This window comes from Cylindrospermum sp. FACHB-282, assembly GCF_014697195.1.
In the GTDB taxonomy this organism is placed as follows: Bacteria; Cyanobacteriota; Cyanobacteriia; order Cyanobacteriales; family Nostocaceae; genus Cylindrospermum.
In genome coordinates this window covers 1-57,671 of the sequence record NZ_JACJRJ010000020.1, presented here as the reverse complement: position 1 = coordinate 57,671, position 57,671 = coordinate 1, and the positions used below count along the sequence as shown (strand labels likewise).

Annotated in this window: 52 protein-coding genes and 3 pseudogenes (1 of these 55 running past the window's edge); 23 read left to right on the top strand and 32 right to left on the bottom strand. The window is 42.3% G+C overall.

Annotation, left to right across the window (positions count from 1 at the left end; translation table 11 throughout):
• The 5 genes from panD to H6G32_RS12440 all read right to left on the bottom strand — a co-directional run.
• Positions 1-222: the 5' portion of an aspartate 1-decarboxylase gene (gene panD / locus H6G32_RS12460; RefSeq protein ID WP_190458609.1), read on the bottom strand. Its footprint begins 162 nt before the window's first position; the window shows 222 of its 384 coding nt (coding positions 1-222); its start codon is at positions 220-222; the stop codon falls past the left edge of the window.
• Positions 223-367: 145 nt separating this feature from the next.
• A complete protein-coding gene (locus H6G32_RS12455; protein WP_190458607.1) occupies positions 368-883 on the bottom strand; it encodes an inorganic diphosphatase in 516 nt (171 codons plus the stop codon).
• 446 nt (positions 884-1,329) lie between these two features.
• Positions 1,330-1,518 (bottom strand): hypothetical protein, encoded by a 189-nt coding sequence (locus H6G32_RS12450; RefSeq protein ID WP_190458605.1) that lies wholly within the window; start codon positions 1,516-1,518, stop codon positions 1,330-1,332.
• A gap of 988 nt (positions 1,519-2,506) precedes the next feature.
• Positions 2,507-3,478, bottom strand: a complete 972-nt coding sequence (locus tag H6G32_RS12445) for a DUF362 domain-containing protein (protein WP_190458603.1) — start codon at positions 3,476-3,478, stop codon at positions 2,507-2,509.
• Positions 3,479-3,551: 73 nt separating this feature from the next.
• Positions 3,552-4,988: an aspartate ammonia-lyase gene (locus H6G32_RS12440; RefSeq protein WP_190458601.1), complete on the bottom strand. Its 1,437-nt coding sequence runs from the start codon at positions 4,986-4,988 to the stop codon at positions 3,552-3,554.
• A gap of 137 nt (positions 4,989-5,125) precedes the next feature.
• Here H6G32_RS12440 and pgsA point away from each other — a divergent pair, with 137 nt between their 5' ends.
• Complete coding sequence (pgsA, locus tag H6G32_RS12435) at positions 5,126-5,665, top strand: CDP-diacylglycerol--glycerol-3-phosphate 3-phosphatidyltransferase (protein ID WP_190458598.1); 540 nt, start codon at positions 5,126-5,128, stop codon at positions 5,663-5,665.
• Between the two features lie 65 nt (positions 5,666-5,730).
• On the opposite strand, the gene H6G32_RS12430 is transcribed toward pgsA, so the two are convergent.
• Entirely contained in the window at positions 5,731-6,669 is a 939-nt protein-coding gene (locus H6G32_RS12430) for an NAD-dependent epimerase/dehydratase family protein (protein WP_190458596.1), read from the bottom strand.
• A 244-nt stretch (positions 6,670-6,913) separates the two neighbouring features.
• Here H6G32_RS12430 and H6G32_RS12425 point away from each other — a divergent pair, with 244 nt between their 5' ends.
• The 5 genes from H6G32_RS12425 to H6G32_RS12405 all read left to right on the top strand — a co-directional run bounded on the left by H6G32_RS12425 (position 6,914) and on the right by H6G32_RS12405 (position 12,122).
• A complete protein-coding gene (locus tag H6G32_RS12425) occupies positions 6,914-8,065 on the top strand; it encodes a glycosyltransferase (protein WP_190458594.1) in 1,152 nt (383 codons plus the stop codon).
• A gap of 103 nt (positions 8,066-8,168) precedes the next feature.
• Positions 8,169-8,900: a sugar transferase gene (locus tag H6G32_RS12420; protein ID WP_190458669.1), complete on the top strand. Its 732-nt coding sequence runs from the start codon at positions 8,169-8,171 to the stop codon at positions 8,898-8,900.
• A gap of 566 nt (positions 8,901-9,466) precedes the next feature.
• On the top strand, positions 9,467-10,546 hold the full coding sequence (gmd, locus tag H6G32_RS12415; RefSeq protein ID WP_190458592.1) for a GDP-mannose 4,6-dehydratase: 1,080 nt from the start codon (positions 9,467-9,469) through the stop codon (positions 10,544-10,546).
• A gap of 24 nt (positions 10,547-10,570) precedes the next feature.
• Positions 10,571-11,515, top strand: coding sequence for a GDP-L-fucose synthase family protein (locus H6G32_RS12410; RefSeq protein WP_190458590.1), 945 nt, complete (start codon positions 10,571-10,573; stop codon positions 11,513-11,515).
• Between the two features lie 46 nt (positions 11,516-11,561).
• Entirely contained in the window at positions 11,562-12,122 is a 561-nt protein-coding gene (locus tag H6G32_RS12405; protein WP_190458667.1) for a 5-formyltetrahydrofolate cyclo-ligase, read from the top strand.
• A gap of 188 nt (positions 12,123-12,310) precedes the next feature.
• On the opposite strand, the gene H6G32_RS12400 is transcribed toward H6G32_RS12405, so the two are convergent.
• Together H6G32_RS12400 and H6G32_RS12395 are read right to left on the bottom strand one after the other, a co-directional pair.
• Positions 12,311-12,748, bottom strand: coding sequence for an HNH endonuclease (locus H6G32_RS12400; RefSeq protein WP_190458588.1), 438 nt, complete (start codon positions 12,746-12,748; stop codon positions 12,311-12,313).
• Positions 12,745-13,134, bottom strand: coding sequence for a hypothetical protein (locus tag H6G32_RS12395; protein ID WP_190458586.1), 390 nt, complete (start codon positions 13,132-13,134; stop codon positions 12,745-12,747). The genes H6G32_RS12400 and H6G32_RS12395 overlap by 4 nt, the downstream gene beginning before the upstream one ends.
• 69 nt (positions 13,135-13,203) lie before the next feature.
• On the opposite strand from H6G32_RS12395, the gene H6G32_RS12390 reads away from it, so the two are divergent.
• The 3 genes and pseudogenes from H6G32_RS12390 (at position 13,204) to H6G32_RS12385 (ending at position 15,430) form a co-directional block, all read left to right on the top strand.
• Positions 13,204-13,449: a hypothetical protein gene (locus H6G32_RS12390; protein WP_190458584.1), complete on the top strand. Its 246-nt coding sequence runs from the start codon at positions 13,204-13,206 to the stop codon at positions 13,447-13,449.
• A 739-nt stretch (positions 13,450-14,188) separates the two neighbouring features.
• Positions 14,189-14,260: pseudogene (locus H6G32_RS27540) on the top strand (hypothetical protein); the annotation flags it as partial.
• Between the two features lie 336 nt (positions 14,261-14,596).
• Complete coding sequence (locus H6G32_RS12385; protein ID WP_190458582.1) at positions 14,597-15,430, top strand: carbohydrate ABC transporter permease; 834 nt, start codon at positions 14,597-14,599, stop codon at positions 15,428-15,430.
• Positions 15,431-15,510: 80 nt separating this feature from the next.
• Here H6G32_RS12385 and H6G32_RS12380 read toward each other — a convergent pair whose 3' ends face one another.
• From H6G32_RS12380 to H6G32_RS12360, 5 genes and pseudogenes are all read right to left on the bottom strand, one after another.
• Positions 15,511-16,218 (bottom strand): sugar transferase, encoded by a 708-nt coding sequence (locus H6G32_RS12380; protein WP_190458580.1) that lies wholly within the window; start codon positions 16,216-16,218, stop codon positions 15,511-15,513.
• Positions 16,219-16,486: 268 nt separating this feature from the next.
• Positions 16,487-20,581: a hypothetical protein gene (locus H6G32_RS12375; RefSeq protein WP_190458579.1), complete on the bottom strand. Its 4,095-nt coding sequence runs from the start codon at positions 20,579-20,581 to the stop codon at positions 16,487-16,489.
• A gap of 176 nt (positions 20,582-20,757) precedes the next feature.
• Positions 20,758-21,024, bottom strand: coding sequence for a hypothetical protein (locus H6G32_RS12370; RefSeq protein WP_190458576.1), 267 nt, complete (start codon positions 21,022-21,024; stop codon positions 20,758-20,760).
• A 370-nt stretch (positions 21,025-21,394) separates the two neighbouring features.
• A complete protein-coding gene (gene ltrA, locus H6G32_RS12365) occupies positions 21,395-23,290 on the bottom strand; it encodes a group II intron reverse transcriptase/maturase (protein WP_190458574.1) in 1,896 nt (631 codons plus the stop codon).
• A 735-nt stretch (positions 23,291-24,025) separates the two neighbouring features.
• A pseudogene (locus H6G32_RS12360) lies at positions 24,026-24,413 on the bottom strand (RNA-guided endonuclease InsQ/TnpB family protein); the annotation flags it as partial.
• Positions 24,414-24,466: 53 nt separating this feature from the next.
• Here H6G32_RS12360 and H6G32_RS12355 point away from each other — a divergent pair.
• The 5 genes and pseudogenes from H6G32_RS12355 to cobT all read left to right on the top strand — a co-directional run bounded on the left by H6G32_RS12355 (position 24,467) and on the right by cobT (position 29,016).
• The gene (locus H6G32_RS12355; protein ID WP_190458572.1) at positions 24,467-25,714 is read left to right on the top strand and encodes an RNA-guided endonuclease InsQ/TnpB family protein; all 1,248 of its coding nucleotides are present in this window, start codon (positions 24,467-24,469) and stop codon (positions 25,712-25,714) included.
• Between the two features lie 9 nt (positions 25,715-25,723).
• A pseudogene (locus H6G32_RS12350) lies at positions 25,724-26,017 on the top strand (transposase); the annotation flags it as partial.
• Between the two features lie 282 nt (positions 26,018-26,299).
• On the top strand, positions 26,300-26,998 hold the full coding sequence (locus H6G32_RS12345; RefSeq protein ID WP_190458570.1) for a Crp/Fnr family transcriptional regulator: 699 nt from the start codon (positions 26,300-26,302) through the stop codon (positions 26,996-26,998).
• An 8-nt stretch (positions 26,999-27,006) separates the two neighbouring features.
• Positions 27,007-27,789, top strand: coding sequence for a DUF2232 domain-containing protein (locus tag H6G32_RS12340; RefSeq protein ID WP_190458568.1), 783 nt, complete (start codon positions 27,007-27,009; stop codon positions 27,787-27,789).
• A gap of 129 nt (positions 27,790-27,918) precedes the next feature.
• Positions 27,919-29,016 carry a nicotinate mononucleotide-dependent phosphoribosyltransferase CobT gene (cobT, locus tag H6G32_RS12335; protein ID WP_190458566.1) on the top strand — a complete coding sequence of 366 codons (1,098 nt, stop codon included), beginning with the start codon at positions 27,919-27,921 and terminating at the stop codon, positions 29,014-29,016.
• Positions 29,017-29,048: 32 nt separating this feature from the next.
• Here cobT and H6G32_RS12330 read toward each other — a convergent pair whose 3' ends face one another.
• On the bottom strand, positions 29,049-30,017 hold the full coding sequence (locus H6G32_RS12330; protein ID WP_190458564.1) for a glycosyltransferase: 969 nt from the start codon (positions 30,015-30,017) through the stop codon (positions 29,049-29,051).
• Positions 30,018-30,198: 181 nt separating this feature from the next.
• Between H6G32_RS12330 and H6G32_RS12325 the strand changes: the two genes are divergently transcribed.
• Entirely contained in the window at positions 30,199-30,483 is a 285-nt protein-coding gene (locus tag H6G32_RS12325; RefSeq protein WP_190458562.1) for a hypothetical protein, read from the top strand.
• A gap of 145 nt (positions 30,484-30,628) precedes the next feature.
• Here H6G32_RS12325 and ctpB read toward each other — a convergent pair whose 3' ends face one another.
• Complete coding sequence (gene ctpB / locus H6G32_RS12320; RefSeq protein ID WP_190458560.1) at positions 30,629-31,966, bottom strand: carboxyl-terminal processing protease CtpB; 1,338 nt, start codon at positions 31,964-31,966, stop codon at positions 30,629-30,631.
• A gap of 312 nt (positions 31,967-32,278) precedes the next feature.
• Between ctpB and H6G32_RS12315 the strand changes: the two genes are divergently transcribed.
• Positions 32,279-32,974, top strand: a complete 696-nt coding sequence (locus H6G32_RS12315) for a YdcF family protein (RefSeq protein ID WP_190458558.1) — start codon at positions 32,279-32,281, stop codon at positions 32,972-32,974.
• A 410-nt stretch (positions 32,975-33,384) separates the two neighbouring features.
• Here the strand turns inward: H6G32_RS12315 and H6G32_RS12310 are convergent, their stop codons facing one another.
• Positions 33,385-34,512, bottom strand: a complete 1,128-nt coding sequence (locus tag H6G32_RS12310; RefSeq protein ID WP_190458556.1) for a hypothetical protein — start codon at positions 34,510-34,512, stop codon at positions 33,385-33,387.
• A 434-nt stretch (positions 34,513-34,946) separates the two neighbouring features.
• Between H6G32_RS12310 and H6G32_RS12305 the strand changes: the two genes are divergently transcribed.
• The gene (locus tag H6G32_RS12305) at positions 34,947-35,759 is read left to right on the top strand and encodes an Rpn family recombination-promoting nuclease/putative transposase (protein ID WP_190458554.1); all 813 of its coding nucleotides are present in this window, start codon (positions 34,947-34,949) and stop codon (positions 35,757-35,759) included.
• 55 nt (positions 35,760-35,814) lie between these two features.
• On the opposite strand, the gene H6G32_RS12300 is transcribed toward H6G32_RS12305, so the two are convergent.
• The 5 genes from H6G32_RS12300 to def all read right to left on the bottom strand — a co-directional run bounded on the left by H6G32_RS12300 (position 35,815) and on the right by def (position 40,607).
• Positions 35,815-36,435, bottom strand: a complete 621-nt coding sequence (locus H6G32_RS12300; RefSeq protein WP_190458553.1) for a Uma2 family endonuclease — start codon at positions 36,433-36,435, stop codon at positions 35,815-35,817.
• Positions 36,436-36,476: 41 nt separating this feature from the next.
• Positions 36,477-38,816, bottom strand: coding sequence for a single-stranded-DNA-specific exonuclease RecJ (gene recJ, locus H6G32_RS12295; protein ID WP_190458551.1), 2,340 nt, complete (start codon positions 38,814-38,816; stop codon positions 36,477-36,479).
• A 34-nt stretch (positions 38,817-38,850) separates the two neighbouring features.
• Entirely contained in the window at positions 38,851-39,699 is an 849-nt protein-coding gene (locus H6G32_RS12290; protein WP_190458549.1) for a PD-(D/E)XK nuclease family protein, read from the bottom strand.
• 128 nt (positions 39,700-39,827) lie between these two features.
• On the bottom strand, positions 39,828-40,031 hold the full coding sequence (locus H6G32_RS12285; RefSeq protein ID WP_190458547.1) for a hypothetical protein: 204 nt from the start codon (positions 40,029-40,031) through the stop codon (positions 39,828-39,830).
• Positions 40,032-40,043: 12 nt separating this feature from the next.
• The gene (gene def, locus H6G32_RS12280) at positions 40,044-40,607 is read right to left on the bottom strand and encodes a peptide deformylase (RefSeq protein WP_190458545.1); all 564 of its coding nucleotides are present in this window, start codon (positions 40,605-40,607) and stop codon (positions 40,044-40,046) included.
• A gap of 184 nt (positions 40,608-40,791) precedes the next feature.
• Between def and H6G32_RS12275 the strand changes: the two genes are divergently transcribed.
• Positions 40,792-41,691 carry a cell division protein FtsX gene (locus tag H6G32_RS12275; RefSeq protein ID WP_190458543.1) on the top strand — a complete coding sequence of 300 codons (900 nt, stop codon included), beginning with the start codon at positions 40,792-40,794 and terminating at the stop codon, positions 41,689-41,691.
• A gap of 26 nt (positions 41,692-41,717) precedes the next feature.
• Positions 41,718-42,542 carry a DUF3598 family protein gene (locus H6G32_RS12270; protein ID WP_190458542.1) on the top strand — a complete coding sequence of 275 codons (825 nt, stop codon included), beginning with the start codon at positions 41,718-41,720 and terminating at the stop codon, positions 42,540-42,542.
• 137 nt (positions 42,543-42,679) lie between these two features.
• Here H6G32_RS12270 and H6G32_RS12265 read toward each other — a convergent pair whose 3' ends face one another.
• Positions 42,680-44,206 carry a hypothetical protein gene (locus H6G32_RS12265; protein ID WP_190458539.1) on the bottom strand — a complete coding sequence of 509 codons (1,527 nt, stop codon included), beginning with the start codon at positions 44,204-44,206 and terminating at the stop codon, positions 42,680-42,682.
• 405 nt (positions 44,207-44,611) lie between these two features.
• Entirely contained in the window at positions 44,612-45,187 is a 576-nt protein-coding gene (gene aat / locus H6G32_RS12260) for a leucyl/phenylalanyl-tRNA--protein transferase (RefSeq protein WP_190458537.1), read from the bottom strand.
• Positions 45,188-45,316: 129 nt separating this feature from the next.
• Here aat and H6G32_RS12255 point away from each other — a divergent pair, with 129 nt between their 5' ends.
• Positions 45,317-45,646, top strand: coding sequence for a hypothetical protein (locus H6G32_RS12255; RefSeq protein ID WP_190458535.1), 330 nt, complete (start codon positions 45,317-45,319; stop codon positions 45,644-45,646).
• A 41-nt stretch (positions 45,647-45,687) separates the two neighbouring features.
• Here H6G32_RS12255 and rpsN read toward each other — a convergent pair whose 3' ends face one another.
• The 8 genes from rpsN to H6G32_RS12215 all read right to left on the bottom strand — a co-directional run bounded on the left by rpsN (position 45,688) and on the right by H6G32_RS12215 (position 53,385).
• Positions 45,688-45,990, bottom strand: coding sequence for a 30S ribosomal protein S14 (gene rpsN / locus H6G32_RS12250; RefSeq protein WP_190458533.1), 303 nt, complete (start codon positions 45,988-45,990; stop codon positions 45,688-45,690).
• A 77-nt stretch (positions 45,991-46,067) separates the two neighbouring features.
• Positions 46,068-46,736 carry an endonuclease III gene (gene nth / locus H6G32_RS12245; protein WP_190458531.1) on the bottom strand — a complete coding sequence of 223 codons (669 nt, stop codon included), beginning with the start codon at positions 46,734-46,736 and terminating at the stop codon, positions 46,068-46,070.
• Positions 46,733-47,833 carry an RIP metalloprotease RseP gene (rseP, locus tag H6G32_RS12240; RefSeq protein WP_190458529.1) on the bottom strand — a complete coding sequence of 367 codons (1,101 nt, stop codon included), beginning with the start codon at positions 47,831-47,833 and terminating at the stop codon, positions 46,733-46,735. The genes nth and rseP overlap by 4 nt, the downstream gene beginning before the upstream one ends.
• A gap of 401 nt (positions 47,834-48,234) precedes the next feature.
• Positions 48,235-48,456, bottom strand: a complete 222-nt coding sequence (locus H6G32_RS12235; protein WP_190458526.1) for a type II toxin-antitoxin system HicB family antitoxin — start codon at positions 48,454-48,456, stop codon at positions 48,235-48,237.
• Positions 48,453-48,686, bottom strand: a complete 234-nt coding sequence (locus tag H6G32_RS12230; RefSeq protein WP_190458524.1) for a type II toxin-antitoxin system HicA family toxin — start codon at positions 48,684-48,686, stop codon at positions 48,453-48,455. The genes H6G32_RS12235 and H6G32_RS12230 overlap by 4 nt, the downstream gene beginning before the upstream one ends.
• A gap of 134 nt (positions 48,687-48,820) precedes the next feature.
• The gene (locus tag H6G32_RS12225; protein ID WP_190458522.1) at positions 48,821-51,316 is read right to left on the bottom strand and encodes a DEAD/DEAH box helicase family protein; all 2,496 of its coding nucleotides are present in this window, start codon (positions 51,314-51,316) and stop codon (positions 48,821-48,823) included.
• Positions 51,317-51,424: 108 nt separating this feature from the next.
• Positions 51,425-52,705 carry a serine--tRNA ligase gene (gene serS, locus H6G32_RS12220; RefSeq protein WP_190458663.1) on the bottom strand — a complete coding sequence of 427 codons (1,281 nt, stop codon included), beginning with the start codon at positions 52,703-52,705 and terminating at the stop codon, positions 51,425-51,427.
• 101 nt (positions 52,706-52,806) lie between these two features.
• Complete coding sequence (locus H6G32_RS12215; protein WP_190458519.1) at positions 52,807-53,385, bottom strand: DUF3611 family protein; 579 nt, start codon at positions 53,383-53,385, stop codon at positions 52,807-52,809.
• A 703-nt stretch (positions 53,386-54,088) separates the two neighbouring features.
• On the opposite strand from H6G32_RS12215, the gene H6G32_RS12210 reads away from it, so the two are divergent.
• Positions 54,089-54,424 (top strand): PadR family transcriptional regulator, encoded by a 336-nt coding sequence (locus H6G32_RS12210; RefSeq protein ID WP_190458517.1) that lies wholly within the window; start codon positions 54,089-54,091, stop codon positions 54,422-54,424.
• Between the two features lie 64 nt (positions 54,425-54,488).
• Positions 54,489-55,019: a cofactor assembly of complex C subunit B gene (locus H6G32_RS12205; RefSeq protein ID WP_190458516.1), complete on the top strand. Its 531-nt coding sequence runs from the start codon at positions 54,489-54,491 to the stop codon at positions 55,017-55,019.
• 436 nt (positions 55,020-55,455) lie between these two features.
• Here H6G32_RS12205 and H6G32_RS12200 read toward each other — a convergent pair whose 3' ends face one another.
• On the bottom strand, positions 55,456-55,773 hold the full coding sequence (locus tag H6G32_RS12200; RefSeq protein WP_190458514.1) for a DUF3155 domain-containing protein: 318 nt from the start codon (positions 55,771-55,773) through the stop codon (positions 55,456-55,458).
• A gap of 284 nt (positions 55,774-56,057) precedes the next feature.
• Here H6G32_RS12200 and H6G32_RS12195 point away from each other — a divergent pair, with 284 nt between their 5' ends.
• Positions 56,058-57,461, top strand: a complete 1,404-nt coding sequence (locus H6G32_RS12195; protein ID WP_190458512.1) for a sensor histidine kinase — start codon at positions 56,058-56,060, stop codon at positions 57,459-57,461.
• The last annotated feature ends 210 nt before the right edge of the window (positions 57,462-57,671 follow it).

The following is a 57,671-nucleotide window of genomic DNA, read 5'->3' as shown; positions in this document are numbered from 1 at the left end:
TGCTCCATTTAATTCAATCGCCCCTGAGTTGGGGGGAGCCGGGATGGCGTAAGTAATAAACCGCTCACCATTGGAATTATTCACTACTTGTACCTGCTCATAGGGTAAGATGCCAGCTTTTTCCAAGAGGACTTCATCAATACTAATACTGCCAACGTAGTGGAGATTCGCCGCTGTGAGGGTGCAGTTATGAATTTTTGCCAAAAGGAGAGTGCGTTCCATTTCGTTTCGGGTGATGTGGCAATTTTTGTGATCCGCAATCAGCAAAGGTGTTGTGTCTGCCTATTTTTTAAGTCTGGTTTTTCTAGCTAGGTGATAATTTAGAAGGGTAACAGGTAATTGAATATAACCTATTACCCAAGTTCCATTACTTTTGAGTGTAAGCTAGGATAGACTTTTCTACCAAGGGACTGACTTGCTCAACATCCTGCCAACCAAGAATTTGAGTTACCTTTTTTTCCAAATTTTTATAAGAGCGGAAAAATTCGGCAATTTCTTCCAAGCGGTGGGGGGGTACGTCTTTCAAGGATTTTACTTGAGCGTAGCGCGGATCTTTGTCGGGAACACAAAGAATCTTTTCATCGCGATCGCCACCATCAATCATCTCCAAAAAGCCAATTGGTCGTGCAGCAATCACACAACCTGGAAAAGTTGGTTCATCAATTAGTACCATACCATCCAGTGGATCGCCATCATCAGCCAAGGTATTAGGTATAAAGCCATAGTCATATGGATACTGTACTGAGGAATAAAGTACCCTATCTAAGGCAAAAGCTCCCAATTCCTTATCAAATTCGTATTTATTTTTACTCCCGCCCGCAATTTCAATCAGGACATTGACTATACCCGGTTTAGGTTGGGCAGGAATAAGGGATAAATCCACAACAAAACTCCTCTACTAACAGTGAATCAAGGTAGCACACAGTTTGGCTCCCCGTGTAGAATTTTAGGGCAATAAGGGATCTCTTCCCAAAGATTCACTTTGCTCCCTTGGGAAAACAGATGAGAAAAGACGCGCCTTGCTGTCGATCTGGAGTTTCTGTGTACTTAAAGTGGTTGCTGGATAGGTAATTTTTGGGAAACGCGGGTTTTTTTAGCCATAGTTCTCTAAAAAAAGCGTTGCTAAGTTTCCTCGCAACGCTTTTTTTAATGAGAAATGAGATATATTCTAGAGTGGCCTCAGACTTGATAGTATGTTAGTCAGTCAAGATGACTGAATCTGGAGTCCAACAACACAGATTTAGTGCCATTCCTCCCACGGCCAACAGCCCTAGGAGGAGGGACTGCTGCTGATCTGGTTGAACGGGTAAAATGCTCCATTAGTTTGGTCTAATCTTCACTGTTTGGTAAGGTGTAGGTTAGGGTTTGCTGGTTATTCTGAACATTGTGTGAAGAATAGTGGGCGATGACAAATACAGGTAGTATTAGGGTTACTAGAGCGATCGCAGTTCCCACAACGTCTGCCAAACGATGGGAATATGTGTCGGGAGAATTGGCAGACTGGCTATTTGAATTCATACAAAATTGCAATTCGTCAAATCACTTGTAGGTTTACTCTCTCAAGAGAGAGTTTTGATGCTATTTTAGCTATTTTTTGCCTGTCAACTATGTAGCATTCAGGTATTTCATCCAGTTTTGCAAGTGTCATAATGGCATTTTCATACATGACGATTTTGTTACAAAGCAGTCTGTATACATCTGATGCTGTATTTGGTGACTAATATTTTTAGATATTTGACTGTACTGTGTCATGGATATCTCACAGATGGCTAACAGCTACAGCTTTATCAATGACATTTTTCATCTGTTTGCAGATTAATCAACAAAGTTTGTTTGGGCAATATGCTTAGAGTATAACATTTCCAGATGCTTTTGTGCAGAGCATTTGCCCTGGTTATAGGATTGTTAATACCTAATAAATATACCGAAATAATACTTAAAAACGTGAGCGTAGTTAATTATTCAACAGTAATTACACATAAAAATATGCCAAAATCAGGAAGTTCAGAGGGTAATAATGTTTTTAGCAGGAGATTATTACTGAATAAATATATTTATCGAACCGTGTTTTGCCGCATTTATTCAGTGATAGCACCAAGAAAATATTGTAGAAGTTAAATTAGCAAAACTAAGTGCAATTACTCCAATTTTGTCAATCTATATATAGGTAGATTAATAATTTCTAAATTGCGGGTGTGGCGGCTTTTCGTCAGAGATCAGTCCACCTGCAACCTTGTCCAAAGTGTCAAATCGCCCAGACTAAGTTTTGGGGAAATCCAAACTGTAATATGAGGAATTGAACACAAATTAAGCGATGAAAAAACCGCCACTAGATGAGGGCGGCCTGGTTAAGCAATCGGAGGGTACTTACAGTTTAATTTGCTAATTTTAAAATTGTTGTAGCAACCTTGGCACTGGCGACGATCTTGAGCTAAAGGAAATCGAGAATTAGAGAAAACTATCAAAATTTAAATTTTCCCGTGTCCTGGCAAATTCCCGACCCCAACTAACCTTTACTGTAAGTACTCATTGGTTCTTTAATGAAACGGATATAGAGATGCTTAAAAGTAGACTTAATCACGCGGGGCATGGCAAAATCAATGGGCATTAGCTGATCTGGTAGCTGCCAATCTTCTATTTGTAGTAAATCGGGGGATAAGTTAGGAAACTCAATGTCAGCAAGTTCTGGACAAATTCCTAGTTTTTGGGAAGCAGCAACAGTGGGAACTTGTGCCGGAGGGACTTGGAGAATTTCCAGCATAGCCATATCTAAGGCAAATACATTTGATGCTGCTGCCAAAACGCCTAGTTGACGAGGTTCACCCCCACTAGGTCCGTTGCCTTCATGACCAATAATCCCGTCTAAAATAGTTAAATTGGGGTTAATTGTTCTGGCAGTTTCTACTAACATTTCTGCAAATCGGTTGGCGTCTTTCCCTGCTTCCATGTGCCACCAAGCTTTCATTTTACCGGGGACGCAACCAAAGAGGTTTTTCACGCCCAGAGTTAAGGTTAGTTGCATATGAGATTTAACTTTGGGGAGGTTAATAACCACATCTGCTTCTATCGCTTCTTTGCACAGCAGGAGGTGATTAAAATTGTCGCTGATAGTTTGGTAACGCTGGCCGTGGAACTCGACAATTGGCAGATTGAGTTCTTCTAAAATCGGCAGATAGCCATTGGCTGTGGCGACTCCTTTGGCGCTACCAAAAGCGGGACTATCTCCTAAAAATGGCTTACCGCCCACCTCAATTACCATCTGAGCAATTGCATAAACCAGTTCGGGGCGGGTGGTACACTCTTTAGTGGGACGAGAGCCTGTGAGCAGATTGGGTTTGAGTAAGACGCGATCGCCTTTTTTCACAAAAGCCCCAATTCCCCCTAAAGGTTCCAGCAGTATTTCTAAAGATTCTCGCAAAGCTTCTCTTTCATAAGATGTAGCCCGGATGAGACTGACAGATGGTTTTTGAGTCTGCATGGATTTTAAATTGTGATTGGTGAAAATAGAATCAAGAAGAATTGCTTCTTTTTCCTATTTTCTCACTTTGTTTTTAGTCCAGTTTGTCCGATTCTGACATGAGGGGTAAAATTCCGCTCATTTGTTCTAAATTTAACACGGTTGCTAATTCTGCTGCATTCATTAGCCCCCGTTCTAGAACAATCTGCCGTAGAGATTTGCCAGTTTCTAAAGATTCTTTAGCTACAGCCGCAGCGTTAAGATAACCGATGTGGGGATTGAGGGCGGTAACTAAAGCTAAACTACCTTCGGCATAAGCTAAACAGCGTTCTCGGTTGGCGGTAATTCCAAGTATGCAACTCTGTGTGAGGGCCGTGATAGTATTACCGAGAATTTCGATGCTGTGAATTAGGTTATAGGCAATCAGTGGCATCATGACATTCAGTTCTAGTTGTCCGGCTTGGGCAGCAAGGGCGATCGCATTATCGTAGCCCATCACCTGAAAACATACCATTGATGTCATTTCTGCCATCACCGGGTTATATTTCCCTGGCATGATTGAAGAACCAGGTTGGACTGGGGGTAATTGAATTTCTTTAAAACCCGTTTTTGGCCCGGAATCCATTAACCGCAAGTCGTGAGATATTTTGACTAAATCCTGTGCTAGGTTCCGCAAAGCCCCGGAAACATTCACATAAGGGGCCATACTTTGCATTGCTGCCATGAGGTGGGGTGCTGGTTCTAGGGGAGTATCCAGCAATTGGGAGAGAATTGCCACTACACGGGCACGATATAGGGGGTGGGTATTCATTCCTGTGCCCGCGGCACTTCCACCCAAACCCAACACCATTAAATCCCCAGAAGCGGTATAAATGCGGTTTTGGTGTTCTGTGAGGATTTGCGCCCAAGCCTGAAAATTATCCCCCAAACGCACTGGTACGGCATCTTGGAGGTGGGTTCTGCCTGATTTGACGATATCTTGAAATTCTCTGGCTTTTGCTTCTAGGGATGCGATCGCCTTTTCTAAAGCTGGGTGTAATGTGTGATAAAGGGCCAATAAACCACCAATGCGAATTGCTGTGGGAATCACATCATTGGTAGACTGCCCGTAGTTAACATGATCATTGGGGCTAACCCGCTGGTAATTCCCCTTTTCTTCGCCGAGAATTTCTAAAGCGCGATTTGCCAAAACTTCGTTAACATTCATGTGGTGAGAAGTTCCCGCACCAGCTTGATAAACATCCACAACAAACTGATCGCGCAACTTACCCGCAAGTATTTCTTCAGTGGCTTTAACAATCGCCAGACTGATATCTTCAGGAATGCAGCCTAGTTCACCGTTAACAATGGCGGTGGCTTTTTTTATAATTAAACAAGCGTCTACGTAGGTGGGTAAAGGCTTAATTCCACTAATGGGGAAGTTTTCCATCGCCCGTAAGGTTTGAATACCATAATAAGCGCTACTCTTAATTTGGCGATCGCCCATCGAATCGCGTTCAATGCGGAATTGGGAATCTGGTTGTTGAGTCATAGTATTGTTTGAGGAGAGCTTCAGAAAACAGATTTTCCCATGTAGGCAGACTCAGATACGCTAATCTGCATAGATTTTGAATATTTGTTTGGCTGTTTGTTAGTTTACACTTCTTAATTTTGAATTTTGAATTTTACATGACTATACCCAACTGGATTACCTTTTCTCGACTCTTGGGGATACCATTTCTGCTTTATGGCTTATACAATCCCACACCGCAAGCTAGATGGGTATGTTTGGGAATTTTTTTAATTGCGGCTTTAACTGATTGGTTGGATGGCTATTTAGCGCGAAAACTCAACCAAATTAGCGATTTAGGGAAATTTCTTGACCCTTTGGTAGATAAATTACTGGTACTGGCGCCGTTACTGGTTTTGATTGAGTTAGGAAAAGTGCCAGCTTGGGGAGTATTTTTAATACTAGGGCGGGAATTAGCGATCGCTGGGTGGCGGGTCAACAAAACCACGATTACCGGAGCAAATATTTGGGGCAAACTCAAAACAGTCAGTCAAATAATTGCGATCGCCCTTTTAATTGCACCCCTATCACCAGTATGGCAAATTCCCACCCAAATTAGCTTTTGGGTATCTGTTGCTTTAACGTTAATTTCTGGGGGAATTTATCTTTTACCGGAGAATCCAGCTAGAAACTTGAACGACAATGCAAAATCTACCTGAAAAAGCTTCTCGTACATCCTGGCAATACTCAGATTCCCGACTTCTTAGAGAAGTCGGGAATCTTGTTACACAGCTTTTAAAATTTCTTCATCGACAGAAAAATCTACATCAGCTTTGTCACGCCCAGATGGTAGATAATCGTTTTCTAAGGAGTCATTCAGCCCAGAAATTAAATTATACTCAGGTTGCCAGTCTAATTCTGTTTGGGCTTTGTGTACAGAGGCAAAGAAATGTTGCACTCGCATGGGAAAAGCTTTGCGCTTGCCAAAATCAAACTTTTTCGGGTCGTAATGCACAATTTTTAGAGAATCGGGTGATTTGCCAGCAGCAACAGCACAAGCACGAGCTAAACCATCAAAGGTCACAAAGCGATCGCCAGAAATATTATATATCTGACCAATTGCCTTTTTGTTACCCACCACCTGAGTCATTGCCTGAGCCAAATCCTTGACATGACCTAGTTGTGTGATGTGCATTCCATTACCAGGGATAGGCAGAGGGCGATCGCGCACAATTCGCTCAAAAAACCAGCTTTCCAACTCATTATAGTTCCGGGGCCCATAAATATAGGTCGGACGAATAGAAGTAAAAGGTAATCCCTGTTGCATCAGGTAAGCTTCCGTTTCGTGCTTACCCTTGTGACGACTCTGAGGATCAACTGCATCCCCTTCTACATGGGGCAATTGGTCAGATTTAAGATAGACTCCAGCAGAACTCATATATACAAAATGTTGCACCCGTCCTTGAAAAATTTCGGCCAGTGGTTGAGTGTCCGTAAGTTCCCGCCCATTATTGTCAAAAATGACATCAAAACTTTCTTGTGCTAACTTTGCTTTTAGCTGAGTAGCATCAGTGCGATCGCCTATAATTTGTCCTACTCCCTGTAACGAAGGTGCTGGACGATTACCACGATTGAACAGTACCACCTCATGTCCAGCTTCCACCAGTAGTTGAGTCAGGTAGACACCAATGAACCGAGTGCCACCAATAATCAAAATTCGCATAAGTTCCCAATTCCTATGTCAGTTGACGTCAAGGGACTGGGGACTCTTTACTAGGGAAAACTTTTCCCAATCCCCAATCCCCAATCTGAGGTTATCAGGTTGCAGCCTCTCTGGTGGAACCTCTTTTAGTCGGATTACGTCTTCGGGTTAATCTGGGGCGCTTCCCATTCATTCATCACAATGGGAAACTTTTCAGTTAACCTCATTCCTTCCCCAAGTATTTGCCACCTATTCAAAGTTAGCTGTGCCCTTGAAATATGCTCTGGTTCATGAGTGGCTGACGCCTAAAGCCACAGGTGGTTCAGAACTCGTTGTCCGGGAGATATTGAATCACATTGATGCTGATTTATATTCCCTCATCGACTTTGAATCTACCAATCCTGAAAGTTATTTATATGAGCGTCAGATTGGCACGACGTTTCTCCAGCACTTCCCCTTAGCCCGCCAAGGTGTACAAAAATATCTGCCTTTGTTGCCCTTAGCGATGGAACAACTGGATTTACGGGAATATGATGTAATTCTGTCTTCATCCCACGCTGTTGCTAAAGGCGCTCTGACAACTCCCGATCAGTTGCATATTTGCTACTGTCATAGTCCCATGCGTTATGCCTGGGACTTGACCTTCGATTATCTCCGCCAAAGCAAGCTGGGGAGTGGTTTAGCTGGATGGGTGACGCGGTACTTACTGCATCAGTTGCGCCAATGGGATGTATTGAGTGCAAACCGCGTTGATTACTTTATTGCCAACTCGCAGCATACAGCTCGGCGGATTTGGCGTTGCTATCGGCGAGAAGCAAAAGTAATTTACCCACCAGTTAATCTTGAGGGATTACCCTTTTTTCGTCAGAAGGAGGATTTTTACCTGATAGTTTCCCGTTTAGTGAGTTATAAGCAAGTATCCTTAATTGTCAAAGCTTTTAACCAACTACAACGACCCTTAATCGTTATTGGTACAGGACCAGAAATGAACAAGATTCGCTCCTTGGCAAATGCTAATATCCAAATACTGGGATGGCTTCCCGATGATGTGGTAAAAAAATATATGGCCAGTGCCAAGGCATTTGTCTATGCGGCTTGTGAAGATTTTGGCATCGCTTTGGTGGAAGCACAAGCTTGTGGGACTCCAGTTATTGCCTACGGTGCAGGAGGTGCGCTAGAAACTGTGCGAGATATTCGCACTTGTACGGATACAGGGACTGGTATATTCTTCAGGGTGCAAACAGAGGCAGCTTTAGTGGAGGCGGTAGAAAAGTTTGAAGTCTATCAGGACTTTTTTAATCCTGAGTATACGCGAGAACACGCCACCCAGTTTTCTGGGCAAGTTTTTGCAGAGCGATACCTCGATTTTTTAAATAAATGCCAAGAAAAAAGACATTCCTGGAAATCATGGTCTTGATTTTTAGATTTGTTTTCTAGGCTTTTGGAAATTTCCCCCCAGAAGCACTGCCTTTTGGCTTTAAGATTGGGACTATGTGTGGTGTGGATTCTTAAGGAGTATGATGACTGCCCAGAGCTCACTCCTCTCCGGCAAGCGATCGCGTACTTTCTTAAAACGTGGTCAACAAACAAAGACGCCGAGGGTAAAACCCAAAGGTTTGTCTTTACAGGGTTTAAACGGAGAGTTTGCCAAGCGACTGTTCGATATTGTTTTTTCGCTTTCGGTCTTGATATTGTTTTTCCCCGTCTACTTAATCTTGGCCTTGCTGATTGCTTTCAGTTCAGAAGGCCCGATTTTTTATGCCCAAGAACGGGTTGGTAAAAACTATAAGCGCTTTAATTGTATTAAATTCCGCACAATGGTGAGCAACGCAGACGAAATTCTCGTGCAAATGATGGAAACATCCCAAGAATTGCGGCAAGAATTTGAAACCAGTTTTAAGCTCAAACAAGACCCCAGAATTACCAAAATTGGTCGGTTCTTACGAATTACCAGTTTGGATGAATTTCCTCAGTTCTGGAACGTTTTAAAAGGGGACATGAGTGTCGTCGGTCCGCGACCCTTAGTAACGGAAGAATTGCCAAAATACGGTTGTCACATCGATCAGATTTTAACAATCCGTCCCGGAATCACTGGTTTGTGGCAAGTGTCTGGGCGCAATGATATTCCGTACCCCCGGCGAGTTCAAATCGACCTACATTACGTCAAATATAGGAATTTTTGGCTCGATTTATGGATCATCTTGAAAACAATTGATGTGGTCATTATGCCCAAAAATAACGGGGCGTACTGAGAAGCTACTCAAGGTTGATTCTGTGGGGCAACTCATGCCCCCGGATACCAATTATTGCATGGAAACTGAGCAGGGACACCACATAAGTCACTCCAGTATGGTCATATTTTTATTTATCCTCTAGTGGCAAAAAAATAAATTCTATTCAAATTGATCAAACTTAAGCCTTGGCAAAAACCTGGACAAAATTGGCGGTTCCAACGCTTGTTGGCGGCTTTTACAATCTCGTTTTCACACAATATCTTGGGTGAAGCCTCGCTGCGCACCGAGTTTACGCATCTGACGAGCAGATTTTGGATTCTGACCGCCAATGAAAGGATAACTTTAATGAAGCCCTGGATAAAATTTAGTCGCCTAAAAATTTATACATAGATACTCAGTATATGCTATTTTTTATTTAGACCTTACTTGTTAAATTACTTTTACTTAAGTATACTTATTTACAGCCAATTTCTATTAACAACTAATACTCTTAGGCTCTCCATTAGGCAATTGAGTAATTAACTGTTAGTTTATATCAGATTGCCTGTAACTTTTTAATCACCGATAACAAGGGATAATTGAGCATGACGCAACCGAAGCGCGCGTTGATTACTGGTATCACCGGTCAAGATGGTTCATATCTGAGTGAGTTTTTGCTAGAACAAGGTTATGAAGTTCATGGTATTATTCGCCGAACTTCTACCTTCAACACAGATCGCATCGATCACATTTACGAAGACCCTCACAAAGAGGGAGTGCGGTTGTTGCTTCACTATGGTGACTTGACAGATGGGACGACCCTGCGGCGGATTTTAGAAGAAGTCAAGCCAACAGAAATTTACAACCTGGGTGCTCAATCCCATGTCAGGGTAAGCTTTGATTCCCCAGAATATACGGTAGATGCGGTAGGAATGGGAACTCTGCGGTTGCTAGAAGCAATTCGGGACTACCAGCAGCGCACAGGAATTCAGGTGCGGTTCTACCAAGCAGGTTCTTCGGAAATGTTTGGTTTAGTGCAAGCAATACCACAAAGTGAGACAACGCCATTTTATCCTCGCAGCCCCTACGCTTGTGCTAAAGTTTACGCTCACTGGCAAACAGTGAATTATCGCGAGTCCTACGGCTTGTTTGCTGCCAATGGGATACTTTTTAACCATGAATCGCCCCGACGTGGCGAAACCTTTGTCACTCGCAAAATAACTAGAGCAGTCGCCCGCATCGTTGCTGGTAAACAGAAAAATATCTATATGGGCAATCTTGATGCCAAGCGGGATTGGGGTTATGCCAAAGATTATGTGAAGGCAATGTGGCTGATGTTGCAACAAGACCAGCCAGACGATTATGTGATTGCTACTGGCGAAACCCACTCAGTCAAAGAGTTCCTGGAATTAGCATTTAGTTATGTAAACCTTAATTGGCAAGACTATGTAGAGTTTGATGAGCGTTATCTGCGTCCATCAGAAGTAGAGTTATTAATTGGCGATCCAACTAAGGCACAACAGAAGTTAGGCTGGAAACCGTCTGTAACCTTTACCGAACTTGTGGCGCTGATGGTAGAAGCCGACTTGCAAGCCTTGGGTCACACTTCCCCCAATGGAAATGGTTCACTACTACCTCAAGATATTGCTACTGTTCGTCAAGAACTAGGCGCTCTCCACTTCTGATTTACACCGCGGAGGATAAAAAATATGACAGCCTTAGAACTAAAAAATAAACGGATTCTGGTCACAGGTGGATCAGGGTTTCTAGGTCGTCAGGTGATAGATCAGCTGTGTCAGGCTGGGGCTGACCGTGAAAAAATTACTGTAACGCGATCGCGCGATTGCGATCTAAGGGTATGGGAAAATAGCCAACGTGCAGTCAACCAGCAAGACATTATTATTCACCTAGCAGCTCATGTTGGTGGTATCGGTCTTAACCGCGAAAAACCCGGCGAGTTATTTTACGATAACTTGATCATGGGCACTCACCTGATTCACGCTGCCTATCAAGCTGGAATCGAAAAATTTGTCTGTGTTGGCACTATCTGCGCTTATCCCAAATTTACCCCAGTGCCATTCAAAGAAGATGACCTCTGGAATGGCTATCCAGAAGAAACCAATGCTCCCTATGGCGTTGCCAAGAAAGCGCTTTTAGTGCAACTGCAATCTTACCGTCAGCAGTATGGCTTTAATGGTATTTACCTGTTACCAGTGAATCTATACGGGCCTGAAGATAACTTTGACCCCAAGAGTTCCCACGTGATTCCGGCGTTAATTCGTAAGGTACATGAAGCTCAAATTAAGGGAGAAAAGCAACTTCCCGTTTGGGGTGATGGTTCTCCTACTCGTGAGTTTCTCTATTCAGTAGATGCCGCAAGGGGGATTGTTATGGGTACGACATCCTATAACGACTCTGAACCGGTTAATTTGGGAACTGGTTATGAAATCTCCATCCGTGATTTGATTAATCTAATTGCGAAATTGATGGAGTTTGAAGGTGAGATTGTTTGGGAAACTGACCAACCGAATGGTCAACCCCGCCGCTGTTTAGATACTGAAAGGGCAAAGCAAGCCTTTGGTTTCACAGCTCAGGTAGGCTTTGAGGAAGGGTTAAAAAATACAATTGAGTGGTATCGGCAAAACGCCGCTTAGTTAGTTATCAGGTAGGGCATTGTCCCTACCCCCTGATTCTGGTTTGATGAACAATATTGATGCTCAACTAGATAAAGCCAAGCTACGCCGTACTCTGATCAAAACGCGGCAATCAATGTCTGTTGTCGAGTGGAGAGAAAAGAGCGATCGCATTTCCTCTAATTTACAAAATTCTGTATTATTTACTCGAGCTACTACCATCCTGGCTTTTTTCAGCTTTCGTCAAGAACCTGACCTTAGCTCACTGTTTACCAACTCTGATAAACGTTGGGGTTTTCCCCGTTGTGTTGGTAAGTCCCTAGCTTGGCATTTTTGGCAACCTGACGACGTCATTAATACAGGTGCTTATGGCATCCCTGAACCACATCCAGAAGCGGCAATAATTGATATAGAAGAAGTAGATTTAATTCTCGTTCCCTGCGTGGGTTGTGATGTCCAAGGATATCGCTTGGGTTATGGTGGCGGCTATTATGACCGTTTGTTGAGTTCTCCACCTTGGGCTAAAAAACCTACTATGGGCGTAGTTTTTGATTTTGCCTATTTACCACAACTTCCCCTTGATATTTGGGATAAACCTTTACAAACTGTGGTGACAGAAAGAAGATGAGTGACATAGAAAAATATATTGCTAAACGTAATGTTAATAATTTTTGACTCGTTCCCAGTCTCTGGCTGGGAATGCAGTTTTTGAGGCTCTGCCTCAAAAAAGGTAATGGAGGGAGAGCCTCCTGTAGAGCATTCCCCGGAAGAGCCAGGGAACGAGAACGGAGAATGGATGAATTAGGATAACTATTGCTACCCATTAGCATCTTCTGGTGGATGCCAACCAGCAGAAACCCATGCTTGTCTAACAGTAATTGCATAAATATTATTGAGTTGTAGGGCTAAAACTGTAGCGCGTCCACAAGCAGTCAACCCTATAATATGTGTATCATTATTAGTCCAAGCAAAATGACATGACCACTTTTGTTGACGAGGATTAAATAACTTTACATTACTGTCAGTTACTTGGTCTAGTCCATGAGTTTGAGTGCCTTTATATCCGTTGCATAGTCTACAAGCAAGCCATAAGTTTTCTTCGTCATCAGTGCCACCTTTAGCTTTGGGGATAATATGATCAATCTCCAAAATACCCAATACATACTTTTGCAGACTACGACAGTAACCACATTGATTATTAGCCTGGGTTCGCACCCTAACCCGGACTTGTTCAGAAATTTGGCTAGAACTCACGCACCTAACTCTTTAATTAATCCACGTTTTACAGCTTCACTCAATGCAGTAGCTTTTCGCAATAGCCTTTCTTGATAAATTTGCATTAGTGCTTGTAATTCAGAATGTTCTAACTCTGTGATCATACCAGCTTGCTGTCTGTCTAGCAATTCACTCAAACGGCTATCTTCCTCAGGGTTCATTTGTAACTCTGTCAATGCCAAAACTTGCACGTCAGAAAGTGCTGATACAGGTTCAAGGGTTGCGGCTTCTTGACTAACAGGTGGGATAGAAAATTGGATAGTATCAACTAAGATGCTTGCTAAATCACGGTTTGCTAGACGTGCGAAGTGTTCAGCTTTTTGGTAAACATCGTCTGGTAGAGTAATTGTGATTTGGTTACTCATATTTTTGCCCCATTTTCCTTACTCTATTAAGTATAAAGGTAATAAATTCCAAATACACAAGAAAAAACAATGTCTGAATTATTGATTGATTTAAGTTTCGATGAGTTAGCAGCTTTAGCAGAAAGTGTTTTATCTCGCAAAAGTCAGACTCAATTAGATGAGTTATTAACTAAAAAGTCTGAAAATAAATTGTCTAATGAACAAACTGATACTTTAAACAGACTATTGGCAGAGGTTGACGAATTAAATATTATCAAAGCTAGAGCGAGATACACATTAAATACTTTTTATAATAACCACCGCAGTGCCAGGTAATAAAATTCTGATTTGCAAAACTCGCAAAGCCTTAGATATTAAACTTTATAAATCTCGATGCGAGAGAAAATTAATCATTCACAATTAACTCGTGTGCGGAAAATGTGGGTGAAAATGGGTGAGCATCCACCCAATATTTGAGAAAGTAAGATGTAGGTTGGGTTGAGGAAGGATACCCAACATTACCAAAAAATTAGTTGGGTTTCTCTTCGTTCACTGAGACGACTTTGGCGTATTTCCTGAAGATACTGTAATAGTCGTGTACCCAGGTTGCATATGCTATTGTGTACGGTTTGGAATTGTTCTGAGGTCATAATTAGTGAATGTTGGCGAAAAAATAAGATTAATTAGGTAGGAAGATAGGAAAAAGTCAGACTATATCATCAGTTAGGCTTGTAGAAGTGTCGCAATTGCTTAGTAACAAGCTGGTTTTTGCTGTATTTCACCATGAAATACCATAAGTAAAATATAGATAACAGTATTTTTACTGAAAAAGCACATTTAAAATACAGGTATGTGTAAATCCCTTTTATTCCTTGGTGCTGCTGTAATTTACTTTACACTTCCATCCCAGCCTTAACCCTCCCCGCTTGTGGAGTAGCCATAAAGATAATCAATCAGTATGTTAAAATTAATAAACAAAAATATAGAACCTAGAGAGTATGTGAGCGAAATTAACTTAAATGAAATCAAAATAAAGGAATTACTAAAAGCCGCTATTTTGGAATTACTGTAAGAAGAAAAAGAGGTATTTTCAGATTTATTGACAGAAATTATTGAAGATATAGCTTTAGAGAGGGCTATCAAATAAGGTGAAAATACTGAACCAGTCAGCCGCGAAAATATTTTCAAACTTCTAGATAGAAAAGATGAATGTAGAGTTTAGGAAAAGCTTTGAGAAAGATTTAGACAATCTACGGGATACAAGTTCACTGCAAAACCTTAAATCCGTAGTTGAAGAAGTGAAAAATGCTGTTAGTCTAGCAGAAGTTAATAATGTATGTTAAAAAACTTAAAGCTGATGGTGATTATTATTGCATTAGAGTTGGAGACTACAGAATTGGTAACGGGGTTTCTGAGGATGTGGTAATTTTTGTGAGAGGTTTATAGATACTTTCCATCATTTGAGCAGAAAGCTTAACCTGAGATGAATTTACAAAAATCACGTCTGCAAACTTTATTAATTTATGGAATACTAGGAGCGATCGCACTCGTTACCCTGTTTCCCCTGCTGTGGCTGATTAGTACGTCCTTGAAATCGCCGACGGAGAACATCTTTCAGTCACCACCCCAGCTATTACCCAGGCAACCGACTTGGGATAATTTCTCTACTGTTTGGCAGTCCCTACCTTTTGGACAGTACATCTATAACAGTACTCTGGTGTCAGTACTGACTGTGGGTTTAAATCTGCTGTTTTGTGCTTTAGCTGCCTATCCTTTGGCCAGACTATCATTTGTGGGGCGAGACTGGATATTTATGGCCATCGTCTCTACGATTATGATTCCCTTCCAAATCGTGATGATTCCCCTGTACATTTTGACAGTGCAGATAGGGTTGAGAAATAGTTATTTAGGCATGATTTTTCCCAGTTTAGCTTCTGCTTTTGGGATTTTTCTGTTGCGGCAGGCTTTTATGAGTGTCCCAAAAGAGATAGAAGAAGCCGCCCGGATGGATGGCAGCTCAGAGTTAGGGTTATGGTGGTATGTGATGTTGCCAGCAATTCGCCCTGCACTTGTTACCCTTGCCATTTTCGTATTTATCGGCGCGTGGAGTGACTTTTTGTGGCCTTTAATTGTCATCCAAGACGAAAATTTATACACCCTACCTTTGGGTGTGGCAAAGCTAGCGGGGACATTTTCCCTTGATTGGCGATTGGTGGCTGCTGGTTCAGTTATTTCTATTGCACCAGTTTTGGTATTATTCCTAGTTTTACAACGCTATATCGTACCAACTGACAGTGGTAGTGGAGTCAAGGGGTGAAAAAATTCAAATCCAAACAATTTTATCGTTCTAAATCACGGTGAGAGCAACCCAACCAGGCTGCTAAGGGTAGCAACAGCTTAATAAGCGCCACTCTTGTTAAAAACAACCCAGATAGTTTTAAAAATCAGACTCAGGTCGTAAGCTATAGACCACTTATCCTGATAATTTATATCCATGCTGACGATGGTTTCAAAATCTTTGATGCTGGAACGACCATTAGCCTGCCATTCTCCAGTCATACCTGGTTTGACTCGCAATCTTTCCCAGTGGTGTGGTTCATAGTGTATGACTTCATCAGGCGTTGGTGGACGGGTACCAACTAAGCTCATATCCCCCACCAAAACGTTCCAAAATTGAGGTAATTCATCTAAGCTAGTGCGCCGCAGGAATTTACCCACTGGAGTAATGCGAGGATCATCTGTACATTTAAAGATGTGACCTTGGGCTTGATTTTGTACCAGATGCTTGAGTTTTTCGGCATCAACGACCATAGACCGGAACTTCCAAATGCGGAAAGATTTGCCGTTGAGACCGCAGCGAATTTGGGAATAAAATATCGGGCCTGGATCGTAAGCAATAGTGGCGATCGCTATAGGTATAGCCACCAAAGCGGTAATTATCAGTCCCACAATGGCTCCGACGATGTCAATTAGTCGTTTAGTGGCACTAGCAGTCGAGGGGTGTAAAGGCTTTTGTGAGAACTTAACTGGAACCAGTGAATCTAGAAGGGTTAAATTATCCACAACAAGACTTTTGGCATCAGTAGTTAAAGTAGACATGGACATAGTTATTATGTAGTTTTTACTTATTTTGCCGTTTCTACTGGGTTCTACTGAGTGATAATATAGACAATTTTTCCAGCTATAAAACAGCAAAATGCCTCGAATTTACAAAATCTTTAAAAAAAAATATGTATTTTAAGTTTTCAGTGTTTTTCCATAAGACTGAAAAATAAATGTTGCACAAATGCCCCCACTTGTGAATAGACTGTAATTCTACTTACAAGTGGGCGTTTCGTGCCTTGCATATTGCTGGAAGAGAAGGTTGTTCTACCTAATGATGTGTCTCTAGAATGAAATTAACCGTATATGGTTCTTCTAGAGATTGCTGAGTACTAGCTTTGATAGCATCTAGATAGCGACGCAAAGACAGCAGTTGTTGGGAATTGGGACGATAGGTGAGACTGCCTTGTTTTTCAAAAAGTGCTGTGCTGGCGATCGCCTGATAGTCAGAATTTTCTTGAGAGTGCTGGGTGAGCCAAATGGAGTCTGGGGTTGAAGGTATCAAACCAGGAGGTAATTCACCTTCTAAAAAAGCCAGCAGCCGTTGCTGACAAGTGCGGGTATTGATGCCACGACCCTCAAATAACTGGAGAACTTCACTAAAAGATAAAGGTCGGTCAGGTAAAAGCCGGAGCAATTCGGTGAAGAGGAAATAATCAGTGTACTGTTGCCTAGGCACTTCTAAAACCTGGGGATGCAGAGGTAGCATAGCCAGACCATAAGCCACCCGACTACATAGAGGAGCGCCATTGTCGCCAAGATATAAATCTTGAATAATTTTGGCGTTAGGGAGTTTTTGCCGTAACCAACGGTTTACCGTTCCCACAGAAGCCACCCCACCAGTGAGGATTGCTTGATTAATTGCTTCTGTGGGGATGCCACGAGCTACCAATAATTTGTTAAGTTCTCGGTTGAGGCGGCGCACAAATGGCACAAGTACTTGGCTCTCTAGGTCTCGTCGCTGCAATATCCACCGCTGGTCAGCTAATTCTAGGGTAAAAGAGTCTTGGTGTTGCAATATCAGCTTCAGGGCCAGAGCAGCATCTAGCACTGCCTGTCCCAGAAGGGAGCTTTCTAGACGCTGCTGGAGGCGAATACGAGGGATAATATCTGGTTCCCCGACTCGCGGTAGTTCTAGTTCTTCCAATCTCAAGCTATGCCAATGCATTTGGTCTAATCCGGGAATGGCTGGTTGCCAATGCCAAGGGCTACTGGTGAGTGTGGTGCTATCAGCCTGTGTTTCTAGACGTGATTGCCGAGATTTTGGTGGCAACAGCAGCTGGCAGATAATGTCCTGCTCAATGCCCTTGCCAGCATAGGCAAAGCCGTGGAGCATGAAATCGTTGTGTGCCAATTGCCCCAGGTTTTCCGGCAAATCAACCAAGGACATTTCAGTGGCAGTTGCCCCAATATTGATTGTCAGGGTGTTACCAAGGAGAGGATGATCGCTGGTTTTTGCTAAACGTAAACCTTGATGTTGGCTTAATTGGACTCTTTGAGCATCTGCACTATCGAGTTCTGGGAGCAGACTGGCGATCGCTTCCTCAATAAAAAATACTTGCTGGGGATGGGAGACGAGTTTGCTAGTCAGTACAGCTTCCCGCACATTGAAGCGATATTGTTCCGACCAGCTGGAGGGGCAAGTGCAGATAACACCAGCAATGTTATTAATAATCTGAGAAAAAGTTGCTGTGTCTATACCAATAGCAGTAGCAATTAAAGCCGGAGTGGTACTTGTTTGATTAGACTTGAGAGTTAACAGCAGTTTCGAGAGCGATCGCACCACCCAAATCAAAGGCCCCGCAGAAAAATCATTTAATTGCAACACAGGTTCCCATTTTTGCTGTGTGTTCTTGTAGGGAATGGACACTTGTAAATAGGGCTTCAACTGTGCTGAGTAGAGATTATTCGCCGAATCTGGTGCCGACCTAGCCAGGTTTTCAGGTACTTTTTCCTGAGCCACAGCCGCAGGTGCTGTCTGCTCCATAGCTTCCGTACTCTCCAGCTCCGAGTGAGGTATAGAAGCCCCAGGCAAATAAACCTCTGCTGGTAAACGAAATGATTGCTGGAAGGAAGTTGCGCCTGGTTGGTTTTCTGCTGACCAGTAGATAGGATAGACAACAGCTATAGAGCGATTCATCAGCGCCGCAGAAATTCCCGTTGTCCCCAAATCAATTCCTAGATACCAAACCCCATCCAGAACATTGGATGCAACTTCAGAATTATTCAGGGAGTTAGAAATGTCCAGCCAAGAACTTTCCAGCGCTGGAACTACGACTTCCTTTTTTTTTTCAAAGTTCAGGCTCAAGTCTACCTCAGCTTCCGGCTGAGGAATCTCCAGACTGGAAAAAGCAGCCGTTGGAGTATGCTCTACTTGTTCCGTACTAGGAAAGTCACTACTAGAGTCAGCGGTGCTGAACCCCTGATTGTTCTCATTCACCAAATCAGGGAAACTATCCGAGTTAGTTCCAGGCTCCAAGAAAGAATCGATCTGGCGATCAAAGTTAGCCAAATCTCGATCCAATTGCTGCATCTGCTCTTCGTTCAGAACAATATCAGACACAATGGGCAGTTGTGTTTGCTCTAGAGAAAGCAAATTTTCCTGTAGCGAAGCAGCAATATAGTTATCTAACGGACGCTCCTGCTCCTCATTGTTAATTAATGCTGCCGATGTCGCCATCGGAATTTCTGCTGTGGTGGTTGGTAAATGATTCACGGAGGCTGATATTTCCAGCAGTTGCTGATCACTGCCGAGATCAACCAATAAGTCAGTCAGGACTGTAATTGTATCAATACTAGGTGGACGAGAGTCGAGTTCTACGGGGAAACTTTCCCCTGTGGTGACTACTGCCTGTGTTTCAGTATCTTCTGTAAAAAATAAAGTTTCCCATGACTCTGATGATGAATCTGTGGGTTGAGCAATTGCATCTGGGATTTCTGGTGGGAGAGGATTGTCCAGATCCAAAAGATTTACATCTGCTTCTTTCAACCCAGGATCTGGTAATGCTACAGATGAATTTATGCTATTTGCGATCGCCAAAGACCCAGGTTCTGGTAATGCCACAACAGCATCCTCTGGTGGCTCTAGATTGGTTGAGGATAAATCTGTGCTGTTAGGTCTAATTAAAGCCGATTTCGCGGCTATTTCCAGAAGAGATAACTCATTCGTGACAACCTGTGGAGTTACCTCAAGGCTGGCGTTAGTAGAATCATTAGCACCAAACAAACTAGCATAAAGTTGGTCTACTTCATCATTAATTAACTCAGAACTATCTAAGGGCAATTCAGTTGGATTAGTAGCTGTAGCAGTCTCTGAAGATGGAGGCTCATCAGCACTAAACGGTAACAGCACTGCATCCAGATCCTCTGTTTCCGCAGAAATCTGAAGGGAAGATACATCCCTTGCTGTCGGCACAACCTCCGCACTGCTAGAAGCTGACTGTACCTCTACTGAGTTAACCACCAATGATGGTGATGCTGGTAGTACTTCATTTTCTACCCCAAGAAACGATGGCTGGACACCAGAAGATTGTTGCTGCAAATACTGGGTCAAATTGTTAAAAAAGCTCGCCATCAACTGCTCACCTTGCACACCCTGACTGTGCATTCTTGCCAGTGCTTGAGACAAGGACTGGTGATAAGTATTGATATTGCCCTGTAGTGCATCAAATACAACATTAACAGTCCCGTCTAGTGAGAGTAAGCGTAGATCCAACTCCCTAGCCAGTCCTGCTAACCGCTCCACCCAATCTGGCGATTCTAAAAAAGATTCAATTGTCGAGGGTACTGGTTCTTCATTCGCGTTGCGACTGGGTATTGGAGAACTTAGGGAATTAGTCAAATGTGGCGTTAAACTTGGTACCAGGCGACTCATGAGCACTTGTAAAAATTCGGAAATCATCTGCTCTTGGTTTGCCAACTGCTGGGTTAGAGAGTAGTTTTGCAGTCGCCTTTGCTCTAATTGCCTAATTTCCTGGATCAGAGTTGCTCGCTCTTGCAACAATCCTGATAATTCCGCTTGCAAGGGCTGGAACAATGCGGAAAATTCACTATTTAATAGACCTGTCTCAACAACACTCTGCTCTTGGTTGGGTTGGTAAGACTGAGCAGAAGACTGGTTACTACCTTCCTCGACAAATCGCGCCAGCAAAGGTGACAGGGGCTGTCCAGAAGGCTGACTTTGAACTCTGGTCTCTAGTGCCTCGCTTTCAACTAACCTGACAAGAAAGCCACGAATTTGCTGTAACACTTCTCTTGGCTCCTGCGCCTGACCAGACAACAGTCTAGACAGGCGCTTGCCACTGCTGGCAAGTAAATTGTCAATGTCTGCGATCAGTTTTTGAATTTCATCTACACGGGAAGTCACTTTAAATTACCTTAGCGATAAATGTACGTTAACGGCTGTGGGAATTACTTGACAATTACCAAAGTCGCCAGTAGCAAAAACTACTTCTTAGACTTAGTAAGGGCAATTATGTGATGAATTGCTCTTAGCAGTCGCTTTAGTCAATCAGTGCCTGTTTTAGAAGATTAACTTGACAGCTAATTGAAGTCCAGGAATACAAAAAATCTAGGCTGTTTCATTAAAGTTATCCTTTCATTGGCGGTCAGAATCCAAAATCTACTCGTTAGATGCGTAAACTCGGTGCGCCGCGCGGCATCACCCAAGATACTCTGTGAAAACGAGATTATATAAGCCGCCAACAAGCGTTGGAACCGCCAATTTTGTCCAGGTTTTTCCCAAGGTTTCACAAGACGCTGCTCCCTCTCAGCAGACAGCCAATTTTGCAACCATTCGGATGTCGTCACATCCAATCTGCCTGTAGGCTGTAGGTGGGGAATCCTATCATAGCTGACAGAATTTCCTGCCTCTACCTTAATCCCTCAATAGAGTGGAGGTGAATGAGCGCTGAAACAGGAAACACCTTCTAACCACATTTTTGCATAGCAAAAACTAGGAAGGGGGTAGTTGAGTTTTTGACAAATCTTTTTCTGTATCGACCAGGAACGGGTTGAGAAACGAGAACCTACTGTTGACATCCTCCCACCGCTAATCAGGAGTACCTGAGATAGCGGGGGATTCCAAAGATCGCTCTTTGGGCTAGGTAGGGTCGAGGTGTGCATTACTGCATCACCCCTCCCATTCGGAACCGTGCTTGCAGCTTTTCACCGCACACGGCTACTCAGTGTGTTGCCCATTTGTCACATCTGACTTCCTGACAGCATGACCTATGAAATTAGGAATATCATGTATCCACTCCCAGTTAGATTTATTCCAAAATTGAGAAAGCTTCTCTCGGAATTTTGAGCGGTCTTTGTTCCGAATTTCTATTAGGTCGAATGCGGTCTTTTCATCGTGACAATGCCGATGCAGTAGTTGCAGATTTTTGTATTCATCCTTGCCGCTTAACGCACTGGGGGTGATATGGTCTACCTCTAAAACATCCCATTCTTGGAAGCTTAGTCCGCACCAAGGACATTTACCCAATTGAAGTTTTAACAACTTAGCCTTACGATTAGGCATTTGGGGGTGTGTCCCTAGTCTTTTACTCCAATAAACTGTGTCGCCATCGTAAGGGCTTTTATCGCCTTTAACTTTCACATAGTCAGTGCTACTGCAACTTGTTTCCCTATGTTTTAGTAACCGTAGGGGGTTTGTGTTCCCTTCCCTGGTTGCGAATACCCAGTTATCGCCGTCGGTGGAAGTCCAATATTTGATATGTCCATCATTTATGTTTCCACATCGGCGTTTTGCCCATCTCCGAAGTTTCAGGTATGTGAGATAGTCTTGTTTAGAAAATATTCCAACGGTTTGAGCGTCGGATTTTGAGTAGAAAGAAGCCCATCCCCTTATGACAGGGTTGAGGTCTTTTATGAGAGCCGCTTGGGGCGATGACCTATGTTTTGTGATGATTCTTCCGACTTCCTCGGAATGCACCTTACTTGCCTTCGTTGATGGGATGATTAAGGTGTTAAAACCTAGTATTTTACCTTCGGCACTTTTGTTGCTTCGGTATTTGCCAGCCGGGTATTGTTGGATATGATGACCTAGAAAGTCAAATCCAGCCTTACCATCCTCACTTAACTCATGCTTGAGAGTGTGGGTTAGTCTGGTTTTTTCGGGTTTTAACTTAAGTCCAATACCGGTTAACCAGTCCTGAATAATCTCTTTGCATCTTTGGACAACAGTTTTATCTTTATGAAAAACCACAAAATCATCTGCATATCTGATTAGGGATAAAGATTGCACCCTACTCTTTTGTGACTGCTTTACACCACAGGGGTGTCTGAGGTCTAAAGTTTTTGCAAATTCTTTGATGTGGTTTTCTAAACCGTGGAGGGCAATATTAGCCAAGAGTGGAGAAATGACCCCACCTTGTGGTGTACCCTCAGATGTAGCAGTAAACGCTCCTTGGTCTATTACTCCAGATTTTAGCCATGCTTTGATTTGTTGCCTGACTTTACCCTTTATGTTCAACTTTTGGAGAAGTTTTTCCTGGTTGATGCAATCAAAACACTTGGCAATATCGGCATCTAGTACAAACTTTGCCTGTGATTGAATACAGTTTTTTATCTGTTTTATTGCATCATGGCATGACCTACCTGGTCTAAAACCATAGGAATTTGGTTCAAATACCGCTTCCCATTCTGGTTCAAGTGTAGATTTTACTACGGCTTGTAGTGCGCGGTCGTACATTGTGGGTATTCCTAATGGGCGTTTTTCTTCTCTTCCTGGTTTTGGTATCCAAACTCTGCGAGTGGGTTTGGATTTGCCAGTTAGCTTTAGTTGCCCTGCCAGTTCAAGACGTGCTTTTGGGGGCAGTGATTTAATACCGTCCACTCCTGCCGTCTTTTTACCTTGGTTTTCAACTGTTACCCTACGTACCGCTAACACCCTGTTAGACCAAGACCTCATCAGCGTCTTTTGGAGTTTACGGCATTGCTTGACATCACCACGGCGGGAAGCAGCATAGATGCGTTTTTGCAACTTAAAAACATATCTTTCAGCTTGTCGCCAATTGATTGTTTTCCATCCCTCGGTATTCATTACTAAATCCGAATTAGGCTTATTCATAGCTACTGTTACCTCTAGCTTTCCCACACTGCGGCTCACGTCTGCTTATCCTGGCAGTTACGCCATCCCTTTTAAGGCATTACCCGTTAATTCGGATTAGGCATTTGCTTCTTGAGTCATCCTGCTCCCTCATGTCTTGTGGCTGATGCCTACCTGTTACCAATTTCAGGAGAACATGAGGGGTTGTTTCGTTCCCACTATCCATTGATTGAGTTGTTAGGGCGTGTCTATCCACCGGGGTTCTAGGTGGTGCGCTATCTCAGTAGAGGAATCTTGATAGACCTTACCCTTGCTAGATGTTTCCAGCCCAGGAGGTAGGTGTAGTCCTACTAGCTTATTTCCCCTGATTCGCGGTAACGATGGTTAAATGACACTTAGTTTATTCTGCCCATAAACTCTTGCTAGCAGTAAGCGCTTTCAGCTATTGCCGCTTATTCCTGCGTTCACCCCCGCTTTACATCTTTGATAATCAGTCTCCGCTGTAGGGGCTGCCAGTTGTCTGGTAGTTTGTGTGCTTTCAGTCTCGCACCGAGATGGTAGGACTTGGAGTATTTTGAATTGGGTTATAGTTTTGGTTGTTTGAAACCTAATCTTTTCCCCTTATTCTCTAGCTGTCTTGGCTATTGCTCGGCTAGATTTTCTTCACCTACATGAATAGTGAGTTGTCATTGGTTGAGGATTAAAGTGCGAACTCTACCCTAGAATGGGTTACTCAACCATTGCCAGTCTTCCCCCTTATTCAGGTTTCGACTGAACGAATCGCACCCTCTTTCCACGACTCGGCTTACTTGGAGGAGTTTCCCCACCCAGGCAGAGGTCGATATCTCCAGAGGCGTTAGTTCCGACATGACCTGCCGTACTCAGTCCTTTTTCTAAGATGTTTCGTGCTGCATTATGGTCGCGGTCTTGAGTATGCCCACAGTGCGGGCAAACATGAGTTCTAGACGAGAGATTTTTTGACAATCTCACCGCAATTAGAGCAATTTTGGCTGGTGAAATGGGGAGGTACAGCAACCGTGACAACACCAAACACCTTACCGAAATACTCAACCCATTCACGAAACAGCGACCATGATACATCACTAATTGACTTAGCCAAGTGATGATTCTTGATTAAATGTTGTTATTATACTTTCAATTTGCTATTATATTAACATAACAAATAGGTCGATTGTTATGGCTGCCAAGCGAGTTACCTTTAGGCTCTACCCATCAAAAATAAAAGCCGATAAAATGCCTTATTTGCGACGACTTCACAAGGATTTGTACAATGCTTGCGTTGAGCATCGTAGAACTTCTTACAAGAAATTTGGTAAGTCAGTTAGTTATTACGACCAACAGAACTGTCTACCGGAATTTAAAGAATACTGGGAAGAGTACAAAGAGCTTGGTAGCCATGGGTTACAAGATACAGTCAAGCGTGTTGATTTGGCATTTAAGCGATTTTTTAAACTTAAATCTGGGTATCCTAAATTTAAATCAAGTCGCCATTACAAAGGGTGGACTTATCCCTGTAATTCAGGTTGGAAAGCTTGCACCAATGGCCAGAATGGTTATCTAAAAATAACCAACTTGGGTAAGATCAAAATGCGTGGTCAGGCTAGGGACTGGGGCCAAACTAAGACCTGTACAATCATTTTTAAGCAGGGTAAATGGTATGCCTCGATTACCGTTGATTGCATCCCATTTCGCCCACAAACTGACACTGGGGCTATTGGGTTAGATTTTGGTGTATATAATGCAATTGCTGACTCTAACGGGGATGTAATTGAGCATCCCAGATTTGTTAAAATTGCTCAAAGCAAAATTAATCAGATAGCTAAAACCAGTAGAAGAAAAAAACCTCCATCCAGAGGCGTTAAAGCTTCACGACGCTGGAGAAAAGCCAATAAGACAGTAGCCAAAATACAGTCAAAAGTTGCTCGTCAAAGACAATATTTGCAACATAAAGTGTCTACACAGATAGTTAGCCGTAATAGCCTGGTAGCCACTGAAAAGTTAAATCTCAAGGGGATGACTCGTAAATCCAAGGGCAAAAATCAGCGTCAAAAATCAGGGCTAAATCGGTCTTTGCTTGACGTTGGTATTGGTAACCTCAAAGACTTAATCAAGTACAAAGTCACCGAGGCAGGTGGTTTTTACATTGAGGTTCCGACAACAAAGGTAAAGCCATCTCAGACTTGTCCTAATTGCGGTCATCAAAGTAAGAAAACATTAGCGCAAAGAGTACACCATTGTTCCCAATGTGGCTATCAATGCGATAGAGACGTGGCAGCAGCAATGGTAATGCTTAATGACGCAAGGGGTATGGAACGTGCCTCTACAGGCGCAGATGAGTCTACCTCTACTTGGTGCGGAAGCTTCAAGCAAGTTGCTCAATTGAAGCGTCAGAAACTCACCCCTCAACGCAGTAGGGGTGAGTAGTTCATCCAGTTTTACACAGACAGCGATGGAAACACAGTTCCGAATCCAAAACATCTGCGTAAAAGCGAAAAAACCTTAAAATGCTGGCAGTGCCAACTATCTCGTCAACACAAAAGTGCCAACAATTGCCTAAAATCGAAGCATCAGGTGCGAAGGAACCACCTCAAAGTAAGTAGGCAACGTAAATACTTGGCTGTAAAGGTGGCAAGGTGCTTAGTCCAGTCTAACGACTTGGTAGCTTATGTAGGCGCTTCGCCGTGCCGAAGGCTGGATCTACTGGTGCGAAATATGGTGAGCCAGCACTTGAGTATCATTGATGTTGTTTGCCTATATTCTTAAGTAATCATATTTGCAGTGTGGTTAATCTCTAAATAATACTTCAGCGGGTTGAATACCGCTTTTAGCCAAACTTTTACTTAGTCTAAACCCATAGGTAAAGATTGTTGAGAAAAAATACGCTTGTGGCCGAATTGTGTAACATAATTTAGTTTTCTCTTTAGAAGGGGCTGTGCCTCCATAGCTTGGCTTGAGATGGCGCTCCTGTTTGTTGTCTATATAGCAGATTTAATTAATAAAGATGTCCTAATGGAAGATCGATATAGCTTGCAGCCACCCGCTCATCACTGGATGAACTCGGCTCCTTTTTTTCAAGGGTTGCCAGAAACGGTGGTGGAAATAGCCCTCACCCATCTTGTCTCCCGTACTCACCCAGCTAATCAAGTGATCCTGCTAGAAAATGACTGGGGCGGTTCTGTGTATTTTATCGTAGATGGATGGGTAAAAATTCGTACTTATAATATGGAAGGGAAAGAAGTAACACTGAATATTCTCGGTAAGGGCGAATTATTTGGGGAAATGGCAGCGCTAGATGAAGTACCGCGATCTACTGACGTAATTACCCTGACTCCGACGATGATTGGGAGTATGCCTGCTCAGGATTTTGTCAAGTTACTTCAGATAGAACCCTTGGCAGGAGTTAGATTAGCGCAATTGATGGCACGACGTTTGCGGCAGGTGAATCGGCGGTTGCGCCTGCGGGAATCTGATAGTCAGTCGCGGGTGGCAGACACGCTGCTATTTTTGGCAGAAGGACAGGGAAAAAGAGGGCAAACAGGCACGGAAATTCCCAATTTACCTCACCGAGAATTGAGCAGTTTGAGCGGACTGGCGCGGGAAACAGTGACACGAGTATTGACAAGGCTAGAAAAAAAAGGCTTGATTAGACGGGATCAGGACATTATTTGTATTCCCGATTTGTCAGCCTTAGAGAGAATGATCGTCTAACACAACTTATGAGTATTTTAGATTCCCTGCCAGATGAACCAGAGGAAGATCCCTCCTCTGAATCTCAAGCTCCTGGCAATCAAGGGTTAGATAAACAAGAGCAGTTAACTCAAAAAGACAGTGGGCCCAACTCTCTCAACCAGAATACGCGGCTATCTCCCCAACTGAAGGTTGATGCACCCTTAAGGATGGTGGAAACGGCGTTTTTAGCTAGTGCCTCTAGCTTGATTTGGTTTATTAATGTTTACTTTCCCTTAGGGCCAGTTTTGCGGATATTTTTTCCTGTGCCGATCGCCTTAGTTTACCTGCGCTGGGGTAGACGAGCGGCATGGATGGCAGCAGTCACCTCTGGGTTGCTGCTGGCTGTGCTGATGGGGCCACTTCGTAGTCTGCTTTTTGTGATGCCTTTTGCCTTCATGGGCGTGCTTTTGGGGGCGACGTGGTATCGTCGTGTGCCCTGGATTGTTTCTATCACTTTAGGCACGCTTTTGGGTACTTTAGGGGTATTTTTTCGATTATGGTTACTGTCTGTGTTGTCGGGTGAAGACCTGTGGATTTATGTGATTAACCAGGTGACAGACATCATAGAGTGGATATTCTTGAAACTGGGATTATTGACAAATCCGAGTGTGTTTTTGATTCAGGTAGGGGCAGTGGCCTTGATTGTGATCAATAACTTTATCTACTTGTTTGTGGTGCATCTGGCAGCATGGCTGCTGTTAGATCGCTTAGGAAATCCGATCCCCCGTCCGCCGCAGTGGGTGCAAGTCTTGATGGATTATGAAAGCTGAACAATTTTAGATTTTAGATTTTAGATTGAATGCAACTGGTTATACGGACAACGTCTCCGATTCTTCTTCTTCCATGGCTGATCCAAAATCTTGATCATCCAAAATCCAAAATTCAAAATCTAAAATCCGATGATTCACATTTATACCCAAATAGAACAAGGTGAAGAATGGCTAGGACGTTATCGTGCTAGTCTACCCCTATTTGCCTGTGTTTTAGGATTTACGGAAACTGGTTTGATTCCTGGGATTTCAGCTGCTGGCCGCACTCCAGAAGATCGGAAATATACTGCTTGTGCTGATGCCGAGTTTTTATACTTTGGCGCTCAAGAAGAGGCGGTATATCCCTTACCCCCTTTGGCAGCGGGTGCTTCCCCTGTGCTGATTTCCCGCGCTGTGGTGGAGGGGATCAACATACCAGTTTATTTGTTTAATGCGGGGTTGCCCCAGGCTCCTGCTGTGCCAGTAATTGATTTGGGTGGGGCGATCGCTAAATGTTTAAGTCAAGGTGCTGCTATGCCCATAGCACAGGTACACCACTTGTTTAAACAAGGGCTGCTTTGGGGTTCTAAATTGAGTGCTGATATTCAACAGAGTTATCTGATTGTAGGTGAGTGTGTCGTTGGTGGTACCACAACTGCTTTAGCAATTTTAACTGGCTTGGGTATAGAAGCAGTGGGAAAGGTTAACAGTAGCCATCCTGTTTGTAACCATGAGCAAAAGTGGGCTGTGGTGCAAGCTGGACTGGAAAAAATGCCAAATTCTCTAGATCCCTTAGAATTAGTTGCAGCGGTGGGTGATCCGATGCAAGTTGTAGTAGCTGGAATGGCGATCGCAGCTAGTCGCCGTTGTGGGGTAATGCTTGCAGGGGGCACACAAATGTTAGCTGTTTATGGGCTGATTCAGGCGATCGCTAAAACTTACTCTTTATCTTGGCAACCAGAAGCGGTAGTTGTCGGTACTACCCGGTGGGTAGCAGAAGATCCTACAGGTGGTACTGTTGACTTAGCCCTCAGCTTGGGCAAAAATAGCGGAATCCCTCCCCTCATAGCCACTCAACTGAGTTTTGCTAATTCTCGTTATCCTCAACTTCAAGCTTATGAGCAGGGCTTTGTCAAAGAAGGCATGGGTGCTGGTGCTGCTTGTATAGCCGCCCATCTTAGCCAAGATTGGCAGCAAGAGCAACTTTTGGCAGCCATTGAAGACCAACTCCAGCGGCTTAATGGTTAAAATTTTGAGTAACAATCCAAAATCCAAAATCGTTATAGCCAATCAATTATCTTGGCATTTTCTGGCAACTTAGCATCCCGTTGCCCAATACTACGGGCCCTAGCAGTAAATAACCCGATGGGAGTATTTAACAAGTCTACAAGACTAGCTTGAGAAGCGATCGCCTTGACAGTTTCCCTTGGTACTTCCTTAAATAACCAACGTACCAAGCGATAGCCATATTCCTTGGTTGTCATTTCCCGCATTAACTCCACTCCATGGAGTTCATGGAGATAGCGATTTGAGCGCCCATAGCGCCGCCATTGGCTTTGGAGTTCCTTGAATGTGGTGCGGTGACGGTGCTGGACGATGGCATCTGGGGCAAATTCCCAACGCCCGATATTCGCCCCCAGAATCCGCCAACAAATATCTGCATCACCGCCAGTGGTGAGATAAGGACGAAATAACCCTACTGTTTCCAAAGCGGTGCGGCGAATTGCCAAATTAGCGGTTTGACCGTAAGGACAAAATTTATTTGCTAGAGTGTGCTTTTGAGATAAGGTTTCTTGACGGTCTGCGTGTAGTTCTAGCAGCGTTGTGCCTGGTAACGCCACAATTTCCCCAGCGACAATTACCACAAGTTGATTGACAAAAGGCTGAATTAATGTATTTAGCCATTGTGGTTGAGGACGACAATCAGCGTCGGTAAAAACCAAAATTTCGCCCGTAGCAGCGCGAATTCCAGTATTACGTGCAGCGTAGGAGCTTTGAATTTGGTTTTCGCTCAAGGGGTGAATTGTGATGGGGCAATTTTCGGCAGTTGATTTTAAAATAGCGAGAGTGCGATCGCTACTATTATTGTCTACCAGCAAATACTCCACCCGGTCTTTGGGGTAAGTTTGAGACAACAGACAACTAATTAAATCTGGTAAATCTGCCTCACCATTATAAATAGGCACAACCACCGACACCTTGGGCAAGAAGCTGGGCGCGGTAGTTGCATCAACTGGCTGATGATTCATAAAACAGAGATTATTTAGCTGAGATTAAAAAATATTATCCGTTCTTGTATGTGAATAAATAGCAACTACATCGATTGCATAAAAGTTGCTTCTCAAATCTAGTAGTGGATAACAGACGATGAAGGCTTGTTTTAAATCATTCATCACCTTTGCAACACAACTAAATCAAAGAACAATCAAAATGTTTAATTGCCAGCAGATTTTATCAGTCACCTTACTAAGTATCGCATTACCTTTAACAACTGCTTCAGCATTTGCCCAACAAGTAGCTCGGCCTGCAACTAGCTCCCAACTAAGTGCAGGGGGCAATTCAACCTCAAGCACTGTGAAGTGTTATGGCAAAGGCGCAAATGGAGAAAATTTAGGCGGTGGTAAAGGTGCAGGCTCTTGCCACGCCTATCTATCCAAAGCTGGATGCAAAAATATCAGCGGTGAGCATGGTGGCACACAACGTTGCCGAGATTAAAAATAATGCCATACCGCAATAGGAGATTTACCTATGTATATCTCGTGTTCATTTTATTTTGAAAGTCCTGACAATAAATCCCACCTCTAAAAGTAAAAGGGGTGGGATGAAATCAATCACAAAATTCGGATTTGGAAATCCTGAACTAAAATTTCAAGTCGTTAGCGCGACTGCTCATCGGTTGGGTGGTGGGAGTTACTTGCTGTTGGGCAAAGTTGTTACCAGATAGAACTGCGATCGCTCTAGCATATTGGGGATCGCTCTTAGTGCCAACTAAATCTGGATTACTTGCCAACTGCCGCTCTTGGGACTCTGTCAAGTCTTGCTTGATATCTGGCGTAATCCCTTTATGGTTTATATCCGTGCCCTTGGGGGTGTAGTAGTGGGCAATAGTAACTGCTAAACCAGAACCATCTGCGAGTTCATGCACTGACTGCACTAAAGCTTTACCAAAGGTTTGACTGCCAACAACTACCGCCCGTTTATTATCTTTGAGTGCCCCGGTGAGAATCTCACTAGCACTAGCGGAATTACCATCCACCAGCACCACCAAAGGACGATTTGTCAAGGCAGTACGATTAGCTTTGGTTTCTTCACTTGCTCCCCGACGGTCTACTGTACGGACAATGGAACCGCTATCGTACCACATCCGGGCAATTTCAATGCTTGCCTGCAACAAACCACCGGGATTCCCCCGCAAATCCAATACAAAGGAATCGACTTGCTTACCGTTCAAATCGCGGATGGCTCGTCGCATTTGATCAGCGGCGTGGGAACTAAACTCCCGCAATCGGATATAGCCAACGCGGCGAGTACCTTCTTGCTTGAGGGTATAACGTACTGTTGGGACTTCAATTGTCGCCCTAGTCAGCTTCAGATTAAAATCATTCCCACCGGGACGCCCTAGCCGCAATGTTATAGCGGTACCAGCTTTACCGCGAATCAGCTTAGAGGCATCATCCACTTTCATCTTCAGAGCGGGTTTACCGTCAATTGCTAAAATCTCATCCCCTGCTTTAATGCCAGCTTTCAGCGCTGGGGAATTCTCAATCGCCTCAACAACAGTCAGCCGCTTGGTTTTGTCATTCAATTCCATGCGAATGCCAATTCCCGATACTTCCCCAGATGTTTGGCTGGTGAGGGCTTCATATTGTTTGGGATCCATAAACCTTGTATAAGGATCACCCAACTTCTGTAAAGCTTCGCGAATAGCTACATAAGCTTGTTCGTTGTTTGTATACTCTTTGCTTAACAGGCTCTGCCTGGTTGCTTGCCAATTTTGTTGATTAAATTTGCCATCAACGTATTCACGATTCACCAGTTGCCAAACTTGGTCAACTAACGCTTTTGGGCTATCTTGCAGCGCAGCGCGAACACCGCGCGTCCAAGCTGTACCAAATACAGATATAGTAGCAGTCGTGGCGATCGCTCCACCAATCAAGGCTACTTGGAGCGGCGAGTAACGTTTCGCAGATTGGTTCATGTATATCAGATGGAATAATAGTGTTTTTGACAGTTTAGCAATCAAACTTTCCTGAGATTTTTAAGTTTTTATACCCCAATTTCAGCTATACTCCCCTCATCATTTTGCCTTTGGAATGATGTTAAAAATACTGCATTGGTTGTTAACAAACAGTTCTCGGTTTTTTTGCTGTCTCCGGAAGACTAATCTAATGACATGACACTTTTATCAGCGTCATCTTCACACCCTCGATTACTTTTATAAGATAGCACCTTGCTGCTTTAATTGCATCACTCCCAAAAAGTAGGCAACTAGGCTTTTCTTATATAATTCATGAAACGCAAATTTCCCACAAAATTATCAATTTTCCTTAGCCGAAAATTCCCGATACTGTGGCAATCGTTACAAAAATTAGGTTGGGGTTTGTTTCTTCTCCTGGGCATTTGGCTGATTTTCACCACTATAACCTTAGTTTCTGCTTCTTCCCAGCCAGTAGATGCCTTTTTTGTGATTGGGGGCAGCATTCAGCGAGAAACCTACGTTGCCCAACAAGCAAAACAATACCCGCACACCCCAATTTTAATTTCTCGTGGTTCCGAAGATCCTTGTATTTGGCTAATTTTTCAACGGGAAGCCGCAGAGTTACAAAAAGTTTGGTTAGAAAAGTGCGCTAATTCCACCTTTGAAAATTTTTATTATGGCATTCCAATTTTAGACCACTGGGGGGTACGCAAGGTAAAACTGATTACCTCCCCAACTCACTTACCACGAGCTAAATGGCTGGCTCAGATTCTCTTAGGATCTCATGGCATTTGGGTGGAACCAGATATTGTTCAAGAGCGAGGCATTCCTGCGAATCGTGAACATTCGCTGAAAACAGTTCTAGATGTAACGCGCAGCTTATTTTGGGCGGTTTTAAGTCAAGGTATTCAGCCTCAATGTTCAGATATCACCAGACTGGTTGATGTGGATATGTCAGCTTGGGAGCAAAAAGGTTTTCACTGCGAACACCAAGGAGGGTTGAGGTAGACAATTTTGTAGGTTTGTGTTGTAGGTTAGTTTTAAATTACGTATTTTCACGGTTGAAGCCTTGGCATTGAAGATAAATTACCCAGAAATAGAGAAGGCTAAAACAACGTTTTGTCAACCTTTCAAAAGTTATAAATTTCTCGGTTTTCGTGGTAAACCGCTCAATTGCCCCGCCGATCACTGATGCTAGAATGAATATTAAAGTTGGTTAGAGGTGTTGTCATGTCACTTCAAGAACTTTAAGAGCAGGCATTCAGATATTCATTAATCATACAGCGGGCAAGATGCCCGCACTACGAATTTACAGAAATGGTATGCTCCCTTATAAGCTTTTTGTTTTCTTGAAATAGCTCTAAAACTAAAGGTAAATAATCAACATAACTACCGTTTAGTTTAAATGCAAACCTTTTTTAGTAAATAATTTCGCCTAAGCAATCTTTGATAATATCAACGATTATCTTAAAATAAATAAAATCATCCGCCTGTTTTCTTTCTTCACATATCCATTTGCAAAACTTCATTTTTTGAAATTCTTGAATCTGGTTTTCTTCTCCATAATCTCCATATTTGGTTTTTTGTGAATAAAATTCTTCTGTGAATAAATGATCTAAAAATAGGTTTTCAATCCCTTTCTTGACTTTTCGATTCTCTTGTTGAGGGATTTTTCTGATTTTTAATTTATCATGGTCTTCATTAGTTTTTCTAGTATCACAATCGTAGAGCAGTAATACTTTTCTAGTTACGAATTGAGGCTTAGAAAGCAGAACATCTCTAGTATTATTCAAGCCACTATCACCACTATTTATACTCTGCCCTTTACCTATAGAAGCTCCTACCCATTCAATATCAACTTGTTCTAATATTTCTGTTTGTCCTTGTAATTCTAAAGCAGTTTTAATATAAATTGGGTCAGTTTCTCCTTCTGTTAAAACTAGAGGTTTAAAACCTTTTTCCACGGTAGCTTTTACTTCATCTTTAATAGTGTTGATTTTTTTACAATAGTTGAAGAACATCCATTGACCATGTTCAGACATTAGATAGCTACAGTAATCTTCCCAAACCTGAACTGACCAATGATTTAGTGTTTGTCGAAGATATTGATAAGTAGGACTGTCTTCTCTATAACGAGAACTTAAAAACTGCTTAGGATAACTAACTTGTGTATGAGCAGCTATATTATAACGTGCCATTATTCTTAATAAACCTATTCCCTCACATTCCCACATTGTCAGGTGTTGAATTACATAAGATAAATGAGCAGGATTGGAAGAATCTGCAACAACAATAATACAAAATCCTAAGTATAGCGGGTTTTCATGTTCGCCGTCAAAACAACCTTTCTCAAAGGCATTAATAATACCTTGTGCTTGATTCTCTTCTGAAAGAATATCAATCCACCAGCCAGGAATGTCTTGCTGTTTAAATCCATAACCACACATGACCCAAAAACTACCAACAATGTTTTGAGGATACTCTTCAAGTAATGATATTGCTCTTATACAACAAGTGACGCCAATTAGAGGTAAATGCACCGTCATTTTCAAAACTCCTACTAAAACGCAGAAAGGCAGACGAATCTTATGTAATATATTAAGTAGCTTGGCGTAAATAATTCAAGGTTGGTAGTAAGGGCTGAAGCCCTTCTTTGAGGGCTAAAGCCCTCACTACGAGCTAATTTAAATCAATATTTTTTACTTTTCTTAACATAGTTTGATTTCTTTCCCTACTTACTTAGTAATATAATACTCATGGTTAGCACATCTTTTTCAGCGAATACCATGACTTCAGTGCGATCGCGGTTTTTGTAGCGACTGTCTTAAAAGTTAAGCGATCGCATTTTTAGAAAAAACCAACTTTATTACCCATATCACTTAAGAGGAATAACATTTGAAGATTATCTGTAATTTCTTAAGTTATACGCCTCTATTTCCCCGTAAACTTATAGAAGTTCACACTCTGCTTCTGACTGCAAATGAAGACAGACACGATATTTTATACCCTGCTACAAAATCTCCCTAGCGTTTTATTTGAATTACTGGAACAGTCCCCTACACTGGCGTTGCACTACGAATTTTCCTCTGTGGAAATCAAAGAATTAGCACGTCGCATAGATGGGTTATTTTTGCCCAAAGCCGAATACCCACAAGACCCGATTTATCTTGTTGAGGTACAATTCCAGCCCGATGATGATTTATACTGGCGGTTGATTACAGAAGCGTTTCTTTACTTAAACCAATATAAACCTCATAAAACATGGCAAGCTGTAGTTTTGTGGGCAAAACGCAGTCTTGACCCTGGTATACCACTTGCATATCAAAGTTCACTAGCTGCTGGGCAAATTCATGTAGTTTATTTAGATGAATTAACCGATACATCATCCTCAATTGGTTTGGGAATTATTAAACTAGTAGTTGCACCTGAAGATGAGGCTGTAGAAGAAGCAAGAAGTTTGATAAATCTGGTGCAACAGGCAGATACGCCAAACAGTCGTAATCTTTTAGAATTAGTAGAAAGGATGCTCGTTTATAAGTTTTCATCCTATAGCCGTCAGGAGTTGGAAGCAATGTTTGGATTAACAGAATGGCGACAAACTCGATTTTATCAAGAAGTTAGAGAAGAAGTTAAGCAAGAAGTTAAGCAAGAAGTTCAGGAAGAAACAAAGCTGGAAGCAATACCTCGTCTTTTAAAAATGGGGTTAAGTGTAGAACAAATTGCCGAAGCACTAGAATTAAAAATCGAAGTAGTACGACAAGCTATTGAACAGCAAAGTAGAGAAAAATCTTAATATTGATTTAGGTTTGATTACTTGCAATATATATTATTTTTGTTTTACTTGAAAGCTAGATCATACCAGCTTGAAAAATCTGGTTTGCTGTGAGATTTAATTCAGGAAAAGTTTGGGAAATAATACGTTCATTGTCTCGAAACTTACTAATCTGATATTCTCCATCCACCAAGTTACAAACACAGATTGTCGGTTGTTTGGGATTGCCAATAAAATTACGTCCGCCCAATGCTGCATAGTCTACAATCCAATATTCGGGGATGCCCATTTCCTCATAATCAGCATATTTCAAATAGTAATCGTCACGCCAGTTAGTTGATACAACTTCAATTACCAAAGGTATTGATGCACCATGACTGAGGGTGGATTCTTTTTTCCATAATTTTTCGTTTGCTAGATTTGCACGGTTTAGCACTAACACATCTGGAAAATAACCGGAATCTTTGCCATCAGGTCTAACAATAACTTGGTTAGGAATGATGTAGGGAAGGTCTAATCGGTCAATCGCCGCACTAAGCTTGATGGTTAAAAACCCTTTAACTTCTTCGTCATCCCCTACTGGTTGTGCCATTTCAATAATGTTCCCATTATGTAATTCGTAACGTACCCCGGAATTTTCAGGTAGCCAAGCGGCAAATTCCTCGAAGTTAACAACTTTGGGTAAGGCTAGAGTCATAGCTTTTAAGAATGACTGATGATAAAAATATTATCTCTAATTTAGGGAACTGCGGTCTGTTTGAGTGGCGATCGCGTAGCGCAGATCGCTATTATTGTCTCTAGAGGAACTTCAGCAAAATACTCTCGCTGAAATTGTTCTTCGCGGACAGCGGCTAAAAATTGGTTAACAGCAGCATCCGCAGGGTTTTGTGAGGCGTTGTCAGCATTCCAGTTGATTTGCAAACAACGGTCTTGTCGTTGAACTGTAAACCCTAAATATTTTAAAGCTTTAAATCCCAAATGTAAGGTTTGATCACCTATACCCAGTTTCTCTAAAAGTTGTATGCGGGTAACTGGTTGATTTGTGCGACTGAGATATTTGGCAATTCCTACCAAAGTGAGCCAAATTTGGCTTGGTGGTTGATGATGGGGTTTCGACCAGGCTATGGCTAATTGTTGATTATAAAGCGACTTCCTAAACCATGCACGTAAATCATCCCAGCTAGTAGGACAATTTTCGATAATCATCGCTGAGTTTTGAGTGCCCTGTTTGGGAATATTTCGCCAATCTAGTATCTGTGGTGAATTTTGATTGCTGAGTTGTGAGTCAACACTGGGACGCACAGCAATTAATCTGATTTCATAGCGTTTTTTGAAGCTGTTGTAGTCTAGTTCAGCTATGCAATCACACCTACCTGGGGGTAATTCATCTTTATAGTGTCCCCACCAAATTCCCGGAAAAGGGCTTTTGCTGGAATCATCGCGAATGTCAAACTCGGCTTTAATATACTGTACTTTTTTCCCTTGCCAATCTTTCTGATTGCTATGCCAAGAATTTTCAAACCAGCAATTTTGAATCAGCAGTTTCGGGGCGGGGTTTCCCATTCCACAGGGTTCTAAAAGTTTGAGTTCTAAAAATAAATCTTTTCCCAAATCTGCTACTGTTACCACCAAATCTGCTTGTACTGTTGGCGTCAGGTTAGCACCACCTAAAGATTGTCGCAACCTTTGGTTAATAGCTGCTGTAAATAAAGAAATATTCTCTGTCAACAAACTCAACCCAGCAGCAAAGGGATGTCCCCCAAAACGATGTAACAAATGTGCTTGGTCTTTTACCAATTGGTATAAATCAACAGAATTTATCGAACGGGCAGAACCACGGGCTAGAGTGAGTTTTGAGGGAGTTTCCGAGTCAGGGGGTGAGTTTTCTGTACTCAACAAAATTGTCGGGCGGCCTGTTTCTTGGGCTATTTGTCCAGCGACTAAGCCCAAAACGCCAACGGGCCATTGGGCATCTGCTAAGACAATGACGCTGGTGGTTGATAAGTCTAATTGGGTGAGTTTTTGCGCTACTTGGGCTTGTACATCTTTTTGTAAAGACTTGCGGCGGGTGTTGGCTAATTCTGTAACTTCCGCTAGTTCATTGCAACGTTTAGCATCCCGGCTAGTCAGCAATTCTACGCAAAAGCTAGCGTCGCCTTGGATGCGACTAACCGCATTGATGCGCGGCCCCAAGCCGAAGGAAATATCTGTGGGGCGATCGCCACTTTTCTGGCATAATTCCAATAATCGCCCTATCCCTGGACGCCTCCTTGCTCCTGGTGGTTGTTTAAAATCAGCTTGCAATTGTTGAATTCCCACTTGCGCCAAATAGCGACAATCTCCTTTTAGTTGCACCAAGTCGGCAATTAACCCCACCGCCACTAAATCTAATAAATCAGTTAACGGATGTTCTGGTATATCTGGCAGAGTTTCATACAGTGCTTCGACCAATTTATAAGCTACAGCCACCCCTGAAAGATGAAACAGCGGATGTTCGTTAGGGAAATAACGGGGGTTGATAATTGCTGTCACAGGTGGGCGTTCTGAAGGTAAGGTGTGGTGGTCTGTAACAATCACATCTATACCTAGCTGGTTTGCATAGTTAATTTCACTAATATTTGTGCTGCCTGTGTCACAAGTAACAATTAATGTAAACCCTTGTTTTGCTAACTTATCAATTCCCTGGTGATTCAGTCCGTGGGACTCTGTGAGGCGATTGGGAATGTAGTAAATTAATTGCGTATTCTGCCGAAAAAACTGTCCCAACCCATCCCAAAGGACAGATGTGGCGGTGATGCCGTCGGCGTCGAAGTCCCCCCAAATGGCTATTTTCTCCTTAACTTCCCGCGCCTGTTGCAACCGTTTTACGGCCCAATCCATTTCTTGCCCAAACTCAATGGGACTGACTGGTTGATAGGATTTGTAGTTGACAAAAGCTGTTAATTGTGTTTCATCTTTTATTCCCCGTTGCCAAAGTAGCTGGGCGGCATAAAGTCCACCTGCTGGGGGCGCGTACTGTTTCACCGCTTCAATAAACCACTCTGGGGGTTGTTCTGTTGCTGCTAGAATCCACTGCATTTAATCAATTAAAAATTAAAAATTAAAAAAAATATCAAAGTGCTATTTCTTGAATGTTGTCGAGATTTGGTAGTGAGTTGGCGATCGCCTCTTCAGTTACTTGAGAGCGATGGGCTTCTCTCCGAGACGCTCCGCGAACGCCGCGCTGAGAGCGAGCGCACCGTACCGCAAACTGACAATTATTACATAATGCTTTTTGAGCTTCTGGAACTTGCGGAAATAGCTCATCTTTCTGGTATAATTCCAGCCAATTGCTTAACTGGCTTAAAAGTTGATTTAGTCTCTTCGCGGTTTTTTTGTGCTGGCTAGCATCGTAACTAAACTTAATACTTTGTGGTTGTCCTTGAGATTGAACAAACCAGTAAGTCATGGAAATCTGTTCTGGTGAATATTCGCTAGTTTCAGCCAAAACAAACATATAAAGGCGTGTTTGCCAGTTTTTTTCTAACTTGCTTCTAGTCGGTGGCTGAGGATAGGTTTTCCAGTCGAGGATTTGCGCTTGTTGGCGATCGGCAATCAATAAATCATAGATCACAGTCAGCAAGTAATTTTGAACTTGCAAAGTGCGGTAGTGTTCACTTTCGCGGAAAGTTTGATTATCAATGAATGGTGTTAAAATTTCTGGTGCGGCATTGGCAAAACCTGCCATCCAGCTTTGTAGTTGAGCATCCGCTTCCAAAAAACTCTGAATTGGTAAACCCATTTCTTGCTGTTGCATCAGCAGGTGAAAGCGACTACCAAGAGTTTGTTTTTCTTCCTGTTGGGGATTTGAGGGTGTATTGAGTTGTTCTAAATAAGTGTGCTGAAATTTACGGGGACAAGCTTCTAACAGGTTTAGCTGTCCTTGAGACAGTCGCAATAGTTTGGTGTAAGTTGATAGCATACTTCTATTTTAGAAGCGATCGCCTTCTGATATTCTGCCACTTGCCGGGTGCCTGCCAAAAATAAAAGGTAAAAGAATGAATTTTGCATTTTTGCCTCATCCTTCTACCTTTTTTATGTACCTGATGCTTACTTCATGTTAGCCCTTGCGTCCCTCACTGCGGCAAAGAAAAATAATCCTGTTAGGGGAATACTCAATCCCAAGATAATTGCAGTCACTTGGACACCTAAATCTGGTTGTCCGGAACTGAGTTCAAAGACCGAACCTACAGAGGCGATCGCAGTTATGCAAGATCCACCCAGATACAAACCGCTTTTTGGAGTTAAATACACTACTTCTGCACCCTATACTACTGGTTTCACTGCTTGATACGAAAAGCCATTCTTAGATAGCTCCTGAGCCAAAGTCAAGGAATTTTCCACACGATCTACAAACACTACACCGTTGAGGTGATCCATCTCGTGTTGAATGCAACGTCCTAGTAAATCAGTAGCCTTTAATATCTGGGGACGGCCTGACTCATCTTTATAGGCAATTTCCACGACTTGGGGACGCTTCACATCTAGATATACACCGGGAATGCTTAAACATCCTTCTTGGGCAACGCAGATGTCACGGCTAACCTGTTTAACAGTGGGGTTAATTAACACCAGTGGCGGATTAGCGGCATTGTCTGGTTCGCAGTCAATGACAATAATTTGTTTGTGAATTCCAACTTGGGGTGCTGCTAAACCGATGCCATCCTGACTGTACATAGTTTGCAGCATTTCGCGCACTAGTTGGCGGATCTCGTCATCTACTTTAGCAATGCGCTTTGCCACTTGACGCAGCACGCGATCGCCTAAATAGTGCAGTTCCAAAGGCGGATTTTTTAACTTTTTCTTCTCTACAGCAATGTCAGAGGGCATGATTCTTATTAGGCTTGATGGTGAATAATCCTACTATTTCAATTCTATCAATCTCGTCACAGTAGGGGCGCAGTTTCCCCATACGTACATTAGACAGTAGTCATTTGTGCTATTCTTTCATTTTAAATTTTGTCTCCCTTCGGGAAACCCTAGACATATTTTGAATTTTAATTTTGGGTGATATGTGTTTAAATTTCTCACAAAACTAGACTACTTACTCAAAGAAACTTTCCTCGGATTACTGCGGGGAGGTTGGATGAATTGGGCAGCAGTTAGCACCGTCACGGTGTTACTATTTTTATTCGGCTTGAGCTTGCAAACCTCTTGGCAAGTAGAAACACTCCTTAACCAGTTTGGTAGCCAGCTAGAATTATCAGTTTATCTTGAGCCAGATACCAAAGCCGAAACCATAGAAACACTGGTGGCAAATATGCCAGAGGTGGCGTCTATGCGAACCATTACTAAAGAACAAGCTTGGACTAAGTTAGTTAAGGAACTGGGAATTTCTGATATTGAAAATGCTACCCAGCAGCTAGGGGAAAATCCTTTGGTAGACGAGATGAAGGTAAAAGCCCGTAATTCTCAATCTGTACCAACTTTGGCGACACAGCTGGCTAAGTTGCAGGGAGTTGATTTGGTGCAGTATGTAGATGAAGCAGTTAAACGCATCGCCCAGTTACACCAAGGTTTAAACTCCATGACTTTGACAATTACGATCATCCTCACCTTAACGGCGATCGCCGTTAACACCACCACAATTCGCCTCATTGTCATGGCACGACGGCGGGAAATTGAAATCATGCAGCTGGTGGGAGCAACTACAGCATGGATTTACTTGCCATTTATTTTACAAGGTATTTCTTTTGGCTTACTTGGCGGTGCGATCGCCTGGAGTTTCATTACTGTAATTCAACAGTTTCTCGGACAACTACTAGCCAATCAACCTGAGTTTATCCAATTTATTAGCAACGGTGTGCAACTGACTGCCGCCCAAACTTTATTATTACCCTTAATTCTTTTGAGTTTCGGCGCAGCTGTAGGATTAATAGGGAGCTTGTTTGCTGTCAGGCGTTTTGCTAGATAGTCATTACTCATTACTCATTACTCATTATGTCATCACAATGGGAACGCTTACTGCAAAATCTTGGTGAATGGCAAGGTTCATTCACTCGTTTTTCACCCCAAGGGACACTTTTAGAAGATATCAAAAGTGTAGTTTCTCTAGAAGGGTTGAACCAAAACCAGACCATCCACCAGATTGTTCGCCGTCAAGGACAAGAAGATTTAGTTCTGGAATACAGTTCCCTATCCAGGAATACATTATTTTTTGAAAATGGAGCATTTTCTCAAGGTTCAATCCAGCTAGGGCCATTTTCTGAATTTGGGGCGGAGTTGGGTTTAATTCATCAAAATCGCCGCTTGCGTCTAGTGCAATTATTTGATAAAACCGGACAACTCAACCAAATCACCTTAATTCGAGAACATCTAGCTAATACCCCAGCAGTAGAAAACCCGCCTTTACAGGTAGAGGATTTATTGGGAGAATGGCTTGGTGAAGCAGTCACTATTTATCCAGATTGGCGATCGCCCACTACTTACTCTTCAACTCTACAACTGCAACTTGATACCCCTGGGCGATTAGTTCAACATCTCTCTTTTGGGGAACGCACAATTACCTCCAGCGCTACCATCAAAGGCCCGATCATCCTCTTTGATCAAGACGAACAAAAGCAAGTGCAAGTATTACTCCTACCTAATGGTGCTTCTGCAACTTCTCCCCTAAAAGCGCAGTTGCACCAACCATTGTTTCTAGAAGTGGGTTGGTTAATTGAACCAAACCTGCGCCAGCGAATGATTCGCAGTTACAGCGACAAAGGCGAATGGGTTAGCCTAACCCTAGTTACAGAACGCCGAATCACGCCAAATATTCCCTAGCTTTATCCCCAGGGCTATTTCATTTATTGAGTATTTTATAGGCCTACAAGTTCCCCGCAGCAGTCAGCAACGATTGGTACATACTGAAATCAGTACGAAGCTATGACCAGAGGCAATACAGGATTAAGCTTCTTAGCTTAACCAAGTCTTCTAGTCATAGTTGAATTTCTGGCGAGCGGATTTCTGCCGAACAGCTTGATGATGGTTTCAGCAAATTCTTTATTATCGTACAACTCATGCATCAAAGTAATAGGTTGGGAATAAAGTTGATCGCTAGCAAAGACCGACTTCCAATCTAGTTTGGTGCTATCAACAACTCCAACTTTTTTCATCTCTTTGAGGAATTCATAAGCAATCAACCCTTGACCAATGGCAGACGGATGAATGCCATCTAAACTAAATAGTCCACCTTGTCGTATTCGTCCAGTAGTGTCTGCGTGGTAGTATTTGGTGTTGACCTGGGGATAGACAAACTTGAATTCTTCTGGGAATTCATACTGCACCTGTCCAGCATTTCGCTTGAAGGCAATTTGTTGTAAGGCATTGGCAAGATCAACAATGTGATAGCGTGGTTGCGGATACTGGCTGTTTTTACTATCGACCAGTTCTTTAATTACTTTATTGTATCTGCGAATACAGTCATCAATGTAGACGGCATCTTGTAGCGTTAGGTGTACGGTTCCGGTTTCTCTAACCGTATCCTCTTCAAAGGGAAAATAAGTGTAATATTTGTAGTAAGTTGAAGGTTTCTCCTCTCCGTCCACATGAATTTCAGTGGTTGCACCCACACCTTTTGCCAATGGCGCAATAGTTACCAGCGGTACTGTCCCAATGAAGACATTCCAATCGGGGTTGCTGTTACTTTGCATAATTGCATCAACCCGATCAAGCAATTGTTGATATTCAGCCTCGAAATCCTTGGGATGCCAGAGGTTCCATTTTTCTCTTACCTCACGGAATGATTCGGGCTTTTGACTTGGGTTGTTGAGAATCTGATCTGTGTCATTGGGAGTTTGATTAATTTCTAAACTGATCACAGTTCCCAGCGCATTGTTTGCTCCTAACCAGAGAATTAAATTCTCAACTCCTTCAGTTGTGGTTGTATGATGGTGCTTCAACCAATCTAGTTGGCTATGATTGTCAAAAATAGGATTTAAAGACGGGTTGAGAACTTTAAGTGCAGTCCGGTAGAAGGCAGCATTGGGCAGACTAAAAAAATTATCCTTACCCTCTGCTTTGTCGTTGCTAAGTTTAATTTGATATTTGCAAACCTTGGGTGTTATCATCCAAGAATCAGCAATATCAAAGCCCTGAATCCCTACATTGTGGAAAAATTTAATTCCTCCTGGATAAGGCTGTTCAGCACAACCTCCTTGCCTTTCATAGTAATCTTCAGCTTCATCAAGTACCCCCTCAATAGTTGGCAATATGGTCAGCCAATCTAAGGCGTTGATATCTGAGCCATATTTTTTCTCCAAACGCCGTAAAATCTTCTCAATATTGGCTGGTAGTCCGCCCGCTAACCATTCAGGGTACAGATATTCAGCACCAACTTTTAGCCCCATTGACTTAGCAATCAAAGTTGAAAAACAAAGGTCTGTCCGGGCTGCTGCCAAAGACATAAAGCCTTGAGAAATACTGTCACCAATTGTAAAGAGTTTCATTTACTACCTTTAGATTTATAGCTTTTTGCGTGCAAGTAGCAAGGCGAAAGTGTTAAGTACTTAAGTAAGTATATATAGATTTGGCTTAATACTGAGTAAAAAAATACATCAATTTTTATTGGTGCAAGATGTGAGGTTAAGTCTTTAGCACTGGAGCGAGTTAACCGTGCCACTGTGTAGCCTGACTCCTCTGAGTAAAGAGTTAGCCATTCTACTACTCCCGTAATTGTTGCTTGAGGAGGAGAAGCATTAATTTGTTGGTGAGCAGGGTTTGGTCGAGTGGACGTTATTCGCTCAACAGATGTCTTATTTTATCTTGATTTACATTTTTTATTCAGTAATTAGCGAAGTAACGGTAAGGGTAACGAATGTGGGATTTAAGGGATTGCACTGTTGAGAATTTCGTTAAATTAAGGAACAAGGACTTTGCAGCGCTTGCCTCAGTAAGACATTATATTCTTCATCACTCACGAGATAAGCACCAAATCTTTCCAAATGGGGATTCATCATTTGGGCGTCAAACAGCACAAATTGCCTTTGGCACAATCTTTCCACCAACTTCACCATCGCCACCTTTGAGCCGTCAGGGATGCGGTAAAACATCGATTCGCCAATAAAAGCGCCGCCAATGACAATCCCTAAAATTCCCCCTGCTAGTTCATCATCCTGCCAAGTTTCAAAACTATAAGCATAACCACTCTGGTAAAGTAGCCAGTAAATCTTTTGTAATTCCGGTGAAATCCAAGTAGTTTCGCGATTGGCGCACCCGGCAACCACAGATGGGAAGTCACGGTTAATCGTCACAGTGAAGCGTTTTTGATTAAGAACACGCTGCAATGACTTGGGATAACGAAAACGTTCATCCAAAGGAATTAAGGTGCGTTCATGACTTCCATACCACCCCAGGCGATCGCACTCATCAGCCATGAGAAAATAACCTTGAGCATAACCCCGAATAATAGCGGCAATATCATATTGCATAGTGAGTACAAAAGATCAAAAAAAAGCCTCAGAGTAACGCAATTTGCTGTTAGCAGTCATCCTTTGCGTTCCTCTGAAGATTACCTGGGCAAAAAAACCGTTAAAGCTCACTTAATAAACTAAAAAAAGATGACTGAACCAATTCCACCTATTACCCTACCACCGTCTGAAAATCCCCAGCTAGAAGGACAATGGTTGCAACAGTGCCTGCTCCTGTGGCTAGATAGAGAATTTCTCCCGGAAGCAATCAATAAAATAATTGCCCAACGAGCCGCCCAAATTTTTGTGCGTCAACGAATGGAAGGAGAAAATGACTTAGGTTCTCTGGTGATTGCCATTGTGACAGAGATGCAATCCTTTGATTTTTCCAAAAGCTTCTATGGAGAGTTTGCGATCGCCAACGCCGTCAGCGATCTACTCTTAGAAAGTCTGGGCATTGATCATTGTTGCGGCCAATAATTTTAGTCAGTTGTCAAAAGCCAATGACTAACGACTAATGACTACCAACTAGACTTAACAACACCAGGCAAAAGACCCTCGTGTGCCCATTCCCGCAGGACGTTCCGAGATAGCCCAAAATCACGATAAACACCTCTAGGACGACCCGTTACCCAGCAACGGTTGCGGTGGCGGGTGGGCGCACTGTTACGGGGTAGCTGTTGAATTTTCCGATGGATTTCTAGCTTATCCAAGGGAGATGCAGCGCTTTTGAACTCATCCAGCAGCGCTTCCCGTTTGTCAGCATACTTTTCCACCAACTTAGCGCGTTTTTTCTCGCGCTCAATCATGCTCTTTTTTGCCATAAATTCTCTAACTTAAATTTAAAGACAGCATTTTCCATTCTACAGTCTCCTATCAATTTTAGGGCTGTTTGTGTCGCCTAGCCTAACACAAGCGACTGATTAGCAGCAGGGCATAAATCCGCCAGCTCACAAGCAACACAGACGGGAGAACGAGCCTTACAAACAGCACGTCCGTGATAAATCAGCCGAATAGACCAATTTTCCCAATCTGCTTGCGGCAATAACCCCATTAAATCTTGCTCAATATGAATCGGGTCTGGATACTTAGTTAAACCCAAGCGTTGGCTCAGACGCTTAACATGAGTATCTACCGTCACCCCAGCATTTATTCCATAAGCATGAGCCAAGACCACATTTGCCGTCTTTCGCGCCACACCTGGAAGTAGCAACAACTGCTGCATTTGGTTAGGGACAACAGAGTCAAACTCACTGACAATCATCCGACAAGCGCCTTGAATATTCTTCGCCTTATTGCGATAAAACCCAGTCGAATGCACCAAATCCTCTAACTCAGCCAACTCAGCATTAGCCAAACTCGCTGCATCGGGAAACCGCCCAAATAACGCTGGTGTCACCTTATTCACCCGCTCATCAGTACACTGAGCAGAGAGAATAGTTGCCACCAGCAATTGTACAGGCGTTGAGTAGTTCAAAGAGCAAGTAGCATCGGGATAAAGGCGCTTCAGACGAGCGAGAACTTCTAAAGCACGCTGCTTTTTAGCCGAAGATTTGCGGGTAACACTCACTGGAACAATCTTTGCACCCAATCCAACTGAGCAGTTAATTGAGTAGTTTCTTTAACAATCAGAAAAATTCCCAAGCCCAAGAGTAACACCAACCCAGTTTGCATCACACCTTCTTGAATGCGGGTAGGTAAAGGCTTACCAAGCAAACCTTCAATCAACAGGAAAGCCAGTTGTCCACCATCCAAAGCTGGTAGAGGCAAAATATTGATGATTGCCAGGTTAATGCTGATAATTGCCGCAAAAGACAACAAGTTAGTGCTATTTTCATCAGCTAACTTTGCGCCTATTTTGACAATATTAACTGGCCCCGAAACTTGTCCAATAGTTTGTTGAAAATTAGTCACCAACTGCCCAAAACCCTTGAGTGTACCAACAAATAACTGTTGGAACCTATTGGCCGCAGTACTGAAAATTTCCACAGGACTATTGGGACGACGATAAGCAATTGTACCATTGGGGCCAAGTTCAATACCAATCAAACCTTTGCCGTCAGCCCCCTTATTTGGTGCTAATTTCAGTGATAGTTGCTGGTCTTGATGCTGAACTCTCAGTTCAATTTGCTGATTTGGATGATTTTGAATCTCTTTTGTCAGCAATGTCGTTGAATTTTCAGTAGCCGGTAATTCCTGACCGTTAATAGCCAGAATAATGTCTCCTTCCCTAATACCTGCTTGGTAAGCAAGGGATTGTTCATTAACAGGCTTGACAATTACACCAGCTTGATAGTTGAATTCTTTGGGAATGCCAACGATACCCAATTGCAGCGTTAGCACCAAATAGGCAAATATTAAATTTGCTATCACCCCAGCACTAATGACGATCGCCCGATCTAAAATTGGACGGTTACGTAGCAGATTCGGGTCATTGGGGGGAACATCGCTATCAGGGTCATCATCGGGAAAGCCGACAAACCCACCCAAAGGGAAAGCGCGGAGAGCATATTCGGTTTGTGAGCCTTGGTATTTCCAGATAACTGGGCCAAAACCCAAAGAAAAGCGGTTAACGTAAATACCTTGAGAACGTGCTGCTATAAAGTGTCCAGCCTCGTGTACCAAAATCAAAATAGCCAAGACTGAAATCGCTGCTAAAACTGACATAGAGCCAAAATATTCAGATATATTCTCTTATTGTAGTTTGGAAACTGGCTCAGAGACTCCGCATCCCTATCGGTTTTGCTGAGATTTGGTCGTTCAGGAACGTTTCCAGCAATGCCCAGCCTCTAAGATCAGGCGATCGCACTTCAACCCAACTTACAAGGGATGCGATCGCACTACAATATTAGCCTATTAAAAATATCACCACTAATCAACCGTAGTGATATGGCAAGACTAAAATTATCCATAAAATCTAGCTCTTGTATTGAATCTGAGCATAAATCCTGCTCATCCTCTAATCTTGCAAATCCTGATTCTGACGATGAAAAATGTCTGAATCAGGATTTTGAGGATTTAAGGATGTACAGGATTATTAAATACAAAAGTAATTCCAATTTAATAGTTTATACACTACTTAGTGCTTTTACTTTAGCGATCGCACTTTCAATATCTGGTAGTTTTTGTCCATGCTTTTTGGCTGTTTCCAACCACAAATTTCTAACAACTATCAATTCTTGTAAGGTTTCTTCTAAAGTTTCACCTTGTGCCAAACATCCTCTTAAGGCTGGAATTTCAGCAACAAAACCACCTTCATCACAAGGGTAAACCACTATTGGATAGTTCACAATTCTTCTCCTTCAATTAGCTCTACAACTCGTCTCACATAAACAGACTTAACACGATTATTATGAACTGGAATCACTAAAATTGTTTCATCTTTCTTGAAGATATGATGACTACCTGTAATTCTATCTAGTACAAATTCCTCTAACTCTAAAAGCTTACGAATATCGCTAAATGTTACATTATTGGGGCTATTTTTTAAAAGTTCAAGTAACTTGTCTCTTTTCACCATATTTTGAATATACAGCAGATTTTACGCGATCGCACTTTATAAGAAACCACCACGTAACTATAGGGTTTGTTAAATTTCATTAACGCACTCTACAAGATTAGCGATCGCACTGAACTAATTTTCCCCTGCGCCGTTCATTTAAACTTAGTAGTGTAATTAGTAGTATAATTCTCGCAAAATCTATCGGCTGTCAGTTTGTAGAACATCAATCTCTCCCTAATAGCTCTATCATCATTAATCTTGTTATCTACGCATAATGCATTGATGAAATGAGATATATTTTCACGCAATAGATTTAGCTTTTCTCCATTAATAATTCGTGTTTTCTCTTTAGGTGTGGCAGCATATTCAAACTTAACTGATGGATGAACTAAAATGGGAGTAAATCTACAAGTTTCATCGTATTTATCAGTAAACCACTCACCAGAGCCATTTAACTGATTGCAGTCACCTTTGTTAATAGTATCTGTAGTAGCTCCATTTTTGCACTCGATCACAAAGTATGATAAGTTTCCGACTTCCCAAAGTACATCTGGGCCTTTCCTATACTCTGCTTCTGGACGCTGACTATTAAATCCAATATACCGAGCAATAGTCTTCAATGATTCTTCAAATATATCTGCTGTCTCTGGTTTAAATATCAATGATTCTAACAATCCATACATCTCAACAACGATTTTATTTGGATCATCAAATTTTTGTCTTAAGTAATCACCACATATTCTTGCTTGATCCATAGCTTTCGATTCAAGCTTGTGATATGAGATGCCCTCCATTGGCTTAGTTACTCTTGAGTTATCACTGGCTGCTGACATCAAAGTCCTTTGCGCCTCTGCCGGATCATAGAAGTTAATGTACTCTGCCAAGCATTGTTTTAGGTAGGACTTTAGAGGTTTCTCATCTACTGTATTTACAACTTTTCTAAGCTCACTCACTGCGGCATTATAGTTGTTTATAGCAGCAAAATTATACGTTTTCCTTTGTGCAATTGTTATCAAATCTGGTGTACTACTTTCTTCATATGAAAGTGCTGCTAAAGCCCCCTTGCTTTTAGATACCCAATCTTGGTTTCTATGTAAGCAATACATAATTGCTTCCCGTATCTGAGGCAAGTCTTCTCCTTTAATTTGCTCAGAAATCTGGTTCGATAGGTTTATTTGTGCTTTAGTTCCTGGAGAAAATTTATCTATTGCACCTCCAGCATATAATTGGCTAGTAAGATTACGTCCCATTAAAAATACAACACAGTAATCGTCGCTGGATCTGACACCGCGCCCCATTCCTTGCTCTATTTTTTGAACTAGTTGAGTAGCTTTTCTTGAACTTCCCATTAGGATGACTTGTTCAACTTTATCAATCAACCGTCTAGCAACTGGCAATCCATCAATTACAATAAATCTACAGGCATCCTTTGGTAAGTCTACTCCGTCGTAGCGATTCACTAATATTGTCAGACCAACTTTTTCTTTTTTTAAGCGAGTTACTCCTTCATACAGATTATCCTTATTCAAAATTTGATCGGCCTGATCTTTCCAGTATTTAGCTCGTTCATCTGATGGAACGATAACAACAACATTCACATCTTGTGAAATCGACTTACAAAACTGTTTTATTTCATCATCAGTTAATTTAGTATTGATTACTTGTGGAAGGAGGATCATCCTATCACCAATATCACCTGCTGTATTGGGTATAACAGCCCTATTAATAGACTCCTCTGTAATACCAAAATGGCTAGACAAAATACTGTCATCCACTAAAGTCGCTGTCATAAATATCTTTCTACGAGCATTGGTAATACTCGGAATCATATCAATTGGTATGCAGTGCGGTGATATCTCTATTTTATCTGAGCTAACAACGCACCTTGAGAGAGCTAGTGATTCTTTTATCAATGGCCATACAAACTTTAGCCATTCAGTATTTTTGTTTTTAATTAATATTTGTGAGATTTCTGGTATCTTACTTTGCCAACTCCAAAAAGGAACTTGCATATAAACATCACGCTCACGATTATTAATCTCAGATTCCTTTACTAAACATTGATCACGAAGTGATTCTTTAAAGCATTGATAAATTTCTTTGTATGCAGGATTTTGGCTATCAATTGTTAACATAAATTGGTCTTCTACCGTGTCGAGACACGCGTGTGCATCATCGATGATGATGCTACCAATGTTAATTTTGATGCCTTCATCACCAACACCAAAAACTGACTTTCCATTAACTAGCTTATATATATTAATGACTAAAATAGCTTTGCCCGACAGAAATCTAGGGGAACTAGTGTCATTTGTAACTTCAATTCCCAGGTCTTTTGCTTCATCAATAACCTGTTTTACCAGATATTTGTCAGGAACCACATAAACTGCGGAACCTTTACCTTCATTTAAGCAACTCTTTAGGATAAGTAATCCGACTACGGTTTTGCCACTACCCGTATTCATTTTGACAACTAAATCTTTTTCATTCCTCCTTGAAAACCAATGATCCCAAACCTGTGTTTGAACGTCTCTCGGATATTCAAACTTGCCTTCTTTCTTACCTGGAAGGGCTGTAAATATTTCTCTAGGATGAAGAGATGTATCACTTGTATTTCCGGTATTAATTTTACCCAAGTCAATAGGCATAATATCTCCTGTACTATTCAAGCCTAACTACACTTAGGCTGAATAGCACAGCCTATTATTATGATTCTACCATTAATCTATGATGCTGTTACCATGCTTTTGTTTGTATTACAATACTTCTCGCCCTAAAAACGATCGCAACACCTCCGGTATCAACACCGTCCCATCTGGTTGTTGATAATTCTCCAAAATCGCCGCCATTGTCCGCCCCACAGCCAACCCAGAACCATTAAGCGTATGGACAAACTGCGTCCCCTTCTTACCCCCTTCCTTAAAGCGAATATCAGCCCGTCGTGCTTGGAAATCAAAACAATTAGAACAACTAGAAATTTCGCGGTACTTGCCAGAAGAAGGTAGCCAAACTTCTAAATCATAGGTTTTAGTTGCCGAAAAACCTAAATCACCAGTACATAAATTGATAACACGGTAAGGTAATTTTAAAGCCTGTAAAATTGCTTCCGCATTCCCTACTAATTTTTCTAATTCCTCAAAAGAAGAACTAGGATGAACAAGTTTCACCAACTCCACTTTATTGAATTGATGCAGACGAATTAAACCCCGCATATCCCGTCCATAGCTTCCCGCTTCCCGACGGAAACAAGGAGTATAAGCACAGTGATAAATAGGTAAATCTTCAGCAGCCAGAATTTCTCCCCGGTAGAGGTTGGTAACGGGAACTTCCGCTGTGGGTATTAACCACAAATCGTCTTCAGCACATTTAAAGCTTTCTTCTGCAAACTTGGGTAACTGACCGGTTCCGGTTAAAGAATCAGTGTTTACTAACAGTGGTGGACTGACTTCCACATACCCAGCTTGGGTTTGCAGGGATAGCATAAATTGAATTAATGCCCTCTCCAGCGCCGCACCAGCCCCCACTAACGTTACAAAGCGACTTTGGGCAACTTTTACGGCTCGCTCAATATTGAGAATACCTAACTTTTCCCCAATTTCCCAATGGGGGAGAATATTCGGGTTTTGGGGCAGATATTCATCCCCCCAACGGCGTACTTCTTGGTTATCTTCCTCAGTTTTACCAATGGGTGTAGCATCACTTGGTAAATTGGGGAGTTCTAGTAGCTTTTGGTGAATTTCCGCTTTCAGTTCTTTTTCTTGGGGTTCCAGTTCGCTTAATTTAGCTTTGATGGAGTTCCCTTCATCCCGCAAGGCTTGAAGTTCTGGGTCTTGAGGATCTATCCCAGATTTTATCTTTTGCCCGACGATTTTACCGATTTCGTTACTTCGAGCTTGGAGTTGACTGCGTGTCCCTTCCAGTTCCCGTTGCTTTTTATCTAAGTCTAATATGGGCTGAATATCGTATTTACCACTACGACCATTCAACCGTTCCTGAACTAATTGGGGATTTTCCCGAATTTGCTTAAGATCCAACACAGATTTTTCTTTTATTTTTAGCCGAGTATCTTTTCGCCAAAACACCAGCATATACTGATTTTGGCTTGCCGTCACCGGAATTGCAACCAGAAAAATGTTTGCTAAGAACGGTTAATGCGATTGAGTAGCCACAGCGAGACTACAAGTCCGGCAAAGTGTGCTGAAACAGTGTTAGTGTTTGCCTGCACCACAAGCATATCTAGACCGCTAATAATTCGGGTGGGGTCAAATAGTTGGGTAGTTACGGCTTGAGGGGAGATAGACCTAGCAACTAGGGTACCCACAATTGCTTGGGCCCCTAATAGTGTGACTAAAATTCCCGCTAAATTCACCATTAGTCCCAAACGCAAAACTTGTACAGTCTCACTTTTGCGAGGGCGGTTGTTGGGATTAGAAGATTGCAGTTGATTACCGATTCTGGTGTAACGGTAAGCCAAATAAATGCCCACTCCCAAAACAACCAATCCACAAATTGCTAAAAAGACGCCAAACCCAGTTCCTGGATTATTACTTGGGCTGCCAGTTCTTTGACTAAAAATGGCAAAAAGCAGCACTATTATACCAGAAATTACGCCTAGTACTAACTGAATCCAAAAACTAATCCAACCTGTAAGGCGAAATGTTTGGGCAATTGCCCGTAGATTAGAAGAAGAGGAGGGGGCGTCGGGGTTTTGTGACATAGCAGATCACCAATTCATGCTTCCGCTGGATAAGTTTAATATCGAATTTAAGAGATAGAACAAGAGTATTTCAAGTCCAGTCAGTCATAGAATTTTCAATTTGAGATTTGAAATTGTCTCGACTGATAAATCTAGGGGTATCCAAGTTTGGATTCTTAAATTTTAGATTTAGTCTTTTTGCTTAATCCCAAATCCCAATTCCCAAATTTAAAATTGGCACAGTTAGTACTGGCTTTTGACTGAAGTGTGTCCATAGTTAGGGCAGCTTTCAGCCGTAAAACTCCTTTGGCTCAACATTTTAGGCTCTAGACTAGAAAAAGTACCGTAAAACAAAGTGTTTATTTAAGCTTTACAGACAAAATGGCATTTTAACTGTAAAATTTCTTCGATAGGTATCTTATTGCTTCAACATCTCTAACCAGCACGGCATCACTCAACACACAAGATGGCGGCAAAGACACTGTCTGCTTGCTCCTAACCACACTGCTGCGAAATCTGGTAGGGGCGCAGATTTTTGCACCCCTAAAACTTGCACACTCATCCCACTAAAGAAAAAACGTGGGTAATTGTTTAATGTTTGTTTACATTTTGGAAATCAAACCTCAGTAGCTATATCTACTTATGGAAGCTATAGTATATTTGTATACTGATTACCTGAATTACTTACCTTACCCTAAGGCATTTTTTTAGCCATTCACTAACCATGAAACTTGAGGATATATATCATTTTTTTGAGAATCCTCCGCCAACTTACCTCTGTCAGGAACTAGCAGTTTGTTACATACTGCATGTTTTACTACAAGGTGAATCTTACGGAACCGAGTTGATCCAGCGACTGGAAACTAGATATCCAAAATATCGGCTTTCAGATACCGTACTTTATAGTGCGATTAAATTTCTCGAAGACGAAAGGGCTATTGTTGGATATTGGAAAAGACTCGAAGGACGGGGACGCCCCAGGCGGATGTACCAGATTTCTCCAGAATGGCAAGTTCAGTCGCTGGATTTAGCTGATCTTTGGCTGGAGTATATCAAATAGAGGACAATTTAACGAATGATTGATAATGAATAAGTCCCCTCCTATAAAACAGTAAACATTAGTTATGGATACCGTTATTCTGCCCTCCACGTTGCTGCTAACCTTGTTGTTATCGGTTGGTCTGTTTTTCTTTATTCGTGCCTCGACCAAAGACCGCATAGAAAAAGCGCAACTAGTATCTGAGCAAGACGAAGCTGCTTTAATGTCTCAATTGAAGGAGTATTTTCGGTCTCGGTCTTACCGAGTGGCAGCGGTAGACCAAGAACAAAACCAAGTGACTTTTGAAGGGTTTGTTAGACCTAGCTCGTTTTTAGCTGTCTTTTTGACGTTGCTAGCATTTACTGGTCTTGCTTGTTTATCACTGGTTTTGACGCTGCTTTTTCCTGGTTCTAGTCAGTTATTTCCAGCGATAGTGGTGCTGTCGCCTTTAAGTGGTCTATTTTATTGGAAAAAAGCTGGAAGACTTGAGAAGGTTTCGCTCAAGGTAGAATTGAACCAGAACGAACAACGCTCCCCAAGTAGTGTTACTGTGATCGCCCATAGAGATGAACTCGCTGAGTTACAGAGGGCATTACAGTTAAAAGTTGCTGATTGACTGTTGGTTATTGAGACCATCGCCTAAATTATGAGATGCAGACTTCTGACCAACTATTGAGGAAATGGACAGTAGGGAGGAGGCAAAATGACTCTTGTGTTGTCGGTTTCCCCCCACAACTGTTGTCATAGGGAAAAATTTAGATTGGTTGACAGAGTGTGTTGGCAATCCACCTGATGAGATCACAACGCCAGCACTTTACTTTTGAATGCGCTTGACTCTGTTCCCACTCCCTGCTGTATTATCAGACTCGAAATCAATCCATACAATTGAGCATAGCTTGAGACTAGTTGATTCTCCAATTACCTGCACAAGCCTCACTGGCAAATTCAGCTACAAACTTAAAAAATTTGGAATTTTTGCATAAACTGAGCAATTTTGCCAGTTAATTATTGATCAGAAGCCAGATTCAATGCGTAAAATAACCATTTATAGTTTACCGACTAGCCACAGCCACTGGTTCCTGACCTGTAGGAGATTCTAATATCCTCAGGCTGGGAAACAAGAAATGGTTTTCTTCTACGTATTGAGCACCAAACAGTCCCTTTTCTGCCCAGAAATAACGGTCTGTAGTGTGTTCGTTTCGCTTTACGAGTAGCAGCGCTGGTGGCAAAATCCCTTCAGCTTGAATGAATTTTCTAGCTGCTGTCACAGGTTTTTCTTCGCCGCTTTCGATGCTATATTGAGGCACGTGTTCTAAAATCCGCCGTCCTTCCTGGCGACGACGACTTTTCCTTTTGCGTCTCCTTGCCAACCTATTGTCCTCCTCTTTCAAGCTGATAGATTGTAGTTATAGCTACAAAATACGTCGTCATTATATAAGTTCTAGTTCAAAAAATCAATGGGTTTTTACCTTTTGATACAACAAAAGTAATATTTTTGAAAGTTAGAGAAATTAACAGTAAGTAAGAATATAATCCCTTGGCGTAAACCATTGCTGGGAAGATTTAGTTAAGCTTTATTAAATAAGATTGGGAAAAACTCAACGTCTTCTTTGATTCTCCCTCAAAGTCTGTAATTCTGAGCAAAAACCAAAAAATGTTAATGTCTGCCAGTTCTGATTTTCTTGCTCTGTGCCACGAGCAAATAGCGCTACTCACCCAAGGGTTGGGAGCGTCTTTGAGTATTGTGTATTTAACACAAGAATTGGTAGAGGCTCCTACGGGTGATGCGAAACTAATTCCTGTGGTGGTTTACCCGGAGACGGGAGTATTACGGCACTCTGAGGAGCAGGCTTCGACGATGGGCTATGTCCCGGCTGAAGCGATTGTGCGGAGTGCCCTGGAGGAGGCGATCGCACCCAAGCAACTACAAGTTGGCAATGTTGTGGCATTACGTAATCACCAGAGCAAATTATTGACGGCTGGGTCAAAATCTCCTGACTCATCCCAGGAGTCTGAATCAAAAGAGGCAACCCAACCTGATTTACAAGAGGAATGCTTGCTCAGTGGAAACCAAATTGTTTTACCGCTGATTTATGAGGGTGTGATGATGGGGTTACTTGTGACAGGCAGGGAAGACCGGACATGGAATGAACATGAGCAAGGTGAAATTCAACGGATAGCCCAAACTATGGCGATCGCCTGTATTTTGGATCAGCGTCGCGCATGGTTGCAGCAGCAGTTGCATCAACAACAAATTCTCCAAGAAAAGCAACGGGATTTACTGGATAATCTCTTGCACCAGTTTCGCAACCCATTAACGGCTTTGCGGACTTTTGGACAGCTGCTGTTAAAGCGACTGCGACCAGCAGACCTTAACCGAGATGTGGCAACTAGTATCGTGCGGGAGAGCGATCGCCTGAAGGAATTGTTGCTACAGTTTGATGAAGTGATTGATTTGACAGAGGCGGATCTAGCACTACGGACAGTCCCGGAAACCGAAGTATTTGTGGAAGCAACTTGCCAAAAAGAGGCTAAACCAGCGTTATTATTGCCAGGAACTGGTGAGAAATCTGCCGATTGCTTGTTAGCAGATTTATTAGATCCATTATTATTGTCAGCTAAAGCCATCGCTCAAGAGCGAAATCTCCAACTAATTGCCAAAATTCCCGCCAATTTACCCCTAGTACACGTTAACGTCAAAGCATTGCGGGAAGTATTGAGCAATATCATTGATAATGCTTTGAAATATACTTTTGCTGGCGGCAAGATTTTAATTCAAGTGGGGCAAAAAAGAGCTAATTTTCAAGGTATAGCCATCAGTGATACTGGACCTGGCATTCCTCCGGAAGATTTAGAGCATTTGGGAGAAAGACATTACCGAGGAGTGCAAGCGAAAACAGAGATTCCCGGTACAGGTTTGGGAATGGCGATCGCTAAACAATTGATCGAACAAATGCAGGGCGAAATAGAGGTTTTCAGCCCTGCAATCAACTCTGCTATCACTTCACCTCATACCCCAGGAACTACATTTATTATTTGGTTGCCTGAAGTTAGTTAGGGCCGGGGAGACCCCGGACTTGTCAGTTGTGATTAGCTAATAATTATTTAAGTGCTATCGACAAGTTTTGATTGATAGTCATTTGCAGATCGGTGTTCAGGGTAAGCTCATCTAATTTGGTATAGTATGAACTTGACAAAAAAAACAAGATAAACATCAGCGAGCAAATAAAAAATGTACTTGACATGAGAGCAAAATAAGTGAGATGAA

Excerpts from the sequence above, each read along its gene's own strand:
- H6G32_RS12450 (WP_190458605.1), bottom strand. The coding sequence starts at position 1,518 with ATGAATTCAAATAGCCAGTCTGCCAATTCTCCCGACACATATTCCCAT.
- H6G32_RS12445 (WP_190458603.1), bottom strand. The coding sequence starts at position 3,478 with ATGCAGACTCAAAAACCATCTGTCAGTCTCATCCGGGCTACATCTTAT.
- H6G32_RS12440 (WP_190458601.1), bottom strand. The coding sequence starts at position 4,988 with ATGACTCAACAACCAGATTCCCAATTCCGCATTGAACGCGATTCGATG.
- pgsA (WP_190458598.1), top strand. The coding sequence starts at position 5,126 with ATGACTATACCCAACTGGATTACCTTTTCTCGACTCTTGGGGATACCA.
- H6G32_RS12430 (WP_190458596.1), bottom strand. The coding sequence starts at position 6,669 with ATGCGAATTTTGATTATTGGTGGCACTCGGTTCATTGGTGTCTACCTG.
- H6G32_RS12420 (WP_190458669.1), top strand. The coding sequence starts at position 8,169 with ATGACTGCCCAGAGCTCACTCCTCTCCGGCAAGCGATCGCGTACTTTC.
- gmd (WP_190458592.1), top strand. The coding sequence starts at position 9,467 with ATGACGCAACCGAAGCGCGCGTTGATTACTGGTATCACCGGTCAAGAT.
- H6G32_RS12410 (WP_190458590.1), top strand. The coding sequence starts at position 10,571 with ATGACAGCCTTAGAACTAAAAAATAAACGGATTCTGGTCACAGGTGGA.
- H6G32_RS12405 (WP_190458667.1), top strand. The coding sequence starts at position 11,562 with ATGAACAATATTGATGCTCAACTAGATAAAGCCAAGCTACGCCGTACT.
- H6G32_RS12395 (WP_190458586.1), bottom strand. The coding sequence starts at position 13,134 with ATGAGTAACCAAATCACAATTACTCTACCAGACGATGTTTACCAAAAA.
- H6G32_RS12390 (WP_190458584.1), top strand. The coding sequence starts at position 13,204 with ATGTCTGAATTATTGATTGATTTAAGTTTCGATGAGTTAGCAGCTTTA.
- H6G32_RS12385 (WP_190458582.1), top strand. The coding sequence starts at position 14,597 with ATGAATTTACAAAAATCACGTCTGCAAACTTTATTAATTTATGGAATA.
- H6G32_RS12380 (WP_190458580.1), bottom strand. The coding sequence starts at position 16,218 with ATGTCCATGTCTACTTTAACTACTGATGCCAAAAGTCTTGTTGTGGAT.
- ltrA (WP_190458574.1), bottom strand. The coding sequence starts at position 23,290 with ATGAATAAGCCTAATTCGGATTTAGTAATGAATACCGAGGGATGGAAA.
- H6G32_RS12355 (WP_190458572.1), top strand. The coding sequence starts at position 24,467 with ATGGCTGCCAAGCGAGTTACCTTTAGGCTCTACCCATCAAAAATAAAA.
- H6G32_RS12345 (WP_190458570.1), top strand. The coding sequence starts at position 26,300 with ATGGAAGATCGATATAGCTTGCAGCCACCCGCTCATCACTGGATGAAC.
- H6G32_RS12340 (WP_190458568.1), top strand. The coding sequence starts at position 27,007 with ATGAGTATTTTAGATTCCCTGCCAGATGAACCAGAGGAAGATCCCTCC.
- cobT (WP_190458566.1), top strand. The coding sequence starts at position 27,919 with ATGATTCACATTTATACCCAAATAGAACAAGGTGAAGAATGGCTAGGA.
- H6G32_RS12330 (WP_190458564.1), bottom strand. The coding sequence starts at position 30,017 with ATGAATCATCAGCCAGTTGATGCAACTACCGCGCCCAGCTTCTTGCCC.
- H6G32_RS12325 (WP_190458562.1), top strand. The coding sequence starts at position 30,199 with ATGTTTAATTGCCAGCAGATTTTATCAGTCACCTTACTAAGTATCGCA.
- ctpB (WP_190458560.1), bottom strand. The coding sequence starts at position 31,966 with ATGAACCAATCTGCGAAACGTTACTCGCCGCTCCAAGTAGCCTTGATT.
- H6G32_RS12315 (WP_190458558.1), top strand. The coding sequence starts at position 32,279 with ATGAAACGCAAATTTCCCACAAAATTATCAATTTTCCTTAGCCGAAAA.
- H6G32_RS12310 (WP_190458556.1), bottom strand. The coding sequence starts at position 34,512 with ATGACGGTGCATTTACCTCTAATTGGCGTCACTTGTTGTATAAGAGCA.
- H6G32_RS12305 (WP_190458554.1), top strand. The coding sequence starts at position 34,947 with ATGAAGACAGACACGATATTTTATACCCTGCTACAAAATCTCCCTAGC.
- H6G32_RS12300 (WP_190458553.1), bottom strand. The coding sequence starts at position 36,435 with ATGACTCTAGCCTTACCCAAAGTTGTTAACTTCGAGGAATTTGCCGCT.
- recJ (WP_190458551.1), bottom strand. The coding sequence starts at position 38,816 with ATGCAGTGGATTCTAGCAGCAACAGAACAACCCCCAGAGTGGTTTATT.
- H6G32_RS12290 (WP_190458549.1), bottom strand. The coding sequence starts at position 39,699 with ATGCTATCAACTTACACCAAACTATTGCGACTGTCTCAAGGACAGCTA.
- def (WP_190458545.1), bottom strand. The coding sequence starts at position 40,607 with ATGCCCTCTGACATTGCTGTAGAGAAGAAAAAGTTAAAAAATCCGCCT.
- H6G32_RS12270 (WP_190458542.1), top strand. The coding sequence starts at position 41,718 with ATGTCATCACAATGGGAACGCTTACTGCAAAATCTTGGTGAATGGCAA.
- H6G32_RS12265 (WP_190458539.1), bottom strand. The coding sequence starts at position 44,206 with ATGAAACTCTTTACAATTGGTGACAGTATTTCTCAAGGCTTTATGTCT.
- aat (WP_190458537.1), bottom strand. The coding sequence starts at position 45,187 with ATGCAATATGATATTGCCGCTATTATTCGGGGTTATGCTCAAGGTTAT.
- H6G32_RS12255 (WP_190458535.1), top strand. The coding sequence starts at position 45,317 with ATGACTGAACCAATTCCACCTATTACCCTACCACCGTCTGAAAATCCC.
- rpsN (WP_190458533.1), bottom strand. The coding sequence starts at position 45,990 with ATGGCAAAAAAGAGCATGATTGAGCGCGAGAAAAAACGCGCTAAGTTG.
- rseP (WP_190458529.1), bottom strand. The coding sequence starts at position 47,833 with ATGTCAGTTTTAGCAGCGATTTCAGTCTTGGCTATTTTGATTTTGGTA.
- H6G32_RS12230 (WP_190458524.1), bottom strand. The coding sequence starts at position 48,686 with ATGGTGAAAAGAGACAAGTTACTTGAACTTTTAAAAAATAGCCCCAAT.
- H6G32_RS12225 (WP_190458522.1), bottom strand. The coding sequence starts at position 51,316 with ATGCCTATTGACTTGGGTAAAATTAATACCGGAAATACAAGTGATACA.
- H6G32_RS12215 (WP_190458519.1), bottom strand. The coding sequence starts at position 53,385 with ATGTCACAAAACCCCGACGCCCCCTCCTCTTCTTCTAATCTACGGGCA.
- H6G32_RS12210 (WP_190458517.1), top strand. The coding sequence starts at position 54,089 with ATGAAACTTGAGGATATATATCATTTTTTTGAGAATCCTCCGCCAACT.
- H6G32_RS12205 (WP_190458516.1), top strand. The coding sequence starts at position 54,489 with ATGGATACCGTTATTCTGCCCTCCACGTTGCTGCTAACCTTGTTGTTA.
- H6G32_RS12195 (WP_190458512.1), top strand. The coding sequence starts at position 56,058 with ATGTTAATGTCTGCCAGTTCTGATTTTCTTGCTCTGTGCCACGAGCAA.